General features: G+C 70.6%; 52 protein-coding genes and 1 pseudogene (1 of these 53 cut by a window edge). 34 read left to right on the top strand and 19 right to left on the bottom strand.

Annotated features, from left to right (window positions below; translation table 11 throughout):
• A pseudogene (locus JHY01_RS27705) lies at positions 1–149 on the bottom strand (GyrI-like domain-containing protein); its annotated part reaches 382 nt to the left of the window's first position; the annotation flags it as partial.
• Between the two features lie 292 nt (positions 150–441).
• Between JHY01_RS27705 and JHY01_RS10160 the strand changes: the two are divergent.
• From JHY01_RS10160 to JHY01_RS10100, 13 genes are all read left to right on the top strand, one after another.
• The gene (locus JHY01_RS10160; protein ID WP_205325520.1) at positions 442–2,274 is read left to right on the top strand and encodes an ABC transporter substrate-binding protein; all 1,833 of its coding nucleotides are present in this window, start codon (positions 442–444) and stop codon (positions 2,272–2,274) included.
• On the top strand, positions 2,271–3,314 hold the full coding sequence (locus JHY01_RS10155; RefSeq protein ID WP_205325519.1) for an ABC transporter permease: 1,044 nt from the start codon (positions 2,271–2,273) through the stop codon (positions 3,312–3,314). Before JHY01_RS10160 ends, JHY01_RS10155 begins: the two co-directional genes overlap by 4 nt.
• Complete coding sequence (locus JHY01_RS10150) at positions 3,311–4,216, top strand: ABC transporter permease (protein WP_205325518.1); 906 nt, start codon at positions 3,311–3,313, stop codon at positions 4,214–4,216. The genes JHY01_RS10155 and JHY01_RS10150 overlap by 4 nt, the downstream gene beginning before the upstream one ends.
• Positions 4,213–5,223 carry an ABC transporter ATP-binding protein gene (locus tag JHY01_RS10145; RefSeq protein ID WP_205325517.1) on the top strand — a complete coding sequence of 337 codons (1,011 nt, stop codon included), beginning with the start codon at positions 4,213–4,215 and terminating at the stop codon, positions 5,221–5,223. The genes JHY01_RS10150 and JHY01_RS10145 overlap by 4 nt, the downstream gene beginning before the upstream one ends.
• Positions 5,213–6,214 (top strand): ABC transporter ATP-binding protein, encoded by a 1,002-nt coding sequence (locus JHY01_RS10140; protein ID WP_205325516.1) that lies wholly within the window; start codon positions 5,213–5,215, stop codon positions 6,212–6,214. Before JHY01_RS10145 ends, JHY01_RS10140 begins: the two co-directional genes overlap by 11 nt.
• Entirely contained in the window at positions 6,211–7,035 is an 825-nt protein-coding gene (locus JHY01_RS10135) for a M55 family metallopeptidase (protein WP_205325515.1), read from the top strand. Before JHY01_RS10140 ends, JHY01_RS10135 begins: the two co-directional genes overlap by 4 nt.
• Entirely contained in the window at positions 7,028–8,332 is a 1,305-nt protein-coding gene (locus tag JHY01_RS10130; RefSeq protein ID WP_205325514.1) for a M20/M25/M40 family metallo-hydrolase, read from the top strand. Before JHY01_RS10135 ends, JHY01_RS10130 begins: the two co-directional genes overlap by 8 nt.
• Positions 8,333–8,341: 9 nt before the next feature.
• Entirely contained in the window at positions 8,342–10,348 is a 2,007-nt protein-coding gene (locus JHY01_RS27700; protein WP_205325513.1) for a prolyl oligopeptidase family serine peptidase, read from the top strand.
• Positions 10,345–11,268 carry an LD-carboxypeptidase gene (locus tag JHY01_RS10120; RefSeq protein WP_205325512.1) on the top strand — a complete coding sequence of 308 codons (924 nt, stop codon included), beginning with the start codon at positions 10,345–10,347 and terminating at the stop codon, positions 11,266–11,268. The genes JHY01_RS27700 and JHY01_RS10120 overlap by 4 nt, the downstream gene beginning before the upstream one ends.
• A gap of 413 nt (positions 11,269–11,681) precedes the next feature.
• Complete coding sequence (locus JHY01_RS10115) at positions 11,682–13,655, top strand: HNH endonuclease signature motif containing protein (RefSeq protein WP_205325511.1); 1,974 nt, start codon at positions 11,682–11,684, stop codon at positions 13,653–13,655.
• Between the two features lie 421 nt (positions 13,656–14,076).
• Entirely contained in the window at positions 14,077–15,852 is a 1,776-nt protein-coding gene (locus tag JHY01_RS10110) for a glycoside hydrolase family 3 protein (protein ID WP_205325510.1), read from the top strand.
• 11 nt (positions 15,853–15,863) lie between these two features.
• Positions 15,864–17,108 carry an exo-beta-N-acetylmuramidase NamZ domain-containing protein gene (locus JHY01_RS10105; protein WP_205325509.1) on the top strand — a complete coding sequence of 415 codons (1,245 nt, stop codon included), beginning with the start codon at positions 15,864–15,866 and terminating at the stop codon, positions 17,106–17,108.
• 27 nt (positions 17,109–17,135) lie between these two features.
• Entirely contained in the window at positions 17,136–18,875 is a 1,740-nt protein-coding gene (locus JHY01_RS10100; protein WP_205325508.1) for a serine hydrolase domain-containing protein, read from the top strand.
• A gap of 17 nt (positions 18,876–18,892) precedes the next feature.
• Here the strand turns inward: JHY01_RS10100 and JHY01_RS10095 are convergent, their stop codons facing one another.
• The 8 genes from JHY01_RS10095 to JHY01_RS10060 form a co-directional block, all read right to left on the bottom strand.
• Positions 18,893–19,891: an SDR family oxidoreductase gene (locus tag JHY01_RS10095; protein WP_205325507.1), complete on the bottom strand. Its 999-nt coding sequence runs from the start codon at positions 19,889–19,891 to the stop codon at positions 18,893–18,895.
• A gap of 43 nt (positions 19,892–19,934) precedes the next feature.
• Positions 19,935–20,111, bottom strand: a complete 177-nt coding sequence (locus JHY01_RS10090; protein WP_205325506.1) for a hypothetical protein — start codon at positions 20,109–20,111, stop codon at positions 19,935–19,937.
• An 88-nt stretch (positions 20,112–20,199) separates the two neighbouring features.
• Positions 20,200–20,763, bottom strand: a complete 564-nt coding sequence (locus JHY01_RS10085) for a hypothetical protein (protein WP_205325505.1) — start codon at positions 20,761–20,763, stop codon at positions 20,200–20,202.
• Entirely contained in the window at positions 20,760–21,281 is a 522-nt protein-coding gene (locus JHY01_RS27695) for a DUF6286 domain-containing protein (RefSeq protein WP_205325504.1), read from the bottom strand. The genes JHY01_RS10085 and JHY01_RS27695 overlap by 4 nt, the downstream gene beginning before the upstream one ends.
• The gene (locus JHY01_RS10075) at positions 21,278–21,646 is read right to left on the bottom strand and encodes a hypothetical protein (RefSeq protein WP_205325503.1); all 369 of its coding nucleotides are present in this window, start codon (positions 21,644–21,646) and stop codon (positions 21,278–21,280) included. Before JHY01_RS10075 ends, JHY01_RS27695 begins: the two co-directional genes overlap by 4 nt.
• A complete protein-coding gene (locus JHY01_RS10070; protein WP_205325502.1) occupies positions 21,639–21,815 on the bottom strand; it encodes a hypothetical protein in 177 nt (58 codons plus the stop codon). Before JHY01_RS10070 ends, JHY01_RS10075 begins: the two co-directional genes overlap by 8 nt.
• Positions 21,816–21,818: 3 nt before the next feature.
• On the bottom strand, positions 21,819–22,118 hold the full coding sequence (locus JHY01_RS10065; protein ID WP_205325501.1) for a hypothetical protein: 300 nt from the start codon (positions 22,116–22,118) through the stop codon (positions 21,819–21,821).
• A gap of 13 nt (positions 22,119–22,131) precedes the next feature.
• Entirely contained in the window at positions 22,132–22,572 is a 441-nt protein-coding gene (locus JHY01_RS10060) for an Asp23/Gls24 family envelope stress response protein (protein ID WP_205325500.1), read from the bottom strand.
• 172 nt (positions 22,573–22,744) lie between these two features.
• Here JHY01_RS10060 and JHY01_RS10055 point away from each other — a divergent pair, with 172 nt between their 5' ends.
• Together JHY01_RS10055 and JHY01_RS10050 are read left to right on the top strand one after the other, a co-directional pair.
• Positions 22,745–24,202, top strand: coding sequence for a glycoside hydrolase (locus JHY01_RS10055; protein WP_205325499.1), 1,458 nt, complete (start codon positions 22,745–22,747; stop codon positions 24,200–24,202).
• A gap of 316 nt (positions 24,203–24,518) precedes the next feature.
• The gene (locus JHY01_RS10050; protein ID WP_205325498.1) at positions 24,519–24,983 is read left to right on the top strand and encodes an excalibur calcium-binding domain-containing protein; all 465 of its coding nucleotides are present in this window, start codon (positions 24,519–24,521) and stop codon (positions 24,981–24,983) included.
• A 166-nt stretch (positions 24,984–25,149) separates the two neighbouring features.
• Here the strand turns inward: JHY01_RS10050 and JHY01_RS10045 are convergent, their stop codons facing one another.
• Positions 25,150–25,554 carry a hypothetical protein gene (locus JHY01_RS10045; protein WP_205325497.1) on the bottom strand — a complete coding sequence of 135 codons (405 nt, stop codon included), beginning with the start codon at positions 25,552–25,554 and terminating at the stop codon, positions 25,150–25,152.
• A gap of 124 nt (positions 25,555–25,678) precedes the next feature.
• Positions 25,679–26,776, bottom strand: a complete 1,098-nt coding sequence (locus JHY01_RS10040) for a cellulose binding domain-containing protein (RefSeq protein ID WP_205325496.1) — start codon at positions 26,774–26,776, stop codon at positions 25,679–25,681.
• Between the two features lie 352 nt (positions 26,777–27,128).
• Here JHY01_RS10040 and JHY01_RS10035 point away from each other — a divergent pair, with 352 nt between their 5' ends.
• The 9 genes from JHY01_RS10035 (at position 27,129) to JHY01_RS09995 (ending at position 40,715) form a co-directional block, all read left to right on the top strand.
• The gene (locus tag JHY01_RS10035; protein ID WP_374199517.1) at positions 27,129–29,267 is read left to right on the top strand and encodes an alpha-galactosidase; all 2,139 of its coding nucleotides are present in this window, start codon (positions 27,129–27,131) and stop codon (positions 29,265–29,267) included.
• Positions 29,268–29,402: 135 nt separating this feature from the next.
• Complete coding sequence (locus JHY01_RS10030) at positions 29,403–30,446, top strand: LacI family DNA-binding transcriptional regulator (protein WP_205325494.1); 1,044 nt, start codon at positions 29,403–29,405, stop codon at positions 30,444–30,446.
• A gap of 77 nt (positions 30,447–30,523) precedes the next feature.
• Positions 30,524–33,109 carry a family 78 glycoside hydrolase catalytic domain gene (locus JHY01_RS10025; RefSeq protein ID WP_240192592.1) on the top strand — a complete coding sequence of 862 codons (2,586 nt, stop codon included), beginning with the start codon at positions 30,524–30,526 and terminating at the stop codon, positions 33,107–33,109.
• Between the two features lie 106 nt (positions 33,110–33,215).
• Entirely contained in the window at positions 33,216–33,554 is a 339-nt protein-coding gene (locus tag JHY01_RS10020) for a glycosyltransferase (protein ID WP_205325493.1), read from the top strand.
• Entirely contained in the window at positions 33,473–34,213 is a 741-nt protein-coding gene (locus JHY01_RS10015) for a glycosyltransferase family 2 protein (protein WP_205325492.1), read from the top strand. Before JHY01_RS10020 ends, JHY01_RS10015 begins: the two co-directional genes overlap by 82 nt.
• Positions 34,214–34,326: 113 nt before the next feature.
• Positions 34,327–35,028 (top strand): ThuA domain-containing protein, encoded by a 702-nt coding sequence (locus JHY01_RS10010; RefSeq protein WP_205325491.1) that lies wholly within the window; start codon positions 34,327–34,329, stop codon positions 35,026–35,028.
• On the top strand, positions 35,007–36,104 hold the full coding sequence (locus JHY01_RS26570; protein WP_205325490.1) for a Gfo/Idh/MocA family protein: 1,098 nt from the start codon (positions 35,007–35,009) through the stop codon (positions 36,102–36,104). Before JHY01_RS10010 ends, JHY01_RS26570 begins: the two co-directional genes overlap by 22 nt.
• A gap of 105 nt (positions 36,105–36,209) precedes the next feature.
• The gene (locus tag JHY01_RS10000) at positions 36,210–37,781 is read left to right on the top strand and encodes a ricin-type beta-trefoil lectin domain protein (protein WP_205325489.1); all 1,572 of its coding nucleotides are present in this window, start codon (positions 36,210–36,212) and stop codon (positions 37,779–37,781) included.
• A 1,503-nt stretch (positions 37,782–39,284) separates the two neighbouring features.
• On the top strand, positions 39,285–40,715 hold the full coding sequence (locus JHY01_RS09995; protein WP_205325488.1) for an NAD(P)/FAD-dependent oxidoreductase: 1,431 nt from the start codon (positions 39,285–39,287) through the stop codon (positions 40,713–40,715).
• On the opposite strand, the gene JHY01_RS09990 is transcribed toward JHY01_RS09995, so the two are convergent.
• A complete protein-coding gene (locus JHY01_RS09990) occupies positions 40,660–41,628 on the bottom strand; it encodes a DMT family transporter (protein ID WP_205325487.1) in 969 nt (322 codons plus the stop codon). The two genes, JHY01_RS09995 and JHY01_RS09990, sit on opposite strands and share 56 nt — an antisense overlap.
• On the opposite strand from JHY01_RS09990, the gene JHY01_RS09985 reads away from it, so the two are divergent.
• The 5 genes from JHY01_RS09985 (at position 41,627) to JHY01_RS09965 (ending at position 45,716) form a co-directional block, all read left to right on the top strand.
• Positions 41,627–43,036 (top strand): PLP-dependent aminotransferase family protein, encoded by a 1,410-nt coding sequence (locus tag JHY01_RS09985; RefSeq protein WP_205325486.1) that lies wholly within the window; start codon positions 41,627–41,629, stop codon positions 43,034–43,036. The genes JHY01_RS09990 and JHY01_RS09985 overlap by 2 nt on opposite strands.
• Positions 43,037–43,100: 64 nt before the next feature.
• Positions 43,101–43,670 carry a TetR/AcrR family transcriptional regulator gene (locus tag JHY01_RS09980; RefSeq protein WP_205325485.1) on the top strand — a complete coding sequence of 190 codons (570 nt, stop codon included), beginning with the start codon at positions 43,101–43,103 and terminating at the stop codon, positions 43,668–43,670.
• A gap of 20 nt (positions 43,671–43,690) precedes the next feature.
• Complete coding sequence (locus JHY01_RS09975) at positions 43,691–44,584, top strand: alpha/beta fold hydrolase (protein ID WP_205325484.1); 894 nt, start codon at positions 43,691–43,693, stop codon at positions 44,582–44,584.
• Between the two features lie 4 nt (positions 44,585–44,588).
• Positions 44,589–45,134: a hypothetical protein gene (locus JHY01_RS09970; RefSeq protein ID WP_205325483.1), complete on the top strand. Its 546-nt coding sequence runs from the start codon at positions 44,589–44,591 to the stop codon at positions 45,132–45,134.
• A gap of 72 nt (positions 45,135–45,206) precedes the next feature.
• Positions 45,207–45,716 (top strand): DinB family protein, encoded by a 510-nt coding sequence (locus JHY01_RS09965; protein WP_205325482.1) that lies wholly within the window; start codon positions 45,207–45,209, stop codon positions 45,714–45,716.
• Between the two features lie 3 nt (positions 45,717–45,719).
• On the opposite strand, the gene JHY01_RS09960 is transcribed toward JHY01_RS09965, so the two are convergent.
• Positions 45,720–46,472, bottom strand: a complete 753-nt coding sequence (locus tag JHY01_RS09960) for an NAD-dependent deacylase (protein WP_205325481.1) — start codon at positions 46,470–46,472, stop codon at positions 45,720–45,722.
• A gap of 261 nt (positions 46,473–46,733) precedes the next feature.
• Between JHY01_RS09960 and JHY01_RS09955 the strand changes: the two genes are divergently transcribed.
• Positions 46,734–47,921: a sulfotransferase gene (locus JHY01_RS09955; RefSeq protein WP_205325480.1), complete on the top strand. Its 1,188-nt coding sequence runs from the start codon at positions 46,734–46,736 to the stop codon at positions 47,919–47,921.
• 289 nt (positions 47,922–48,210) lie between these two features.
• On the opposite strand, the gene JHY01_RS09950 is transcribed toward JHY01_RS09955, so the two are convergent.
• Entirely contained in the window at positions 48,211–48,891 is a 681-nt protein-coding gene (locus tag JHY01_RS09950; RefSeq protein ID WP_205325479.1) for an NUDIX domain-containing protein, read from the bottom strand.
• A 69-nt stretch (positions 48,892–48,960) separates the two neighbouring features.
• Here JHY01_RS09950 and JHY01_RS09945 point away from each other — a divergent pair, with 69 nt between their 5' ends.
• The 3 genes from JHY01_RS09945 (at position 48,961) to JHY01_RS09935 (ending at position 51,842) form a co-directional block, all read left to right on the top strand.
• Positions 48,961–49,962, top strand: a complete 1,002-nt coding sequence (locus tag JHY01_RS09945) for an SPFH domain-containing protein (RefSeq protein ID WP_205325478.1) — start codon at positions 48,961–48,963, stop codon at positions 49,960–49,962.
• Positions 49,959–50,864, top strand: coding sequence for a hypothetical protein (locus tag JHY01_RS09940; RefSeq protein ID WP_205325477.1), 906 nt, complete (start codon positions 49,959–49,961; stop codon positions 50,862–50,864). Before JHY01_RS09945 ends, JHY01_RS09940 begins: the two co-directional genes overlap by 4 nt.
• Positions 50,865–51,086: 222 nt before the next feature.
• Entirely contained in the window at positions 51,087–51,842 is a 756-nt protein-coding gene (locus JHY01_RS09935; RefSeq protein WP_205325476.1) for a GNAT family N-acetyltransferase, read from the top strand.
• 60 nt (positions 51,843–51,902) lie between these two features.
• Here the strand turns inward: JHY01_RS09935 and JHY01_RS09930 are convergent, their stop codons facing one another.
• Genes JHY01_RS09930 through JHY01_RS09920 form a run of 3 tightly spaced genes read right to left on the bottom strand, consistent with a single transcriptional unit; the run spans position 51,903 to position 54,375 of the window.
• Entirely contained in the window at positions 51,903–52,568 is a 666-nt protein-coding gene (locus tag JHY01_RS09930) for a response regulator transcription factor (RefSeq protein ID WP_205325475.1), read from the bottom strand.
• The gene (locus JHY01_RS09925; RefSeq protein ID WP_205325474.1) at positions 52,565–53,695 is read right to left on the bottom strand and encodes a histidine kinase; all 1,131 of its coding nucleotides are present in this window, start codon (positions 53,693–53,695) and stop codon (positions 52,565–52,567) included. The genes JHY01_RS09930 and JHY01_RS09925 overlap by 4 nt, the downstream gene beginning before the upstream one ends.
• Entirely contained in the window at positions 53,692–54,375 is a 684-nt protein-coding gene (locus JHY01_RS09920) for a DUF2306 domain-containing protein (RefSeq protein ID WP_205325473.1), read from the bottom strand. Before JHY01_RS09920 ends, JHY01_RS09925 begins: the two co-directional genes overlap by 4 nt.
• A 249-nt stretch (positions 54,376–54,624) precedes the next feature.
• Here JHY01_RS09920 and JHY01_RS26565 point away from each other — a divergent pair, with 249 nt between their 5' ends.
• Complete coding sequence (locus tag JHY01_RS26565) at positions 54,625–54,849, top strand: DUF1905 domain-containing protein (RefSeq protein ID WP_205325472.1); 225 nt, start codon at positions 54,625–54,627, stop codon at positions 54,847–54,849.
• Positions 54,850–54,867: 18 nt separating this feature from the next.
• Here the strand turns inward: JHY01_RS26565 and JHY01_RS09910 are convergent, their stop codons facing one another.
• Positions 54,868–55,560 (bottom strand): hypothetical protein, encoded by a 693-nt coding sequence (locus JHY01_RS09910; protein ID WP_205325471.1) that lies wholly within the window; start codon positions 55,558–55,560, stop codon positions 54,868–54,870.
• Between the two features lie 62 nt (positions 55,561–55,622).
• On the bottom strand, positions 55,623–56,612 hold the full coding sequence (locus JHY01_RS09905) for a LacI family DNA-binding transcriptional regulator (protein WP_205325470.1): 990 nt from the start codon (positions 56,610–56,612) through the stop codon (positions 55,623–55,625).
• Positions 56,613–56,787: the final 175 nt, after the last annotated feature.

Here is a 56,787-nt window from a genome sequence, read left to right as displayed (position 1 = left end):
TCGACGGCCTGCGCGAAGGCCCCGGAGTCGGGGTCGCCGCTCCCGTCGACGGAGAGGTACTGAAGCTCGGGAACCTCCACGACGGCGAAGTCCGCAGCCGACGCCGAGTACAGGTCCCGGTGCGCCTTCTTGACATCGTACTTGTCCATCACCGCAGCATAAGCCGCTCCCCGTCCACCAGAGTGGAACACCGACGAGGTCGGGGATGTCGATCCCGTCGAAGACGATGCCGACGCCCGCGAGGAGGGTGCCGGCCACGGGCCCGAGGGCGATGCCCCAGGCGCCGCCAGGAGGGCTTCGCCATGTTGCGGCAATGAAAACTTTCTTCACTTCATTGACAACTCAAGAAGTGTTCCGTCATTCTGGTCGGTACATCGAGGACCGGTGGCGTGCCCGCCGGGGCGCCCGGCTCTTGGAACGGAATGCGAGGACTTACACCCCATGAATCCCCATGCCCTGATGCGTCGGTGCTTCTCGGCCGTCGCCGCGCTGTCCCTCGCGGCCGGCGCGCTCGCGGTGGCCGCGCCCGGCGCCGCCGCCCAGGAGGACGACACCGACACCCTCCGGATCGCCACGAACCAGGAGGTCGACACCTTCAACCCGTTCAAGCGGCGGTTCGTGATCACCTACGAGACCAGCATGATGACGTACGAGACGCTGGTCCGGATGAGCGCCGAGAACTACGAGCCGGTGCCGGGCCTGGCGACCGAGTGGGAGGAGTCCGCGGACGGTCTGACGTGGACGTTCCGCATCCGTGAGGGCGCCACCTGGTCTGACGGCGAACCGCTCACCGCGGACGACGTGGCCTACACGTACGGGCTGCTCATCGAGAACCAGGCGATCCGCGACTGGAACATCGACTTCGCTCAGAACCTCGTGAGCGCCGAGGCGACCGACGAGTCGACGTTCGTGCTGACACTGGCCGCCCCCGCCCCCGCGGAGGTACTCAGCCGGGAGGTCTACATCGTCCCCGAGCACATCTGGTCCGAGTACCCCGACCCGGCGGCGGACGACGCGAACCAGCTGCCGCTGGTGGGCTCGGGCCCGTTCCAGGTCACCGAATACCAGACGGACGAGTTCATCCGCCTCGAAGCCAATGAGGACTACTGGGAGGGCGCGCCCGGCTTCGACGAGGTCGTCTACGACTACTACGTCGAGACCGACGCGGCCGTGGCCGCACTCGAAGCGGGCGAGGTCGACATCGTCGGCAACGGCATGCAGGGGGCGCTCAACCCGGCCCAGATCGACGCGCTCAAGTCCCAGGAGCACGTGACCACCAACGACGTGCAGGGCCGCCGGTACGTCTCTCTCACCATCAACCACGGCACGGTGACGAAGGACGGCACCGAGTTCGGCGACGGGCACCCGGCGCTGAAGGACCCGTCCGTGCGGCGGGCGCTGCACATGGCGATCGACAAGCAGGCCCTCGTGGACACCGTTCTCGACGGCAGCGGCACCCCGGCGACCTCGCTGATCCCCGCGATCTTCGAGCAGTGGCACTGGGACGGGGGCGACGCGCTCGTCCAGTTCGACCTCGCCGAGGCGAACCGGCTGCTCGACGAAGCCGGTTACGCGCGCGGCGACGACGGCATCCGCACGATGCCCGGCGGCGGCGAGCCGCTGAACTTCCGGTTCTACCACCACGCCGACAACACCGCGTACGCCACCATCGTGGAGTTCGCGACCGAGTGGTGGGCCGAGCTGGGCATCGCGGTCGAGGCGCAGGCGATCGAGCAGGGCACCCTGAACGACCTGGCCTACCTGGGCGAGTTCGACATCGCGTTCTCCGGCTGGGGTGTGGGACCGAACCCGACCGAGCAGCTGGGCATGCACACGTGCGCGGTGCTGCCGACCCTCACCGACGGCTCGGAGCGCTCGAGCGAGAACTCCTACTGCAACGCCGAGTTCGACGGGCTGCACGAGCAGCAGAAGGTCGAGTCCGACCCCGGAGCGCGGGCGGAGCTCGTGAAACTGCAGCAGGAGCTGCTGTACACGGAAACGCCGGTGATCTGGCTGTACTACCAGAACGTGATGGAGGCCTACAACCACGACCGGGTGACCGGCATGACCTCGCAGCCGACCGAGGGCGGCATGTACACCGGCCAGCAGGGCTTCACGTGGGCGTACTACACGGCGCAGCCCGCGGGCTCGACCGAGGACGGCGGCGCGCCGATGGGCGTGTGGATCGCCGTCGGGGCGGCGGCGGTCGCCGTCGCGGCGGCCGCGGTGGTCTTCGCGATGCGGCGCAAGAAGACGGCTGACGAGCGCGAATGACCGAGCGTTCCCTGCCCGTGGACGGCGCCTCGGTCGAGGCGCCGTCCACGGGGCGCGGCCGGGCCTCGAGCGGCTTCGGGCGCTACCTGTTCAAGCACGTGAGCGGCGCGGCCGTTTCGCTCCTGCTGGTCCTGTTCTCCTCGTTCTTCATCTTCCGGCTCATCGCCGGGGACCCGATCGACCAGCTCACCAAGGAACGGCCGGTCTCGGCCGAGCAGCGCGCGGCGATGCGCGCCGAGATGGGCCTCGACCGGCCGCTGTGGCAGCAGTTCTGGGACTACATCACCGGCACGCTCACCATGGACCTCGGCGAGTCGTTCCAGTACCGCCGGCCGATCTTCGACCTCATCGTCGAACGGCTCCCGGCCACGCTCCTGCTCTCGGGCACCGGGATGGTCCTCGCAGTGCTGCTCGGATTCTGGATCGGCACCCGCTCGGGTTGGAAGCAGGGCAGCAGGTTCGACAAGGGGCACGTGGCGACCGGGCTCGTCCTCTACTCGGCGCCCACGTTCTGGCTCGGCATGATCGTGATCCTCGTCTTCGCCCGGTACCTGGGACTGTTCCCCGTCAACGGGATGCGCTCGCCGAGCACCCCGCCCGACTTCTGGTCGCAGGCCGTCGACATCGGCCACCACCTCGTGCTGCCGGTGCTCACCTACACGGCCGTGGTCTACGCCGGGTACCTGATGATCATGCGTTCCTCCATTCTGGACGAACTCGGCAGCGACTACCTGACCACCGCCCGCGCCAAAGGGCTGCGCGACGACGAGGTGCGCCAGCGGCACGCCGTGCCGAACGCGCTGCTGCCCACCGTGACGCTCGTGTTCCTCGCGCTCGGCTCGGTCGTGAACGGCTCCATCGTCACCGAGACCGTCTTCAGCTGGCCCGGCCTCGGCACGCTGTTCGTGAACTCGATCTTCTACCCGGACCGGCCCGTGCTGCAGGCGCTGTTCGTGCTGTTCTCCAGCTCCACCATCCTCGCCGTGCTGTGCGCCGAGATCCTCTACTGGTTCATCGATCCCAGGATTCGCAGGTCATGACGACGACAACAGTCTCACCGCGCGCGCTCAGACGGGCGCGGCGGCGGCAGTCCTTCGCCCGCTCCTGGGCCGCCTACCGCAGTCAGCGGACCGGCATGATCGGCCTGGTCCTGCTGGGAGCCATCGTGGTCCTCGCGCTCGCCGCCCCGATCCTCATCGACGAGTCCGCCCTCAGCGTCACCCGCGCCACGGGCGAGCGGATGGCTCCGCCGAGCGCCGCCTACCCGCTCGGCACCGACGAGACCGGCAGATCGATTCTCGCGCTGACCCTCTGGGGCTCGCGCCTCTCGCTCGTGATCGGACTGACCGCCACCGTGGTCGCCATCGTCATCGGCACCACCGTGGGCGTCACGAGCGGCCACATCGGCGGCTGGTACGGCTGGATCGCGCTGCGCCTCTCCGACTGGTTCATGGTGCTGCCCAGCCTCGTCGTGGCCATCGCGCTGCTCGCCGTCCTCGGCCGCAGCATGGCCACCACCATCACCGTGATCGCCCTCGTCTCCTGGCCCGGCACGACCAGGCTCGTGCGCGCCCAGACCCTCACCGTGCAGTCGCGCCCGTACCTGGAGCGCGCCAAAGCCCTCGGCGCGGGGCACTGGCACCAGATGACCAAGCACCTCCTCCCCAATGTGCTGCCGCTGGTGCTCGCCAGCGCCACGCTGCTCGTGCCCTCGGCGATCCTCATGGAGTCCTCGCTGGCGTGGCTGGGCCTGGGCGACCCGAGCGTGGTGTCGTGGGGCTCGATCCTCAACCGCGCCTCGGAGAACGGGGCGGTCTCGGCGCACGCGTGGTGGTACCTGCTGCCGCCGGGTCTGGCGATCCTGGTGGTGGTGCTGGCGTTCATGATGTGCGGCCGGGCGTTGGAGGCCGTGTTCAATCCGAGGCTGCGGGGTGGGTCGTGACGCTGCTGGAGTTCAGGGACCTGCGGGTGACGTACCGGGGTTCGCGCGGGCGGCTGCCGGCCGTGCGGGGTGTGGATCTGCGCGTGGACGCCGGGGAGACGCTGGGGATCGCCGGGGAGTCGGGGTGCGGGAAGTCGACGCTGGCGATGGCGGTGCTGCGGCTGCTGCCGAAGAGCGCCGAGGTGAGCGGGGAGATCCTGCTCGACGGCGAGGACCTGCTGCAGATGGGATGGGGGCGGCTGCGGGCGGTGCGGTGGACGGGCGCGTCGATCGTGTTCCAGGGGGCGATGCATTCGCTGAACGCGGTGCAGCGCATCGGGAGGCAGATCGCGGAACCGATCCTGGTGCACGAGGCGAAGACGACGCCGGGGGCGGCGGCGCGGCGGGCCGAGGCGCTGCTGGAGCGGGTCGGGCTGCCGCCGTCGCGGGCGCGGAGTTTCCCGCATGAGCTGTCGGGCGGGCAGCGGCAGCGCGTGATGATCGCGATGGCGCTGGCGTGCGATCCGGATCTGATCATCGCCGATGAGGCGACGACGGCGCTGGACGTGATGGTGCAGGCGCAGGTGCTGCGGTTGATCTCGGACCTGGTGACCGAGCGCGGGGTGGGGCTGGTGATGATCAGCCACGACCTGTCGGTGCTGTCGGCGGTGTGCGACCGGGCGGCGGTGATGTACGCGGGTCGGATCGTCGAGGAGGGTCCGGCGCGTGCGGTGTTCGCGCAGGCGCGGCATCCGTATTCGGCGGCGTTGGGGGCGGCGTTCCCGGTGATCGGGGATCCGGCGGCGCGGATGCATCCGGGTGGCCTGGCGGGCGATCCGCCGGATCCGGCGCGGTTGCCGGAGGGGTGTTCGTTCCGGCCGCGGTGCGCGGTGGCGGTGGAGCGGTGCGGCGGGGAGTCGCCGGAGCTGCTGGCGCTGCCCGTGCGCGGCTCCGCGAGCGTCGCCGGCGGTTCGTCGTGGTCGAGTGCTTGTTTCGTTGCGCAGGAAGGGATGCCCGTTGTCCTCTGAGGAGAAGACGCTCACGGCCCGGGGCCTGCGGGTCGAGTTCGGGTTGCCGGGCGGGCGGGTCGCGCGGGCGGTGGACGGGGTGGACCTGGACGTGGCGCCCGGTGAGATCGTGGCGCTGGCGGGCGAGTCCGGCTGCGGCAAGACGACGCTGGCGCGGACGCTGCTCGGTCTGGAACGGGCGACGGGCGGCACGGTGGCGTTCGACGGGGTGCCGCTGCGGTATTCGACGCGGGCGTTGAAGGCCTACCGGCGGCAGGTGCAGTTGGTGCTGCAGGACCCGACGGGCGCGTTGAATCCGCGGCACACGGTCTACGACGCGGTGGCCGAGGGGCTGCGGATCCACGGGATCGCCGATGACGAGCCGGGCCGGGTGGCCGAGGCGCTGTCGCGGGCGGGCCTGCGGCCGCCGGAGCAGTTCTTCCTGGCGTACCCGCATGAGCTTTCGGGCGGGCAGCGGCAGCGGGTGGTGATCGCGGGGGCGCTGGTGCTGCGGCCGAGCCTGCTCGTGGCGGATGAGCCGGTGGCGTCGCTGGACGCTTCGGTGCGCGGGGAGATCTTGTCGCTGCTGTTGCGGCTCAAGGAGGAGCAGGGCCTGGGGGCGCTGGTGATCACGCACGATCTGGGTCTGGCGTGGAGCATCGCGGACCGGATCGCGATCATGTACCTGGGTCGGATCGTCGAGCAGGGCCCGGTGGAGCAGGTGCTCACGGCGCCGAGGCATCCGTATACGCGGGCGCTGGTGTCGGTGCTCCCGGACTCCCCTGTGGCGGAGCCGATCGTGCTGGCCGGGGAGCTGCCGGACGCGTCGCGGATCCCGGGCGGGTGCCGGTTCCGGCCGCGATGCCAGGAGGCGGCCTCGGGGAATGCCGCTCCGGTGCTGCACCAGTGCTCGGGTGAGGACTTGCAGATCCTTGGGCCCGAGTCGAAGCCGCATCTCGTCGCGTGCCATCTGGATCGCACGTTGCACGGGGATGCGAGGATGGCGGGGTGAAGATACTCGTGAGTGCCGATATGGAGGGCGCCACGGGCGTCACCTGCCCCGACGACGTGCTGCCGGGAGGCCCTGGCTGGGAGCGGATGCGGCCGCTGTTCACCGACGAGGTGAACGCCGCTGTGGAGGGCCTGCACCGGGGCGGGGCCCGCGAGATCGTCGTGAACGACGCGCACTGGTCGATGCGGAACCTCATGGCCGAGCGGTTCGAATGGCCGGTCACGCTGATCGCCGGGCGCCACAAGGATCTCTCCATGATGGAAGGCGTGCAGGGCGCTGACGCAGTGGTGTTCCTGGGGTATCACGCCGGGGCGGGCTTGGAGGGCGTGCTCGCGCACACCTACCTGGCGAACACCATCACGGGCGTGTGGCTCGACGGGGTGCGTGCGAGCGAGGGCCGGTTGAACGCCGCCGTGGCCGCCGAGTTCGGGGTGCCGGTGATCATGGTGACCGGCGACGACAAGACGATCGAGGACGCGCGGGGCTATGCGCCCGGGGCGGTCGGTATCGCGGTCAAGGACTACGTCTCGCGGTACGCGGCCGCGTGCCGCACGCCGAAGTGGGCAGTCCGCGCGATCCGCAAGGGCGCGGCCGAGGCGGTATCGCTGGCCGGGCGGCGTGAGCCGGTGCTGGAGGCGCACCGGATCGAGGTCGAGTTCGACGCGGAGCATCTGGCCGGGGCGGTCACCGTCATCCCGGGCGTGGAGCGTGATGGCGAGCGGCGGGTCGCGTTCGAGCTGCCCACTATGTATGCGGCCATCCGGTGCTTCAAGGCCGTCACGACGATCGCTTCGGCGTCCATGGAGGAGCATTATGGTTGACGCGCGGGCGCTCGACGAGGTCGTGCGCTTCACGTCCGAGCTGATCCGGATCGACACCACGAATCACGGCGGCGGGGACGGGAACGAGCGTGAGGCCGCCGAGTACGCGGCCGGGAAGCTCGCGGAGGTCGGCGTCGAGGCGCGGATCCTCGAGAAGGCCCCGAATCGCTCCAATGTGGTCGCTCGCATCGAGGGCGAGGACCCGGAGGCCGATGCGCTGCTGGTGCACGGTCACCTCGACGTGGTTCCGGCCGAAGCTGCGGACTGGAGCGTGCACCCGTTCTCCGGGGAGATCCGCGACGGGATGCTCTGGGGGCGCGGCGCGATCGACATGAAGAGTATGAACGCCATGGTCCTCGCCACCGTGCGCGCCTGGGCGAGGGCCGGGGTCCGGCCGCGGCGGCCGATCGTCGTGGCGTTCACGGCCGACGAGGAGGCCAGTGCCGAGTACGGCGCTGGGTACCTCGCGGAGGCGCACGCGGAACTGTTCGCGGGGTGCACCGAGGGCGTCTCGGAGTCGGGCGGGTTCACCTTCCACGGCGGGAACGGACTGCGGCTCTATCCGATCGCGGCCGGTGAGCGCGGTACGGCGTGGCTGCGGCTCTCGGCTTCGGGGACGGCCGGGCACGGCTCGAAGGCCAACCCGGACAACGCGGTCGGGAAGCTGGCGGCCGCCGTCGCGCGGATCGGCGCGCACGAGTGGCCGCTGCGGTTGACGCCCACGGTGCGGGCGGCGTTGACGGAGCTCGCCGAGGTCTACGGCGTGGAGCCGGATCTGGACGACGTCGACGGGCTGCTGGCGAAGCTGGGACCCGCGGCGCAGTTGGTCGAGTCGACGCTGCGCAACAGCGCGAACCCGACGGTGTTGCGGGCCGGGTACAAGGTGAACGTGATCCCCGAGCACGCTTACGCCGAAGTGGACGGCCGGGTGCTGCCCGGCGGTGAGGCCGAGTTCGAGGCCACGATGGAGGCACTGTGCGGGCCTGACGTGCAATGGGAGTACCAGCACCGCACGCAGCCGCTCGCCGCTCCGGTCGACTCCCCCGCGTTCGCGGCGATGCGCGCGGCGGTCCGGAAGTTCGACCCCGAGGGGCATCCGGTGCCGTTCTGCATGTCCGGCGGCACGGACGCGAAGCAGTTCGCGCAGCTGGGCATCACCGGTTACGGCTTCTCACCGCTCGGGCAGACGGCCGAGCTCGGATACGGGCGGCTCGCGCACGGCGTCGACGAGCGGGTCCCGGTGGAGGGGCTGCATTTCGGGGTGCGGGTCCTGGACGATTTCCTGCGGAACGCATAGAGGAGCACAGTGGTGCAGCAGTCCCCTTACGGTGCTTGGGCATCGCCGATCACGGTCGAGATGGTCGCGGAGGCCGACGGCTGGCCCGGTGCGCTGGGGGCGGTCGGCGGGGAGCTGTGGTGGACCGAGCCGCGCCCGGCCGAGGGCGGGCGGCGGGCGCTGATCCGGCGGCGCGAGGACGGCACCACCGAGTCGGTGCTGCCGCCGCCGTGGAACCCGCGCAACCGGGTCCACGAGTACGGCGGCCGCCCGTGGGCGGGCGTCATGCGCGAGGACGGGCCGGTCGTGGTGTTCACGAACTTCGCCGACCAGCGGCTCCACCGGTTCGAGCCGGACGACGGCGGCGAGCCGGTGCCGCTGACGCCGGAACCGGCCGTCCCAGGCGGGCTGCGGTTCTGCGAGCCGGTGATCGTGGAGCGCTTCGGTGAGGCCTGGGCGGTCATGGAAGAGTTCACCGGGGAGCGCCCGACCGACGTGCGGCGGGTGCTGGCGGCGGTCCCGCTCGACGGATCGGCCGCCGCCGACCGGTCGAAGATCAGGGAGCTCACCGACGGCTCATACCGGTTCCTGACCGGACCGAAGGTCGGCCCCGGTGAGGAGACGGTCGGGTACATCGCGTGGAACCATCCGCAGATGCCCTGGGACGGCACGGATCTGCGGATCGCCGAGATCGATCCGGCGGGCGAGCTGCGGATGGACCGCCGCGTCGCGGGCGGAGCCGGCACCTCGATCGCGCAGGTCGAGATCGGCGGGAACGAAGCAGCCGCCGAGGTCTACTACGCCTCGGATGCGACCGGCTGGTGGAACCTGCACTGGCGGGACTGGTTCGACGAGTCCACAGGAATGCTGATCCGAGCCGAGGAGGAGTTCGCCGGCCCCTTGTGGACCCTGGGGTCGCGGTGGTTCCTGCCGATACCCAGGCCGGGCGCTCAGTGTGCGTTCGCCATGATTCACGGCAAGGGCGAGAACCGCCTCAGCCTGTACGGCGACGGGACTCAGGAGCTGCGGCCGGTCGCGGGCCCGTGGACCGACTGGCTCGGCGGGCTCTGCGTGATCGGCGACAAGGTGTACGGCCTGGCGGCGAGCCCAGTGTCCGGGTACGAGCTGGTCGAAGTGGACTCGTACACGGGCGCGGCCCGGGTGATCGCGAACGCGCACACCGACAAGGTCGATCCGGCCTACTACCCCGTCCCCGAGCATCGGACCTTCCGTGGTCCGGACGGGCGTGAGATCTATGCCCACGTCTACCCGCCGCGCAATCCCGAGTTCACAGGACCCGAGGGGGAACGGCCGCCGTATGTGGTGTGGGTGCACGGCGGGCCCACGAGCGGTGTGCGCGCAGTGCTCGACATGGAGCTGGCGTACTTCACCTCGCGCGGGATCGGCGTGGTCGAGGTGAACTACGGCGGGTCCACGGGCTACGGGCGCGAATACCGGGAGCGGCTGCGTGAGCGGTGGGGCGAGGTGGACGTGGAGGACTGCGCGGCCGTGGCCCGGGCGCTCGCCGCCGAAGGCACGGCCGACCCGGCGCGGCTCGCGATCCGCGGCGGCAGCGCCGGGGGCTGGACGGCCGCCGCGTCGCTCACTTCGGAAGCGGCCCAGGGCCTCTATGCGTGCGCGGTGGTGAAGTACCCGATCCTCGACCTCTCGGGCTGGACCGGGAACGACACGCACGACTTCGAATCGCAGTACGTGTACTCGCTCGTGGGCCCGCCCGAGGTGCTGGAGGAACGCTCCATCGAGCGTTCGCCGGTGCACCACGCCGACCGCATCGAGGTGCCATTCCTTCTCTTGCAGGGCCTGGAGGACGCGATATGCCCGCCGGCGCAGGCCGAGCAGCTGCTGCGGGCCGTGGCGGGCCGGGGCGTGCCGCACGCCTACCGCACGTATGAGGGCGAGCAGCACGGCTTCCGGCAGGCGTCGACCATTGTGGATGCCGTGCTCGCCGAGCACGCGCTCTACGCGCAGGTCCTCGCGTTCCCCGTTCCCGACTTCGAACTGGAGCTGGAGCCGTGAGCCTCGAACCGCTGCGCCGCCCGAGGCGGCTCGTCCCGGGCGACCGGGTCGCGATCGTCTCCCCAGCGAGCCCGTTCCCTCCAGGGGGCCTGGACGCCGGTCTCGAGGTGCTGCGCGGCTGGGGGCTCGAGCCGGTCGTGATGCCCGGTGCGGCTGCGACCACGGGGTACCTGGCCGGGGCGGACGGCGACCGGGCCGTCGGCTTCGCGAAGGCCTGGCTCGACCCGTCGTTCGCGGCCGTGATCGCCTCGCGGGGCGGCTACGGCTCGCAGCGGATGATCGAGCACGTCGACTGGGAGGCCCTGGCCTCGGTCGAACCGAAGGCGTTCGTCGGCTTCAGCGACATGACCGCGGTGCACGAGGCGGTCGCGCTGGAACTGGGTACGGCCTCGATCCACGGTCCCATGCCGAGCTGGACGCAGTTCGCCGAGAATCCCGTGGTGCAGGAGCACCTGCGGCTGGCCCTGTTCGAACCTGAACGGGCCCAATGGATCGCGTCGGCCACCGCCACGACGATGCGGGGCGGCACGGCCACCGGCGTGACCTTCGGCGGGACGCTGACGCTCCTGGCAGCCGAGGCGGGCACGCTCCACCATCGGCGGGACGTGGCGGGCGGACTGCTGCTCCTGGAGGACATCGGCGAAGCGCCGTACCGGATCGACCGGGCGCTGACGCAGCTGCGGCGGGCCGGATACTTCGACGGGATCGCCGGGGTCGTGCTCGGCTCGTGGGTCGACTGCGGGCCGTATGAGGAGGTCCGCGAGGTGCTGTACGACCAGTTCTTCGGGAGGGCCATCCCGGTGGTGGAGGAGTTCGGATTCGGGCACTGCGCCGGTGCGCTCACGATTCCCTTGGGGCTCAAGGCGACCTTGGACGCCGATGCGGGGACTCTCGAATTCGCGGAGCCGGCACTGCGCTAGCACTACCGTCAGAGAATCGAGATGCGCTGAACGGTTCCGGCTCGATTCATTCGGGATCGCCCGTGAGGTCTGCCTGCGCTTTCATAGCATCACTTGGCTGAAGTGCGGGGTCACAGTGCGGCCGCCAGAGCGCACTAACCCGAGGTTCAAGCGGGCGGCGACAAAAGGGTCGCATGGTGGTGAGGTGTGCGGTGCGGCTGCCCGGTAGCGATCCACCCGGGGCGGAGCCTGGCACCGATGATCTGCCGGTTTCCCTGCGTCCCAGGCGAAGTGGGGGCGGGGCGTGAGTGTCCCTCATGGAATGTTCACCCGGTTGGGTGATGACACCGCTACAACATTCTGTCATCATTGAAGCACGAACAAGGAACCGAAAACAGGCAGGACATTCGAGAATCGGTGAGGAGGCGAGACCCATGGCCGCATGCAACACCCACACCAGCCCGGTCGCTCCGGTCCTCCCCGCCGCCTCGCTCCTCTCCGCTTCCCCTGACCGCCGCTCCCAGGCTGCGGCGATCCGCTCGACCCTCGATGAGGCCGCCGCGGGGATCAACGCCTTTCACGCCCAGGTCCTGTCTGCGGTGATCGCGATGAAGGAGGCGAACCTGCACCGCTCCGAGTTCGGGTTCTCCGCCCTCCGCGACCTCCTCCTGTCCCAGTTCGACTTCACCTTCAACACCGCCAGCGCCATCGCCGCCATCGCGCGGCTGTCGGGGAAGTTCCGTCTTCTTGCTTCGGCGGCGGTGTCGGGGCAGGCCCGGATTGACCAGGTCGCCTACGCCGTCCGCCAGCTCGACCAGACCCCGGCCATGCGCCTGTTCGCCCGCACTCCTTTCACCGCCCCGGTCGTCTCCCCCTTCGACCCCGAGACCCTCTGCGCGACGCCGGAGGCGATGGTGGTCGAGTACTGCGCTCATGCTTCCTTCAAGGACCTGCAACGTCACCTCGAGGGGCTGTGGGCCGCGATCGCCGGAGAGACTGAGCTCCTTGATGGGCTCGGCGAGCAGTCGATGCAGCGCCTGGAGTTGATCGAGTGCGGCAATGGCATGTGGGCGCTGGAAGGGCACCTCTCGAATGCGACCGGACGGATGCTCGACAAGTACCTGCAGACCGCCTGCCCACCACCCCGCCAGGACGAGACCGACGCTGAAGGTCTGCTGCCCCCGCAGGCCAACCGCCACGCCGAGGCCCTCCACCAGCTCCTGGCCGGGTACGGGTCCTCCCCGCAGGCCGCGACCCGCCACGGGCACACCGCCACCCTCGACCTGACCGTCGACATCGAGACGTTGCAGGGCAAGGACACCGGGCGCCTCCCCCTCCTGGAAGGCCAACCGATCTCCCTCGCCCGGGCCCGGCTGCTGGCCTGCGAAGGCCTCGTCATCCCCTCGGTGTTCAACTACGCCAAGGGGGAAGCGGTCGAGCTGGGCCGGGCGCTGCGCCTGCCGAACGCGGCCCTGCGACGCAAGCTCGAGCTTGAGCAGCCAGGCGGGTGCGCTTGGCACGGTTGTGACCGGCCCATCGCCTGGACCGAGGCGCACCACATCACCCACTGGGCCGACGGCGGCCCCACGGTCGCGGAGAATCTGATCCTGCTGTGCCGGTTCCATCACGGACGCATCCACACCCCGGGCTGGTCGGTGGAGAAGACCGGCCCCGGTCAGGCGATCATCACCCACCACGACGGCCACGAAGGGCACGAAGGCCTCCACGGCCTCCGAGGCGGCCAAGGCCAGGGCGGCACCGCCGGTGCCTCGGCCGGTGGCTCGGCCGGGTGCGGGTGCGCCGACTGGCGCACCGATGCCGACATGGACGCCGAGCATGCAGGCTCGGACTGGGACGTGTTCCCCACCGGGCTCTACCGCACCGAATGGTCCGAGACCTTGAAGCCCGACCTCGACGGCATCGCTGAGGCCATCGACCGCGACCGGGCCATCAAAGCCATGCGAGCGGCGAAAGCGAAATGCCGAGCGACGTTCGGCATACGCGACGCCTCAAGCGCCGAAGTAGCAGTCGCGGCGCCCGCACCACCGGCATCGACAGCGACAGCTGCAAGGTCAGCGACAGCCGACTACGGCGACCCGCCGTTCTTAGGCTGCCCCAGCAGGCGACTGCTGGGGGAAGCGCCGCACACACCACGCAGCGCAGCCCGAACCCCAACAGGGGCCGGGCCCCTCAGCATGCCCACACCAGGAAACCCACCCCACCCCAGCCACACACCCCACCATCGCAGCCGGACTGAACCCCGACCCGACCAGGCCGAGAGGCCGGAGACGAACCCAAGCCCCCATACACCCCATCGTCGCCGCCAGCCTGGACCCCGAGCCCGATCAGGCAGGGAAGCCGGAGGCAGACCCGACCCCTCCCTCACCTCTTCATCGCCGCCGGCCTGAACCCCGGCCCAATCCGGCCGGGGGCCGGAACAGGACCCGGTCCCACCCTCACCTCTTCATCGCTGCCCGCTTGAACCGCATCGGTATCGAACCTCGGGACCGCAGCGCTGCCCGCGCCACTCCACGCCCGGAGAGGTGCGACAGGTCTGATCGCTGCCAAGGATCTGCGAAGCCGACCTTACGCTGATGTCGCACCGTGCCGTTGCATTCTCGACCTGGACAACTCGACTTGGAAGGCCCTCTCGGACATGCCCTGCCGACGCCGGGACCTTCCGATTGGACGAAGCGGACCTCGCCTGAACATCATCTGAAAATATTCTCCGTAGTCTTGCCTTCACTTGAAGTTTTCTGCCAGTATGAGCCGATCGGGCCAGTAGGTCAAAACCGCCACCCGATCCCCCGCGCCTTACTGGAGGAGCCCATGACGCATCCCCGCCGGACCGTGCTCGCAGCCGCCCTCGGCGCCGCCGCGGCCGCCGCCACCGCGATCCCCGCGCAAGCCGGTGGCGCCTCGAGCGAGAAGCGGTTCGTCAAGCGCCGTTTGAAGGCCATGACCCTCGAGGAGAAGGTCGGCCAGCTCTTCACCGTCTACGCCTACGGGCGCACGGCCGACACGAGCGACCCCGCCGACGTCGCCAAGAACCAGGAGACGCACGGCGTGAACAACGCCGCGGAGCTCATCGCCGCCTACAAGGTGGGCGGCATCATCTACTTCGCCTGGTCGAACAATGTGGCCGACCCGGACCAGATCACGGGCCTCTCCAACGGGCTCCAGGCCGCGTCCACAGCGGACGGCGAGCCGCTGCTGATCGCCACCGACCAGGAGCACGGCCTCGTCGTGCGCATCACCGCGCCCGCGACGCAGCTGCCCGGCGCGATGGCGCTCGGCGCGACCCACGACACGACCACCGCCTACGAAGCGGCCGTCATCAGCGGCACCGAGCTGCGCGCGATGGGCCTCAACGTGAACTTCGCGCCGGACGCGGACGTCAACGTGAACCCGGCCAACCCGGTGATCGGCGTGCGCTCCTTCGGCTCCGACGCCGCGCATGTCGCCGGGTTCGCCGCCGCCCAGGTCGAGGGCTACCAGGCCCGGGGCGACCTCGCGGCCACCGTGAAGCACTTCCCCGGGCACGGTGACACCGAGGACGACAGCCACACCGACCTGCCGCAGATCGACCACACCTACGAGGAGTGGCAGGAGGTCGACGCACCGCCGTTCCGAGCCGCGATCGACGCGGGGGTCGGAGCGATCATGAGCGCCCACATTCAGTTCCCCGCCCTCGACCCGACCCTGACGCCCGCCACCCTCTCGAAGCCGATCCTCACCGGGCTGCTGCGCGAAGAACTGGGCTACGACGGCGTCATCGTCACCGACTCGCTCGCCATGGAAGGCGTGCGTGAAGGCTACGGCGACGACCGGATCCCGGTGCTGGCGCTGCAGGCCGGGATCGACATGCTGCTCATGCCCGTGGACCTGGACCTGGCGTACAACGCGGTGCTCGCCGCCGTCGCGGCGGGCGAGCTCACCGAGCAGCGCATCGACCAGTCCGTGACGCGCATCCTCGGACTCAAGTACCGGCTCGGACTGTACGACGACCCGTACGCCGACCCTGACGAGATCCCCGCGATCGTCGGCACCGCCGCGCATCTCGAAGCGGCCCAGTCCCTCTCGGACCGGACCACGACACTCGTCCAGAACGACGGCACCCTCCCGATCCCCACCGACGGCGGACCGCTGCTCGTGACCGGCTGGGGCGAGACCACCACGAACCTGCTCACCGCCGAGTTCACCAAGCGCGGCTTCACCCCCACCCGCGTCGTCACCGGGATCGCCCCGACCCCGGCGCAGATCGACGCCGCCGTCGCCGCCGCGGACGGCAAGGGCTTCATCGTGGTGAGCACCAACGGGGTCGGCGCCAACCCCGCCCAAGTGGACCTCGTCGATGCGCTCGCGGCGACGGGCGTGCCCGTAGTGGCCCTCGGTGTCCGGAACCCGTACGACATCGCGCACCTCACCGAAGCCGTGAACGCCTACCTCGCGACCTACTCGTACTCGGCGGACGGGCTCGAATCGGCCGTCGCGGTCGTGCTCGGCCATCTTGCCCCGCAGGGGAAGCTGCCCGTCGACATCCCCCGCGCCGACGACCCCGAATCGGTCCTGTTCGGCTTCGGCCACGGTCTCTCGTACGAGTGAAGGGACACCCCATGCAGCGCAGAAAGCTCCTCGGGAGCGCACTGGCCGGGGCCGCACTCGCGACCACCGTCGCCGTCCCCGCCCAGGCCGGAGGCCGGCGGGTCCGCACCGGCATCGAAGTCCTCGCCGAGGACGGCTTCGCCGCGCTCGCGGGCCAGCGCGTCGGGATCATCTCGAACCCGACGGGCGTGCTCCCCGATCTGAGCCACGAAGTGGACCTCATGCACGCGAGCGGCAAGGTCGACCTCGTGGCCGTGTTCGGCCCCGAGCACGGCTTCCGCGGGGTCTCGCAGGCCGGGGAGGGCGAGGACTTCTTCCTCGACCCGAAGACCGGGATCCCGGTGTACAACGCGTACAACAACAAGGACCGGATGGCCGAGCTCCTCGCCGACACCGGGGTCGAGACGCTGGTCTTCGACATCCAGGATGTCGGCTCGCGGTTCTACACCTACATCTGGACCATGTACCTCGCACTGGAGGCGGCGGGTCAGCTCGGGCTGCGGTTCGTCGTGCTCGACCGCCCGAACCCGGTCACGGGCCGGGAGGCGAGCGGGCCGGTGCTGCACCCCGAGCACGCCACCTTCGTGGGCCTCAAACCGATCGCGCAGCGGCACGGCATGACCGTTGGCGAGCTGGCGTCGCTGTTCAACGGCGAGTTCCTGCCGGCCCCGGCGGACCTCACCGTGGTGAAGATGCGCGGCTGGACACGGGACATGCACTTCGAGGAGACGGGCCTGCCGTGGGTGGCGCCCTCGCCGAACATGCCCACGGTGGACACCGCCGTCGCGTACCCCGGGACCTGCCTGTTCGAGGCCACGGCACTGTCCGAGGGGCGCGGGACGACGAAGCCGTTCGAGCTGCTGGGCGCGCCGGGGATCGATCACACGTGGGCCGAGGCGGTCCAGGGGCTCGCGGGGGCGCGGTTCCGCGAGGCGTACTTCACGCCGACGTTCTCGAAGTGGGCCGCCAAGGTCTGCGGCGGCGTGGAGCTGCAGGTGACCTCGCGGCGCGAGTTCGATCCGATCCGGACGGCGCTGGCGATGATCATCGAGCAGCGCAGGGCCTTCCCTCAGTACGGGTGGCGTTCGCAGGACACGACCTCGTTCTGGCTGGACAAGCTGACGGGGAATCAGGCGGTCCGCCTGGCGATCGAGGCGGGCGCGGACGTCGACGAGGTGACGACGCTGTGGGCCGCCGATTTGGATGCGTTTTCCGAGCAAAGAGAGTCGTATTTGCTCTATCGCCGCACCGCTTAGTGATGGCACGATAACCAGGAGACACGAATGCAGCGTCGAACCATGCTCGGGGGCGCGGCGGGGGCGGCGCTGGCGCTCGCGTTCGCCTCCCGTGCCAACGCCGAGGAGATCCCCTCAATGCCCGAACTCACCGGCCCGCCAGCGGCCGGCCCCTACGACGTGACCTTCCCTGAAAGCCCTGTCCGACTGCGGTACGGCACCTGCCGGGAGGCCCGGCTCACCGCCGCCCACATCGCCCGCATCGCTCCCGGCCTCGAGGCCTTCACGGAGGGAGCGGCGCCGGCGTTCCCCGGCTACACCGTCCTCGCGGCGCGTGACGGGGTCGTGGTCGAGCACTCGGCGGGCGGCCACCGGCTGCGCTACTCCGGTTGGGACGAGGCGACGAAGAGCGCGATCGAGCTGCCGAAGGACGAATGGCTGCCCGCCGAGGCGGACACGGTCTACGACCTGGCCTCGATCTCGAAGCTGTTCACCGCCACCGTGACCGGCGCGCTCATGGACGAGGGGCTCATCGACCTGAAGCTGCCGGTCGTCGAGTACCTGCCCGACTTCGACGCGTTCGACCCGCAGAAGACCCCGATCACCTTGGGGCATCTGCTGTCCCATACCTCCGGGATGATCGCGTTCATCAACTTGTACGGCCTGCCCGACGAGCAGGCCCGCATGGAGGCGATCTACGCCCGGCCGCTGCGGCGCCCGCCCGGGAGCGGCTACGAGTACTCCGACCTCAACCTGATCGTGCTCGGCAAGATCCTCGAGCTCGTGGCCGAGAAGCCCCTGGACGCCCTCGTCGACGAGCTCATCTGCGGGCCTCTGGGGCTCGAGGACACCGGCTACAACCCGGTCGACCGGGCGCGGACCGCTGCCACCGAGTACCAGCCGTGGACGGGCCGCGGGATGGTGCACGGCGAGGTGCACGATGAGAACGCGTGGGCCTTCGGCGGCGTCGCCGGGCACGCGGGCGTGTTCGCCACCGCGTGGGACCTCGCGGTGTTCGGGCAGATGATCCTGGGCGGCGGCCGCTACGGCGGCGCCGAGATCCTCACCGAGAACACCGCCCGGTTGGTCTTCACCGACATGAACGCCGGCATGGGCGAGGGCGCCGCGCGCGGTCTGGGCTGGCAGCTCGGCCAGCGCTGGTACATGGACGCGATGAGTTCGCCGGTCACGGTGGGCCACACCGGGTACACCGGGACGTCCATCGTGCTCGACCCGCTCGCCGGGACCCTGCTCGTGCTGCTCACGAATCGCGTGCATCCGACTCGCAACTGGGGCACGGCCTCCGCGTACCGGCGGGCGGCGAGCCGTCCGATGGGACGCGCGGTGCCGGTGCGGATCAAGGACCGGGCCTGGTACGCGGGCCAGGCGGACGCCGCGACTGCGACGCTGACGGGGGTGCTGCCGCGCGCGGTCTCGGGGGCGAGGGTCTCGTTCAAGCTCTGGTACGACACGGAGTCGACCGATGTGGCCGTGCTGGAGTCGAGTCCGGACGGCGCGGCGTGGGCGCCGGTGCCGTTGGATCTGCGCACTGAGGACCACTGCTGGCGGACCGAGGGCGGGTTCTCGGGGTTCGCGGGTCGGCAGTGGATCGACGCGGAGGCGGCGCTGCCGGAGGGGACGACGCGGGTGCGCTGGCGGTACACGAGCGACCCGGCGTATCAGGGTCGCGGCGTGTACGTCGACAAGGTGCGGGTGCGTGAGGGCCGCGCCCTCGTGTGCGAGGACGCGGACCTGGTGCCGGACGGCTGGGAGCTCGTAGAGGACTGAGCGCCGCGCCTCGTCGACTACATGGCTCGGGGTGCGTAGCGTTCGGCGAGCCGGTCCATGGTCTTGTCGATGTCCGCGTCGATGTTCTGGTGGTCGGGGTGGGCGTCGTACCAGTCGACGACTTCGCGGGCGCCGAGCCGGTACGGGGTGGCGCCGAGGCCGAATTCGGGGACGAGGCGTTTGACCTTGGCGTTGTCGAAGACCATGGAGTGGGCTTTGTCGCCGAGGAGGCCGGCGCCCCAGCGGGGGTCGGCGGCGGCGATGGCGTCGCTGGGGACGTGGACGAGGTTCGCTTCGGCGCCCGCGGCTTCGGCGACCCAGGAGAAGATCTGGTTCCAGGTGGGGGCTTCGTCGCCGGTGATGTGGAAGGCCTCGCCGATGGCTTCGGCCCTGCCGAGGAGGCCGGTGAAGCCGACGGCGAAGTCGCGGGCGTGGGTGATGGTCCACAGTGAGGTGCCGTCGCCGTGCACGATCACGGGCTTGCCGGAGCGCATGCGGTCGACCACGGTCCAGCCGCCGTCGAAGGGGAGCATGGTCTCGTCGTAGGTGTGCGAGGGCCGGATGATGGTGGCCGGGAAGTCGCGGTCGCGGTGGGCCCGGACGAGGAGGTCCTCGCAGGCGATCTTGTCGCGGGAGTACTGCCAGTAGGGGTTCTTGAGCGGGGTGGACTCGGTGACGGGCAGGTAGGCGGGCGGGGTCTGGTAGGCGCTTGCGGAGCTGATGAACAGGTACTGGCCGGTGCGGTCGGCGTACAGGTCGATGTCGCGCTGGACCTGTTCGGGGGTGAAGTTGACCCAGTTGACGACGGCGTCGAAGGTGCGGTCGGCGAGCGCGTCCCGCACCGACTGCGGGTCGTTGGCGTCGCCGGTGAGGAGGGCGACCTCGGTCGGGAGGGTCCGCTCGGAGGTCCTGCCGCGGTTGAGGACGGTGACGTCCATGCCCTGGCGCACGGCCTCGCGCACGCAGGAGGTGGAGATGCGGCCGGTGCCGCCGATGAACAGCACGCTGACGGTCATATGGAGCCCCTTTCGTCGTTTCGACGGCCCCACCCTACCTGTGTCAACGGCGGCGGCGCTTGGTGCGACGGAATGATCGGTTCTCGCCGCTGAGCAGGGCCCCGGCGACGAAGCCGAGCCCGCCGAGCACGATCACCAGCAGCACGGCCATGCCCTGTCCGACGATGATGGCCAGGCCCAGGAGCATTCCGGCCAGCAGTCCAACGTACGACGCGCGCATCGCGCCTCCTCAGTGTCGGGGACCGCGAAGGGAGCGGTCTGATCCACTGTGGGTACCCGGGCGGGCGGCGGCGAACCTCGGACTGGCACTAGTGGACGCGGGGCGTGCGGCGGGCGCGTTCGCGGCGCGGTTCGTCGACGAGGACGCGGACGGTGATCTCGCCGTCGGGGAAGGCCGTCCTGACCGCTTCGGTGAGGCTCCCGGCGGCGTTGACGAGCGATGCCGCGTCGGCCCGTGGGTCCACATTGGCGCGCAGTTGCACGAGCTGGCCGCCTCTGAGCTCGGAGCGGCGGCTCGTGACGCGGTCGACCGGCGCGCTCCGTTCGAGGTCGTCGCGCAGCCGCGGCACGATCGAGCGCGCGTCGAGGTCGATCCGGTCGGACCCGCTGGAGGCCAAGGCGACTCTGCCGTCGGCGCGGCGCGGGAGCCGCGCGAGGAGCCACCACAGGGCGAAGGCGGAGAGCGCGACCGCGGCCGCGAGGGCGACCCACGGGAACCAGCCGGCGTCCACCGCGGCGTCCACCTCGCCGGTGTCGAGGCGGGTCCACATGCCCGCGAGGTCCCAGCGCCAGTCGACGACGGCGGCGCCCGCCGCCAGGAGCAGCAGGCCGATGACGGCGGTCGCGGGGCGGTCGGCTTTCGGCGTCGTCATCGGTTCGCCTCCTTGGCCTGCACCACGATCTCGACCTCGGCGATCCCGTGCAACCGCGCCCCGACCGCTTCGAGGATGTCGGCGACGGCCGCTTCGTGCTCGGGGGCGAGCAGGGCCTTCACTTTGAGGCGACGGCGGCGCATCTCGCTGGCGGCGTGGAGCACGCCGGGCGTGCGTTCGGCCGCGTCGGAGGCGAGCGCTTCGACGGCGCGGGGCGAGACCCAGAGGTCGCCGATGCCGTCGACGGGCAGGTGGCTGCGGCGGGCGGGGAGGAACGCGGCGACCAGGAACCACAGGCCGAGCAGGGCGGCCGCGATGCCGCCGGTCAGCACCCAGACCGAGGGCCGCGGGTCGTCAAGGACGGCAAGGGCGGCGCGCAGCCACGAGTCCGCGCCGGTCCAGCCGCGCTCCGAGGCCGCGTGCTGCGCGAGCACCGCGGCGAGGCCGATGAGCAGCAGCGCGGCGAGGACGGCGAGTGTGGAGACGACCGGCCGGCGGCGGGGATCGCGGAGCTTCACAGGACTCTCCGTTCGGCCCTCTCGGGGGTGTCGACGAGATGGACCACGACGTCGAGGGCGACCAAGTCGTAGCCGGTGATCCGGGCGGTCTCGGCGCGCACGCGCCGGGTGACTTCCCGCGAGACCGCTCCGACGGGGCCGGGCCAGGTGACGCCGACGTCCAGTCGCGCCCAGATCCTGCCGTGCCTGACGGTGGCGTGGGCGCGCGGGCGGCGCGAGGCGGCGGTGCCTCCGCAGGATCGCGCGGCGCCTTCTAGGACGTGGACCACCGCGGTGTCGGCCAGGCGCAGGGCCCCGCGCTCCTCAGCCGACCGATCGGAGCCGGAGCCGGGGAGGTCCGCGAGGGCGAAGGCGTCCTCAGTCACGGCGGCCTCGGAAGCGCTCGCGGAGGTCGATCTCGCCACTGAGACTGCCGGCGACCGCGAAGCCTATCGCGCCGAGGACGACGGCGAGCAGGAAGCCGGTGAAGCCGCCGCCGATGACGGCCAGCGCCAGCAGCAGTCCGGCCACCAGGCCGGCGAAGGAAGCCTTCATTGGTCAGTTCTCTTTCCTCGGTTCGTCCACGTCTTCGATGGTGACGGCGACGGTCCGCCCGCCGGCGAGCGGCGCGACCGCCGTCCGGACGGCGGCTGCGGTCCGCGGGATGTCGGCGTCCCAGCCGACGGCGATGTGGACCTCGCAGGTGGTGTCGCCGAGGCGCAGGCCCAGGACGCGGCGTCCGGGCAGCAGGACGGCGACCTCGCTCTGCACGCCGCCGTGCAGGTCGCTCACGCCGGGTACGGCGCGGACTGCGGCGGCGATGGCGTCGACGTCGGCGGCGAAGTCGTCGGTCGGCATCCGCCCGGCCCCGCTACTCAACCCTGGGTTCGCCCTCGGGCTCGGCGTCCGCTTCGTCTGGGAGGTGCACGTCGTGGACGACGAGGTTGACCTCGGTGACCTCGAGGCCGGTCATGCGCTCGACCGAGGCGATGACGTTGCGGCGCACGCCCGCGGCGAGATCGGCGATGGCGACGCCGTATTCGGCGACGACGTCCAGGTCGACGGCGGCCTGGCGTTCGCCGACCTCGACGGAGACGCCCTGGCCGTAGTTGGTGCGTGAGCCGGGGATGCGCTCGCGGAGGGCGCCTACGGCGCGGCTTCCGGCGCCGCCGAGCTGATGCACGCCTTCGACTTCGCGGGTGGCGATCCCGGCTATCTTGGCGACCACCTGGTCGGCGATCACGGTCTTCCCCTGGTCGCTGGCGAGCGGGCCGACATCCTCGGTGTCGGTCGCGGTGCGCTTCTCTGTCATCACTGACCTCCCCTGTCACGGTCCATCGGTCACTGTCGCACAACCCTCGGGGGACTGTCACGGGAAGTGATGAACTGGCCCGGGGGTCTTATTCTCATGCTTTATCGAAGGAGTTGACTTTATCGATTACCAGTGCCATCATCGGAGGCATCCCGACCTTCTGGAGGCCCCCATGCGTCGCCGTTCGCTCTTCACCGCCGCCGGCGTCGGCGCGCTCGGTTCGGGGGCCGTCGCCTCCGCCGCTCAGGCCGACTACTCGACCACGGTCGACCCCGGCACCGACTGGGGCGCCTGGGAGGGCTGGGGCACCTCGCTCGCCTGGTGGGGCAGGGCCTTCGGCGATCGGAACGACCTCGCCGACATCATGTTCACCAGGAACAACGTGTCCTTCGGCGGCGCGACCCTGCCGGGCCTGGGTTTGAACATCGTGCGCTACAACGCGGGCGCGTGCTCGTGGAACTCGATCAACGGCGAGTCCATGGTGGTCTCGCCGAACATGATGCGCTCGCGCCAGATCGACGGCTACTGGAAGGACTGGAACTCCAGCGACCCGGCCTCCTCCAGCTGGGACTGGTTCGTCGACAGCGCCCAGCGCAACCTCATGTGGAAGGCCCGCGACCGCGGCGCGAACCTCTTCGAGCTGTTCTCGAACTCGCCGATGTGGTGGATGTGCGTCAACCACAACCCCTCCGGCGGCTCGGACGGCAACGCCGACAACCTCCAGTCGTGGAACCGGCAGCAGCACGCCGTCTACATGGCCACCATCGCGAAGTACGCGCACGACAACTGGGGCGTCGACTTCGACTACGTCGACCCGTTCAACGAGCCGATCGCGACCTGGTGGACGGCCACCGGCACGCAGGAGGGCTGCCACTTCAACGTGGCCACCCAGTCGGTCGTCATCGATCACCTGCGCGCCGAGCTGAACGCGCGCGGGCTGTCGTGGATGGCGGTCACCGCTTCGGACGAGTCGCTGTACGACCAGGCCGTGAGCACCTGGAACGGGCTCACGAGCTCCGCCAGGGGCAAGATCGCGAAGGTCAACGTCCACGGCTACCAGTACGAGGGCGGCAGGCGCGACTCGGTCTACAGCGCCGTCAGCGCGGCCGGGAAGAAGCTCTGGAACTCCGAGTACGGCGAGAACGACGCCTCCGGGATGCGCCTGGCGCGCAACCTGAACCTCGACTTCCGCTGGCTGCACCCGACCGCGTGGTGCTACTGGCAGGTCCTCGACGGCGGCGGCTGGGGCATCATCGAGGCCAACAACGAGACCGGCTCGCTCGGCTCCGCGAACGCCAAGTACTTCGTGTTCGCCCAGTACGTCCGCCACATCAGGCCCGGCATGCGGATCATCGACGGAGGCGAGGCGAACACCGTCGCCGCCTACGACGCGAACGCGCGTCGGCTCGTGCTCGTCACCACGAACTACGGTAACGCCCAGACGATCACGTACGACCTCTCGCGCTTCGCCACGGTGCCGAACGGGACGGTCACGCGCTGGTCGACCCAGACCGGCGGTTCCGAGCGGTACGCGCGGTACACGGACACGCAGGTCGCGTCCAAGCGGTTCTCGCGGGCGTTCCCGGCGAACACCGTGCAGACCTTCGAGATCGAAGGCGTGGTGCTCTAGATTCGCCTTCCGACCGGCGCGTTCTCCGGCTGTTCTCGGTATGGTCGTCCCGTGCCGAATTCAGCCGGAACGCGCCCCGTCACCCTTCGCGACCAGGGGTCCCGCACCTTGATTCCGGATCTTGCGTGCTCGACCCCAGCCGCCGACCTATCCTGCGAGGGAGGCCCCGGAGGGGCCGTCGAATAGCACGAAAGCGATGCTATTGGAGGTAGTGATGCGATCACCGTCCTCGCCGTCAGTCCACAACGGACGGCACGAGAAGCAATCTCACCGCAAACGTCCAATGCCTCGGCTGCTGCTCGAAGCAGCAGGGGTCATGACGCTCGTCTTGGGCGTCATCGCGACTTCGCCCGCAGGCGGAGAACGAACGCAAGATCGGGAAGTCACCCACGACTTCGTCCTGGTCGACTTCCAGCCGCTCGACACGGGCGACGACGACGCCATGATGGAGGAGTCCGACGCCCCGGTCGACTCCGCTGTCGAACCGGAGGAGACCGACACCGAGGCATCGGAGGAGCCCTTCGAGAACTGCGACGAGGCCCGCGCCGAGGGCGAGGCGCCCGTCGACGAGAGCCACCCGAGGTTCGGCGAACACCTGGACGCCGACAGCGACGGCACGGGCTGCGAGAACTGGTCCGGGCCTGCGCAGGCTCCCGAGGGATCTCAGTACCAGAACTGCGCCGAGGCTCGCGCTGACGGGGCGACTGACATCAAGCCAGACGAACCTGGGTACGCCGAGCACCTGGACGGCGACAACGACGGTATCGCTTGCGAAAGCTAGTGCCGCTGTCGCGAAACACAGCAGCGCCGCTCGCCCGTTGGGTGAGCGGCGCTGCTGCTTGGGAACTGGCGACGGCGCCGCCCGGGAGCGGCACCCGCGCAACAGGGTCCCCGGACACGCCGAACGGGACGGCCGTTCGGCCGTCCCGTCGTGGTGATCCGTCGTCCTAGCGGTAGGCGGCCTCCGAAGGCTTCGGAGCCACCGCCATGGCCCAGATGCTGAAGACCGCGAGAGCGATGATCAGCAGCGACCAGAACGGATAGAACGGCAGGTACAGGAAGTTGTTGATCAGCACCAGGCACGCCAGCGTGATGCCGAGGACCCTCGCCCAAGTGGACCCGCTGAAGAGCGCGAAGCCCACGAGCGCCGTGATCACGCCGAGGATGAGGTGGACCCAGCCCCAGGCGGTGGTGTCGATGTTGACCACATAGTCCGCGACCTCGGTGTAGAACTCATCGGTGGCGATCCCGAAGATGCCCTCGATCGCCTGCCACACGCCGATCATGATCATGCTGACCGCGGCGAACATCATGCCTCCGGCGGCCCAGGCCGCCTTCGATTCCCCGTCCATCTCGACCTCCTCGTGAAGGACTCGCCCTCACCGTAAGCCCGATGCAGCCGTTGTCCAGGTGGAACGCAGAAGTTTCGGCGGAACCGGGCCGCCGGGCGCCGCGAGCGACGCCCGGCGGCCTCGATCACGAGAGGATCGGGTCGAGGGCCTCGAACCAGTTGGCGGCGAGCTTGACGTAGCCGTCCTCATCAGGGTGGACGCCGTCATAGGTGTCGACGGCGGGATCGAAACCGGTCCACTGGTCGACCACGACGATCGGGGACTCAGGCGTGGTCTGGCCGGCGGCCCAGGCCGGGATCTCGGCGTTGAAGTCGATCGCCCGCTGCGGGCAGTCCGTGCAGCCGAAGGACGCGTCCGGGTGCAATGGGATGATCTGGGCGACCAGGATGACGGCGTCCGGGTTGAGTTCGCGCAGGTCCGCGACGATCTGGGTGTAGGCCGCGAGGATCTGGGCGGGCGGGAGGTTCGACCAGACGTCGTTGGTGGCGAAGTGCATCATGAGCACGTCGGGGGTGTTCTGTTCGAGCCAGGCGCGGACGTCGCCGTTCGCGACCGACTGAGTGACCTGGTAGCCGCCGTGGCCTTCGTGGTCGGGGTCGGAGCCCGCGGGGTTGCAGGCCTGGGAGAGGGAGCCGACGAAGTCGATCTCGTGGCCGGCCTTGTCGAGGAGGTCCCAGAGGTTGCCGCGCCAGCAGCCGGGGCTGCCGGTGATGGAGTCGCCGAGGGGCATGATCCTCACGGCTTCGCCGGGCGGCTCCTCGGTCGGGGTCTCGGTCGGGTCGGTGGGGGTCTCGGTGGGGTCGACCTGGCCGTCGCAGAGGTCCCCGTTGACCGAGATGGCCTGCGGGGCGGCGGTGCTGCCGGAGCCGATGAAGCCGAAGACCTCGCGGGTCTGGCCGGAGCCGATGGCGGCGTTCCAGCCGACGTCGGCGCCGGTGAAGTCGGTGCCGGCCTGGTTCCAGTCGACGTTCCAGGCACTGGAGACCTGGGTTCCTGCCGGGAAGTCCCAGGTGATCTCCCAGCCGTCGATGGGTTCGGCGGCGGTGATCGAAACGTTCGCCTGGAACCCGCCGCCCCAGCTGCTGGCGATCGTGTACTCGACTTCGCAGCCGTCTTCGGCGTGGGCCTGGTTCGCGGTGGCGATCGTCAGCGCCCCCGCTCCGAGTGCCGCGACCGCGGCGGTGGTGGTGAGGGCCAGCCGCCTGCTTCGTTTGCTTCGCATATCGCTACGTCCTTTCGGGAGCGCTCCCGGAGATCGTAGCGAGGTTTAATTTACACAGTCAAGTATATGAATGTGCTGAAGAGCTTGCTTTGCTGATCATGGGGGCCTATCGCACGTTCGCGAGGGCGTGCGGGGCAAGGGTGCGCGTCATTGGAACCCGCCGGCCGCCGGCCTCACGCCGTTGGATTCGCAGTGGCATATCACCTATCACATACTTTGAGCAGCTGTGCATCCGATTTTGTTAACCCGGTTAAGTCATGTACCGTGCCCATCGACGTGCCGAAACGCGCGGCGGCGCTTTACGATCGACTTCCCAAGCGCCGCAAGCTTTGTCCGCATCCTTCGAAGGAGCATCGTGAACAACGGAACCTGGACACTCCTGCGCCGCGACGGCGTGGCCCTCGTCATCTCGGCACCGGAAACAGGCCTGCCGGCCGTGCTCCACTGGGGCGCCGACCTCGGGCCGCTGGAAGCCGGGGACCTCGACGGGCTCGACCGGCTGACAGGACGCCAGACCGCGCCCGGCACCCTCGACGCCGCATGGCGGCTCTCCTTGGCGCCGCAGGAATCCGAAGGCTGGTCGGGCCGGCCGGCGCTCCTCGCCACGAGGGACGGGCGGCCGCTCTTCCCGCGCTGGACGGCGACCCTGACGCAGAGGGACGACGCGGCCGTGGAAGTCGCGGCCGTCGACGCCGAAGCGGGCCTGACACTGTTGACCCGGCTCGCGATCGGCGCGGGCGGGCTCGTCCTCGTGGACCACGAACTGCGCAACGACGGCGGCGGGACCGTGGAGGTCGCCTGGCTGGAGGCGACACTGCCCGTGCCGAAGACAGCCGACCACCTCACCTCCTTCACCGGCCGCTGGGCCCGCGAGAAGGCGCCGGCGACGGCCGCGATCCCGCGCGGCACCACGGTGCGCGAATCGCGGCGCGGCCGCGGCGGCCACGACTCGCCATGGGTCACTCTGGCCTCCAACGGAACCCCGAAGAACCGCAGCGGCGACGTGTGGGCCGTGCACCTCGGCTGGAGCGCCGACGTACGCCACCGCACCGACCGCCCCACCGACCACGTGACGCTCATCGGCGCGGGCGAACTGCTGCGCCCGAGCGAGATCCGCCTCGATCACGGCGATTCCTACAGCGCGCCGACCGCGTACTTCTCCTGGTCCGACGCCGGGCTCGACGGCATCGCCGACCGCTTCCACACCTGGATGCGCGAACGCCCGCAGCACCCGAAGACCGCCCGCCCGCTCGTGCTCAACACCTGGGAGGCCGTGTACTTCGACCACGACCCGGCGCGACTGGAGGCCTTGGCGCGCAAGGCGGCCGACATCGGCGTCGAGCGGTTCGTGCTCGACGACGGCTGGTTCATGGCCCGCCGCCACGACCGGTCCGGTCTCGGCGACTGGGAGGTCGACCCGGCGGTCTGGCCCGACGGCCTCGAACCGCTCGCCGAACTCGTGCGATCGCTGGGCATGCAGTTCGGGCTCTGGTTCGAGCCCGAGATGGTCAACCTCGACTCCGACCTCGCCCGCGCGCACCCCGACTGGCTGCTCGCCAACCCGGCGTCCGTGCCCTCCCCCGAGGGCATCTCGTTCCGCGCGCAATACGTGCTCGACCTCGCGAATCCCGAAGCGTTCGAGCACGTCCGCTCCCAGATGTCGACACTGGTCGAGCGGCTCGGCATCGCGTTCATCAAGTGGGACCACAACCGCGACCTGGTCGAAGCGGTCCATGACGGGCGGCCCGGCACGCATCCGCAGACCCTCGCGACCTACCGGCTCATCGACCGGCTCAAAGCCGACCACCCGGGCCTGGAGATCGAGTCGTGCTCCTCCGGCGGCGCCCGCACCGATCTCGGCATCCTCGCCCGCACCGACCGGGTCTGGGCCTCCGACTCGAACGACCCCGTCGAGCGCCAGGAGATCCAGCGCTGGACCGAGCTCGTGCTGCCGCCCGAGATGATCGGCGCGCACGTGGGCCCCTCCCCCGCCCACTCGTCCGGGCGGGCCACGCCGCTGCCCTACCGGATCGCGACCTCGCTGCAGGGCTCGGCCGGGTTCGAATGGGACATCATGTCCTGCACCGAGGAAGAGACGGAACTCATCAAGGCGTTCGGCGCGCTCTACAAGGAGCTGCGCGGCCTCCTGCACACCGGCAGCGTCGTCCACCCGGACGTGGTGGACCCGGCGCTGCGCGTGCGCGGCGTCGTCGCGGCCGACCGCTCCGAAGCGGTGTTCACCGTCGCCACGGTCGCCTCGATCGAAGACGCGCTGCCCGAACGGCTCCGGCTCGACGGGCTCGACCCGCAGCGGCGCTACACGCTGCGGGTGCGGGAGGAGATCGGCGACCCGAAGCACGGCTGGACGACGCCGCCGTGGCTCGGCAAGGATCCCGTCTCGGTCCCGGGCCGCGTGCTGGCCGAGGTCGGGCTGCAGCTGCCGGGCCTGTGGCCGGTGCAGGCCGTCATGATCCATCTGACGGCCGAATGACATAGCGGCGCAAGCCGGGTCATGCGGGGTCGTCCGCTTCGGCGGTCGGCCCCGGTCTTCTGCCGAGGGCGCCTCTTGTAGATCGGTCTACATCATGTGTAGATTGATCTCCACTGCTTCACGGAGGAGGTTGCCATGGCGGCTCGCGGTCAGGCCGGTCCAGCCACCATCGAGGACGTCGCGCGCGCGGCGGGCGTCTCGCGGTCCGCGGTCTCCAAGGTCATCCGCGACGCCTACGGGGTCAGCCCGGCGATGCGCGAGCGCGTGACGGCCGCGATCGAGCGACTCGGCTACCGACCCCGCGTCTCGGCGAGGGGCATGCGCGGCAAGACCTTCACGCTCGGCATCGAGATCCCCGACCTGGCGAACCCGTTCTACCCGCTGCTGCTCGCCGGAGCGACCGCGGCGCTGTCCGGCACGCCCTACCAGCTCGTCATCGCCCCGGCCGATCCCGCGCACAGCGAGGGCTACCGGGCCCTCCAGGCCCTCGTCGACCGGCAGGTCGACGGAGTCATCGCGGTCTCGCCGCTGGTCGAACAGGCCTGGCTCAGCGAGGTCTCGGCCACCGTCCCGTTGGTGATGCTCGGACGCCACGACCGGGCCGAGGAGTACGACACGGTGGTGAGCGACGACGAGGCCGGGGCCCTCACGGTGATGCGGCACCTCTTCGACCTCGGGCACCGCGACATCGCCCACCTCACCGGAGAACCGGAGGATTCCGATCCCGGTTTCGGTGTGCCGCAGGCGATCCGCTTGCAGGCCTATCGGACGGCGATGCAGGAGGCCGGCCTCGGCGACCGCATCAACATCGCCCACGTTCCCGGCGTCACCGCAGGCGCCCATCGGGCCGCTCTGCGGCTGCTCGCCGAGACCGAACGGCCGACCGCGATCGTCGCCTGCCACGACGAACCGGCGCTCGAGGTCCTGCGCGCCGTCGCCGACGCGGGGCTCACCGCCGACGACGTCTCGGTGGCCGGATACGACGGCATCGCGATCGCCGGCCACCCCGGCATCTCGCTCACCACCATGCGCCAGGACGGCGAGCGGATGGGCCGCCGCTCCGTCGAACTGCTGCTCGAACGCCTCGCGGGGCGCACCGCACCGCGACACGAGGTGGTCGAACCCGACCTCGTCGTCCGCTCCAGCACCCGGCCGCCGCGGGCGCTCGGGGGCCGCTGAAGTCCAGCGCGGTCACCGCCGCACGAGTGAATCGTTCAATCGACCGGCACTACGAACGACCGAACAGGAAGCACCGCATGAACCCTCTGCACCCCTCAGTCCACTCCCTCCGCGCCGAATACCGCACCGACGCCCCGTTCGTCGGCACGAGCCGACCCCGGCTGTCGTGGAAGACCATGACCAGGACTCGGAACTGGACGCAGGTGAGCGCCGAAATCGAATGGCGGCGAGGCGAAGCGGCCGCGATCGCCCAGGTCGAGGGCGCCGAGTCGGTGTTCGTCGAGTGGCCGTTCGAATCCCTGCTCCCCCGGGAGCGCGGGGAGCTGCGGGTCCGCGTGCGCGGCTCCGACGGCGAAGCATCGGATTGGAGCGCGCCGCTGGAGATCCGCGCCGGATTCCTCGCCGAGGGCGAATGGCGGGCGGCGTTCCTCTCCGCGCCCGATCCCGCCGACATCGGGCAGCCGGTGCTGCTGCGCCACGAATTCCAAGTGCGCGAAGGGCTCCGGGCCGCAACGCTGTACAGCACCGCGCGCGGACTCTTCCAGGTCGAGCTCGGCGGCGTCGCGGTCGACGACGAGCGCTTCAAGCCCGGATGGACCGCGTACCAGAGCCGGATCGTGCACGAGACGAACGACGTGACCGCGCTGCTCACGACCGGCCCGAACGCACTCGGCGCCATGCTTGCGGGCGGCTGGTACACCGAGAGCTTCGGCTTCCACGGCGCGGCCGAGCCGTTCTACGGCGGACAGCCGAGTTTCGCCGCGCAGCTCGTCCTCGAATACGCCGATGGTCCGGCGGAAGTGATCGCCACCGGCGAGGGGACCTGGCGGACGACCGTCGACGGGCCGCTCACCGCGAGCGGGATCTACGCCGGCGAGGACTACGACGCACGGCGGGAGTCGCCAGGCTGGTCTTCACCGGGCTTCGACGACGCGTCCTGGCTCGACGCGCGCACGGACGCCGCCGAGGCGGTCACTCCCGTCCCGCGCACCGCCCCGCCGGTGCGCGCCACCGAGGAGCTGCCTGTCGCCGAGGTACTCACCTCACCCAGTGGACGGACGATCCTCGACTTCGGGCAGAACCTCGTCGGGCACCTGCGGATTCGCGTCTCCGGCCGGGAGGGCGACACCGTCGTGCTGCGCCACGCCGAAGTCCTCGAACACGGCGAGCTCGGCGTGCGGCCGCTCCGCCACGCCAAGGCCACCGACCGCTACACGTTGGCGGGCAACGGGGTCGAGACCTGGGAGCCCGCGTTCACCTTCCACGGGTTCCGGTACGCCGAGGTCGAGGGCTGGCCGGGCGAGTTCGACCCGGCCGACGTCACCGCCGTGGTCGTGCACTCCGACATGGACCGAACCGGCTGGTTCGACTCCTCGCACGCGCGGCTCAACCGCCTCCACGAGAACGTCGTGTGGGGCATGCGGGGCAACTTCCTGTCGATCCCCACCGACTGCCCGCAGCGCGACGAGCGCCTCGGCTGGACCGGCGACATCCAAGTCTTCTCCCCCACCGCGTCCTACCTGTTCGACGCGAACGGGTTCCTCTCGTCGTGGCTCGAGGACCTCGCGCTCGAACAGGAGGAGAACAACGGTGTCACGTTCATCGTGCCGAACGTGCTCGAATGGGCGAAGACCCCGGCGGCGGCCTGGGCGGACGCGGCCACCGTCGTGCCCTCCGTCCTCTTCGAACGGTACGTGGACAGGGCCGTGCTCGAACGGCAGTACCCGAGCATGAGGGCCTGGGTCGACCAGGTCGCCGCGCTCGCCGGCGAACGGCGGCTCTGGGAGGGCGACTTCCAGTTCGGCGACTGGCTCGACCCCAGCGCACCGCCGGACGACCCGTTCCGGGCCAAGACCGACCACGACATCGTCGCCAGCGCCTACTTGTTCCGGTCCTCCCGGCTCGTCGCGGACGCGGCGCGGTCGCTCGACCATGACGAGGACGCGAAGCGCTACGGCGAGTACGCGGAGGAGGTGCGTGCGGCGTGGTTGCGGGAGTATGTGACTCCTGCGGGCCGGATCATGTCGGACGCGCAGACGGCGTACGCGCTGGCGATCGTGTTCGAGCTGGCGACCGAGCCGGAACTGGTCGGTCGCCTCGGCGACCGGCTGGCCGAGCTGGTGGAGGGGGCGGACCACCGGATCGGGACCGGGTTCGTGGGGACCCCGCTGATCCAGGACGCCCTCGTGCGGACGGGGCACGCCGAGACGGCGCGGGCGCTGCTGCTGCAGACGGGCGCGCCGTCATGGCTGTACCCGGTGACGATGGGCGCCACGACGATCTGGGAGCGCTGGGACTCCATGTTGGAGGACGGCTCGATCAATCCCGGGGAGATGACCTCGTTCAACCACTATGCGTTCGGTGCCATCGCGGACTGGATGCACCGCGCGGCGGCGGGGCTGGCGCCGCTCGAGCCGGGGTACCGGCGGATGGCGATCGCTCCGGTGCCGCTGGCGGGGCTGGAATGGGCGGCGACGGAGCACGAGACGCCGTACGGCCGCGCGCGGGTGCGCTGGGAGGCGGGCGATGGCGGCGTGGTCGTGCGGGCCGCGGTGCCGCCCAACACGAGTGCGCTGGTGGCGTTGCCCGGGTGCGAGCCGTGCGAGGTAGGTTCCGGGGAGTACGAGTGGACGATCGCGGACCCGCGTCCGGCCACGGTTTAGGTTTCGGGGTCTCGGGCCGCGCACTCGGTTCGAGGCCCCGATCTTGGGGCGCTCCGGTGTTACGGTGGGCGCGCCGGGCGTCCCCTCACCGCCTCTGGAGACCTCGATGGCGAACCGGCCTTCGGTCAGCCTTGTCATGGCGACCTGCGACAAGCGCGAGTACCTCGCGTTCACGCTCGAGGCGCTGCTCGCGCAGACCGAGTCGCGGTTCGAGGTGGTGGTGTGCGACGACGGGACGCGGGGCGGGGTCGCTGATGTGGTGGCGCCGTTCGCGGATCGGCTCGATCTCCACCTCGTGGTGCAGGAGAACCGGGGCAGGGCTGCGGCTCGGAACGCGGCTCTCGAACGGGGCAAGGGGATCTGGTGGTCTTCATCGACGACGACCGGTTGGCCGCGCCCGGTTTCGTGGCCGCGCACGCGGACGCGGCGAACGGCGGCGGGGTGATCGGATGGAAGCGCCGGGCGCTCACCTGGTGGCGGCCGGGGATGCTGCCGATCGGCGAGGCCGACCTGATGCGATTGGCGTTCCGGGTGGGCGGGACCGCGCGGCTGCGCGAGCCGCTGCGGCTGCTGGGGGCGGGTGAGCTGGAGGCGGATGCGGAGGGTGCGCTCGCCCGCGTCGATCTGGGCGAGGAGCGCGACAACTACCGGCAGGTCGTCGAGGCGTTCGGGCCGGGCCTGGAGGATTTCCGGTTCGCCTGGGGCCTGGCCACGACCGCGAACCTGGCGGTGCCGCGCGAGGCCGTCGCGAAGGTCGGGGGTTTCGACGAGGCCTTCACCGGGTGGGGCATGGAGGACACGGATCTGAGCTACCGGCTGCACCGGGAGGGCCTGCGGTTCTCGGTGCACGCGGCGGCGGTGAACTACCACCAGGTGCATCCGCTCGCCGACCCCGATCCGGTCGCGGCCGGGCGGATCATGAAGGCGCAGTTGATGCGGAACCTCGAGCATTTCTGCGATCGGCACCGGTCGCTCGACGCGCACCTGTTCCGGGCGTGCTGGGAGACGGCGATGAGCCTGACGGAGGCGGACGGGCTGCTGAAGCGGGCCGAGACCGATCCGAAGCGGCGCCGAGAGTTGGAAACTTTTTATATGTCTCGGTAAATCAGCATGGGCCGAGAAGACCGTTGCGGTCGCTCCCGCCATCGGCTACGGTCGATCGGCGAGGCATGAAAACGATTCGACAAGCGGTGTCAGAGCACCGGCGAAGGAACCATATGAGCGAGCGAAAAGCCCTGGTCGTCCGAGGCGGATGGGAAGGGCACGCACCGGTCGAAGCGACTGAACTGTTTCTTCCCTTCCTGCGGGAGAACGGCTTCGAAGTGCGGGTCGAGGAGTCCCCCGAGGTGTACGCCGACACCGAGGTCCTCGCCGCGACCGACCTCATCGTCCAGAGCGTGACGATGTCCGAGATCAGCCACGACCAGCTGCAGGGCCTGCGCACCGCCGTCGCGGCGGGCACCGGCATGGCGGGCTGGCACGGCGGCATCGCCGACTCCTACCGGAACTCCTCGGACTACCTGCAGCTCATCGGCGGCCAGTTCGCGACCCACCCCTCGAAAGAGCCGGGGAGGTGCAAGGGCGGCCAGGAGGACAACTACCTGCCCTACACCGTCGAACTCACCGAGCTCGGCCGCAAGCACCCGATCATGGAGGGCCTCGAGGACTTCGAACTCGACACCGAGCAGTACTGGGTCCTGCACGACGACCTCATCGACGTCCTCGCCACGACCACGCACCCCGTGCGGCCGTGGCACCCGTGGCACCGGCCGATCACCTCCCCGGCCGTGTGGACGCGCCAGTGGGGCGAGGGCCGCATCGTCGTCGCCACCCCCGGCCACAGCGTCGACGTCCTCCAGGACGAGAACGTCCGCACCATCATCGAAAGGGGCATGCTGTGGGCGACCCGCACGGCGTAGGCATCGTCGGCCTCGGAGCCATTTCCGGCCAGTACCTCCAGACCTTCTCGGCCTGCCCGGGCATCCGGATCGCGGCGGTCGCGGACCTCAACGAGGCGCGCGCGGCCGAGGTCGCCGAGGCGACCGGGGCCGTGCCGCTCAGCGTGGACGAACTCGTGGCACACCCCGATGTGGACACCGTCCTCAACCTCACGATCCCCGCGGCCCACGCGGACATCGCGCTGCGCGCCATCGCCGCGGGCAAGCACGTGTACGGCGAGAAGCCGCTCGCGGCCGCCTTCGACGACGCCGTGCGCGTGGTCGAGGCCGGCGACGCCGCCGGCGTGCGGGTCGGGTGCGCCCCGGACACGGTGCTGGGCACCGGGACCCAGACCGCGCGGGCGGCGATCGACAAGGGCGACATCGGCATCCCGACGTTCGCCACCGCGACGATGATCGCCTCCGGTCACGAGCGCTGGCACCCGAACCCGGACTTCTACTACACCGAGGGCGGCGGGCCGCTGCTCGACATGGGGCCGTACTACGTGACCGCGCTCGTGCACCTGCTCGGCCCGGTCGTCTCGGTCACGGGCGCCTCCAGCCGCTCGCGCGACCAGCGCACCATCCACTCCGGTCCCCGTGCGGGCGAGCAGGTCCCGGTCTCGATCGACACGCACGTCACCGGGATCCTCGAACACGCGGGCGGGGCGCTGAGCACCCTCGTGATGAGCTTCGACGGGCACGCCACCCAGGCCCCGAACATCGAGGTCCACGGCACCGAGGGCACCATCGGCGTGCCCGACCCGAACCACTTCGACGGCGAGGTAAGCCTGCACCGGATCGGTGACGACCGGCTCGTGCTCCCGGCCAGCGCCGGGTACACGGCGTCGGGCCGGGGCGTCGGACTCATCGACATGGCTCGCGCGCAAGCGGATCGGGCCCCGCGGGCGAACGGCGCGCTGGCGCTCCACGTCCTCGAGGTGATGACCTCGCTGCTGCGGTCGGCCGAGACCGGCGGGCGGCTGGACATCCGGACCGCGGTGGAACGCCCCGATCTGGTGCCGCTCACCGCTCACGCGGACTGGACCGCGGCCTGAAGATATAGAAATTAATCAATCCGACAATCTTCACATTACCGCGGAGTAACGGTAGTCTCGCTCTTACGATCCGTCGACAGCGATGTTTCCGAACAGGAGACTGCCATGTCCACTCCCCGGAACAGGATCACCGCTGCGCTGGCAGCAGCGGTGTTCTCCACCCTCACTCTGTCCACAATGGCCTCATCGGCCCAGGCGGCGGAACGGCCCGACCCCGTTCCGCTGCCCGACCACCTCGAAACCGTTCGCGCCGCCGAAGCGACCGAGCTGTACGGCGACCCCGGCATCCTCCCGCTCGAGCAGCGCAAGACCTCGCTGGTCTCCTTGGGCGACAGCGAGATCTCCGGCGAAGGCGTCGGCAACTACGAGCCCGGCACGCACACGGACGGCAACTGGTGCGACCGCTCGCTCGACCAGGCGCTGTTCCGCACCGGCATCGAGAGCGACGAACGGTACAACGTCGCGTGCTCCGGCGCCGCCTCCCCGCACCTCCTCGAGGGGAGCGGCGAGCAGCAGTGGAACGAGCTCAACCAGGGCGACCAGCTCGCGATCAAGGCCCGCAACACCCACGTGAAGCTCGTGTGGATCGTTGTGGGCGCCAACGATGAAGGCGGCATCGAGTTCGGGCCCGTCGCCACCGAGTGCGCCACCAACCGCATCCTGTTCCTCGGCCCGTGCTGGGACGGCCATACCGACGACTGGGCGGCCCGCGTCGAGGTGAGCCAGGACGGCGTCGAGAACGCCATCGACGGCGTCCGGCAGACCCTCCAGGACGCCGGGTACCTCGCCACCGACTACGACCTCGTCGTCATGTCCTACCCCAGCCCCGGCGGGCCCGACGTGGAGGACAACCCGAACTTCCCCGGCTGGTACGCCGGGGGCTGCCTGCTCTACCTCGCGGACGCGGCCTTCGCGCGCAACAAGGCCGTGCCCCTGTTCGAGCGGGGCATCCGCGAGGCCGCATTGGGCAAGGGCGCGCGCTACCTCGACGCCCAGCGCCTCTTCGACGGCCACGGCGTGTGCGAGGCGCAGCCGTGGGCGCGCGGCGTCTTCGTCGAAGTGGGCGAACTGCCTTCGGAGCACGCGTTCCGGCAGTCCTTGCACCCCAACTACCTCGGTCACGGCGCATTCGCGCAGTGCATCACCGAGTTCTACGAGCATCCGGAGTGGCAGACCTCGACCTGCGTCGATCCGGCGAGCACCGGCAGCGCCGTGCTCTACGAAGGACTGCTCGAGTTCCAGGACCTCAAGGGCTCGACGGGCGGCCTGTGCGCCGACGCGGAAGGCTACGACTCCCGCAACGGCACCGACCTGATCGCCTGGAACTGCAACGGCGCCCGCAACCAGGGCTTCTGGTTCGACGAGGAGCGCGGCTCGCTGCACGTGGAACTGAGCCACGACCGCTGCGTCGACGTGGAGAGCGGCAAGATGCAGGCCGGGACCCCGTTGGTCCTGTGGGACTGCCACGGCGGCCTCAACCAGGAGTTCACCGTGACCGGCACCGGCATCCACCCCGTCGGCCACTCCAATCTGTGCCTCGGGTTCGACGGCACCGGCACAGGAGCACCGCTGGTCCTGGCGCCGTGCGGGTCAAGCAGCCTCAGCCTCGCCGACCGCGACTACGCCGACCCCGCCGGGTACGGATACGACGACTGGATCGGAGCGAGCGTCTACTAGGGAACGATGAAGCTCGCCTGGAGGCGCGCGGCCGAGATCGGCCGACGTCTCGGGCGAGCTTCAATCTTGCGGCGACGGGTGCGGCCGGAAGGAACCGGAGGCCCGGTGCCCGGGGCCTGGCGGAGATTCGGCCCGGGTTCAATCCAGCGACAAAAGGAACGCGGGGTATCACTTGAGGGCCCGTGTTCGGGGTCGGCGGGCGGAGGTTCGGTCGGGGTTCGAACTGGCAGCGACGGAAACGCGGGGTAGCGCCTAAGGCTCCGTCTCCGGGGCCGGGGTCGTCTTTGGAGCGAGGTGCAAACCGGCAGCGAGGGAAGGGTAGGCGGTGGTCCGGGGGTGTGTCGCCGAAGCGGGGGCCGGTGGTCGCCTCCGGTCGGGGGCTGGGTGGGTCCGGCCTGATGCCGCAGCGGCGGGGCGGTCGGCGGCACGGGAGCCGTCAGCCGCCGAGTTCGGCTCGGTTGCGCTCTTGTCCATGTCCATGTCCATGTCCATGTCCATGTCCATGTGCATGGTCGTGGTCCTCATGCGCCTGTGTCGCCTCCTTCCCGCTGCTCTACTTGCTTCCCTCGCTGGCCCTGCTGGCCCTGCTGGCCCTGCTGGTCTTGCTTCGGCTTCCGGTTCCGGCCCTTCGGCTTTCGCCTGGCCGCGCGCCGTCCCTGCCGGGGACGCGTGCTGGTGCCTACCGTCCCTGAGGGAGCGGTGCGGCCTCCCGGCGGATTCCGGTGGCTTGCCCGGGTGGATGCCGGGTGGATGCCGGTGGCGGTTTCGCCTCCCGAGGATCGCTTGCCGTTCCTGGGATCCGTCCTGCAGTCGCGCGGGCTTGCGGGCGCGGCGCTGCCGGGACGGGGTGGTGCTCGCCATGGACGTGCTTGCGGTGTCGCCGTACCGAGTCCTCTATTCGCTCGGTGTGGCCTCACCGCTGACGCTGGCGGGTCGTGCTCGGATCGCGTATGCCGTCGGTACGGCATCGCCTTCTGGTTGGGGTGATCCCAACTAGGATCGTCCACCCAGTCACGGCCCATCGGGGGCGCGGACAGCTGCGGGCGATGGCACGGGGGTGAGATCGGACGCCTCCAGCGGAGGACCACCCTGGCTTACCGGGTCGTCGCCTCGAAACAAGTCGGTTTGTCGGATCGGCCAGAGGCTTGTCGTAGTCTGCTTACACCTACCCCGACACCTGTACCAGTTTCCTGTCCCTGTACGTACCTCAATTGTCCCCCATACAGCCCCCGACTGTCATCACCCACAGGTGGAGAACCTCCTCATATTCCGCACCCTGAATCCGACCAGTCTCGCTGCGCCCCAACCCAAACCACACCCGCCACCCGACCAACCCACCCCACCCATCCACCTCCCCATCGCTGCCAGGTTTGACCTCGGCCATTCAGGACCGCAATGCCGCCGCACAACCACGGCACGGCCGCCCCCAGGCCCGAACCGCCTCGCAGGATCGCGCAGACGCGTAGGCTTCGCCCTTGGGACGCATCGTGAAGGGACGTGGAGATGGCATCCGAGGAACGCGAAGTCGACCTGGTCGTGATCGGCGCCGGGGCGGTCGGCGAGAACGTCGCCGACCGCGCCGTCAAAGGCGGCCTGGAGACGGTGATCGTCGAACGCGAACTCGTGGGCGGCGAATGCTCCTACTGGGCATGCATGCCCTCGAAAGCGCTCCTGCGCCCGGTGCAGCTGCTCGGCGCGGCCCGGGCGCTCCCGGGCGTGGCCGAAGCCGTCGACGGCGGCCTCGATGTGCCTGCGGTGCTTCGCAGGCGGGACGAGTTCACGAGTGCATGGTCCGACGACGGCCAGGTGAGCTGGCTCGAGAGCGCGAACATCGACCTGGTGCGCGGCACCGCCGAGTTCAGCGGCGAACGCGAGGTCACCGTAACGGCGAAGGACGGGGGCACCACGGTACTGCGGGCCCGGCACGCCGTCGCGCTCGCGACCGGGTCGACCCCGAATCTGCCGGACATTCCCGGTCTGCGCGAAGCGAAGCCGTGGACGAGCCGCGACGCGACGAGCGCCAAGTCGATCCCGAAGAGCCTCGCGATCATCGGCGGCGGCGTGGTCGCCGTCGAGATGGCGACAGTGTTCAAGGCGCTCGGCGCGGCGGTCACGATGATCGCCAAGCACGGCGTCCTCGACAGCGTCGAGCCGTTCGCGGCTGAGCGCGTCGCTGAGTCTCTGCGGGAGCATGGCGTCAAGATCCTCACGGAGACAACGACACTGAGAGTCGAACGCACCGAAGGGGACGTCCTGGTCGAGACCGACAAGGGCATGGTCGCCGCCACCGAACTGCTGGTCGCGGCCGGGCGGTCCCCCGCCCTCGCCGGTCTCGGCCTGGAGCGGATCGGACTCGACTCCGCCAAGCGGCTTGAAGTCGACGACACGTTGCGCGTCAACGGCTTCGACTGGCTGTATGCGGTGGGCGACGTCAACGGCAGGGTCCTGCTGACCCACCAGGGCAAGTATCAGGCGCGCGCGGCGGGCGACGTGATCGCCGCCCGCGCGGCGGGCCGACCGGTCGACGACGCGCCCTGGGGAGCGCATGTCGCGACCGCCGACCACGATGCGGTTCCGGTCGTCATCTTCACCGACCCTGAGATCGCGGCCGTCGGGCCCACGGCCGAACAGGCTCGCGCGCAAGGCAAGTCGATCCGGGTCGTGGACTACGACCTCGGCTGGGTCGCCGGGGCGAGCCTCTCCAGGGACGACTACAGGGGCGCAGCGCGGATGATCGTCGACGAGGACCGCGGCGTCATGATCGGGGCGACGTTCGTCGGCCCGGACGTGGCCGAGCTCGTGCATGCGGCGACCACTGCGATCGTCGGTGAGGTCCCCATCGACCGGCTCTGGCACGCCGTGCCGTCCTACCCCACCGTCAGTGAGATCTGGCTGCGGCTGCTCGAGGAGTACGGGCGGCCGTCCTCGGCGTGACCTTCGCTAGGCGGGCGCGCACGGCGAGGGCCGCGCAGGCGATCACGGCGAGCCCACCCGCCACTGTGGTCCAGGTCAGGGGCTCGCCGAGCAGCAGCGCGGCCCAGGCGATCGTCATCACCGGCTGCGTGAGCTGCACCTGGCTGACCTGCGCCATCGGGCCGATCGCGAGACCCCGGTACCAGGCGAAGAAGCCCAGGTACATGCTCACGGCCGCAAGGTAGGCGAACGCGAGCCACTGCACCGGCGTCGCCGACGGCGGCTCCTGCGCGATCGCGATGCCGCCCAGAGCGATCATGACCGGCGCGGACAGGATCAGCGCCCACGAGACCGTCTGCCAGGAACCGAGTTCACGAGCGAGCAGGCCGCCCTCGGCATAGCCGATCGCGGCGGCCGCCACCGCCCCGAACAGGAGCAGGTCGCTGTCGCCCAGCGACCCGAACCCGCCGCCCTGCAACGCCGCGAAGCACACCGCGGCGGCGGCGCCGAGGCCGGCGAACGTCCAGAACGATCCCGCCGGGCGCTCCCTCGCCCGCAGCACCGCCGTGATCGCCGTCGCCGCCGGGAGCAGTGCGATCACCACCGCGCCGTGCCCGGCAGAAGCGGTGGTGAGCGCGTACGAGGTGAGCATCGGGAAGCCGATCACGACGCCGCCCGCGACGATCGTGAGCCGACCCCACTGGGCCGCAGAGGGAAGGCGCTGACGCGTCGCGGCCAGCGCGACGGCCGCGAGCGCCGCGGCGATGACGGCGCGCCCCGAGCCGATGAACAGGGGCGAGAGGCCTTCGACCGCGATGCGGGTGAACGGGAGGGTGAAGGAGAACGCCAGGACCCCGAGGAAGCCCCACCACAGTCCTGCGCGCTGCGATAGCGCGGGCCGTGAGATGACGATAGTGCTACTCTCTGTATTCATGTCGAATGGTAGCACTCAGCGGATCGTGGACGGTCTGCGCGCGTGGATCGCGACCGCGCCGCCGGGCGCGAAGGTCCCGACGAACCGGGAGCTCATGCGGGAGTATGGCGCCGGGCCGGTCACCGTGCAGAAGGCGATGCACGCGCTCAATGCGCTCGGGCTGGTGGAGAGCCGGCTCGGGGTGGGCACGTTCGTGCGGGCGGTGCGCGCGCCGCGGGCGGCGGACTTCGGTTGGCAGACCGCCGCTTTGGGCTCGCCGCATGCACGGTTGCCGGTCGTGTCGTCGACGCAGCGTTCGGCGGCGCCGGATGCGATCAGCCTGCATTCGGGCTACCCGGATCGGGAGCTGCTGCCGGAGCGGATGGTGCGGGCCGCGCTCGCTCGGGCGGCACGATCGGAGGCGGCGCTGACGCGCTCGCCGATGCGCGGGCTGCCGGAATTGCAGGCGTGGTTCGCGGCGGAGCTGGGTGCTACCGCCCCGGCCGGGGTCGCCGCGCCGACGGCCCGTGACGTGATGATCGTGTCGGGCAGCCAGAGCGGTCTCAGTTCGGTGTTCCGCTCGGTGGTGGGGCCGGGCCGTCCGCTGCTCATCGAGTCGCCGACGTACTGGGGCGCGATCCTCGGGGCCGAGCAGGCCGGGTTGACGCTCGTGCCGGTTCCCAGCGGCGCCGAGGGCCCGGAGCCGGAGGAATTGGACCGGGCGTTCCGGCAGACGGGGGCGCGGGCGTTCTACGCGCAGCCGACGTTCGCGAATCCGACCGGGGTGCAGTGGTCGGCCCGGCGCGGGCGCGCGGTGCTGGAGGTCGTGCGGGGGCACGGGGCGTTCCTCATCGAGGACGACTGGGCGCATGACCTGGCGATCGATGCGGAACCGGCTCCGCTTGCGGCCCTTGACGACGGCGGGCACGTGATCTATGTGCGGTCGCTGACGAAGAGCGTGTCCCCCGCGCTGCGGGTGGCGGCCGTGGTCGCGCGCGGGCCGGTGCGCGACCGGATCGTGGCCGACCAGGGGTCCGAGGCGATGTACGTCAGCGGCGTCCTGCAGGCGGCCGCGCTCGACGCGGTCACGCAGCCGGGTTGGCGGAACCATCTGCGCGGCTTCAGGAATCAGGTGCGGCTGCGCCGGGACCTTCTCGTCGACGCGCTCCGGGAGCACGCCCCGGGAGCGACGCTCGAGCGCGTCCCGGCCGGTGGTCTCAACCTGTGGCTGCGCATGCCCGAGGGCACCGATGTGGAACGGCTGGTGCGGGAGTGCGAGTCCCGCGGGCTCCTCATCGCGCCCGGCACGGAATGGTTCCCGGCCGAGGCCGCCGGGCCTTACGTCAGGGTCAACTTCGCGGGCCCGGCCCCCGACCGGTTCCCCGAGGCGGCGCGGATCCTGCAGACCGCTCTTGAGGAGCAGGCCTGATGTCGGCTTGGCATCGTTCCGAATCCTAGGTATCTTAGGTTAAAACCTAGGAAGGTTAGGAATCATGCCGCGAGTCGGGCTCACCCGGGACGCATTGATCGGCGCCGCAGCGGACGTCGCCGACGAGATCGGATTCGAACATCTGACACTCGCGGTGCTGGCCAAGCGGTTCGGCGTGCGGGACGCGAGCCTCTACACGCATGTGCGCGGTCTCGCCGACCTCATGGAGGGCGTGGCGCTGCTCGCCCACGACGAATGGGCGGAGGTCCTGGGGCAGGCCGTGGCCGGGCGCTCCGGCCACGAGGCCCTGACCGCCTTCGCCGACGCGTACCGGACGTTCGCGACCGGTCATCCGGGCCGGTACGCCGCCACCCGGCACCCGATCGCGCCGGAGCGGCTCGCGGCCTCCCAGGGCGTCGCCCGCATCATCGAGGCCTGCTACGCGCTGCTGCGCGGCTACGACCTGCCCGAACCGGACGCCACCGACGCGGTTCGGTTGCTGCGCAGCACCTTCCACGGTTTCAGCGACCTGGAGGCAACGGGCGGCTTCACCGCCGACCGCTCCCTGGACGCCTCGTGGCGGCGCGCGGTCGACGCGCTCCACCACACCCTGACCGAATGGTCACGGATATGAACCCGGACAGGAGCAACCCCATGCGGCAAGGCACCATCACCCGCGAAGACGCCACTGTGGACTATATGCGACGCGGCGGAGGACCGCCGCTGCTGTTCATCCCCGGCGGCTCAGGCCACGGCGGCGTCCTCGAACGACTCGCCGCCCAGCTCGCGGACGCCTACGACGTCGTCACCATGAGCAGTCGCGTCGCCTCGCCGCAGCAGCCCGGCACCGTGCTCGGCGACCAGCACCCGAAGGTCCACGCCGAGGACGCCGCCGGCCTGATCGAGTCGCTGTTCGACGAGGCGCCGATCGTGGTCGGCTTCAGCTCCGGGGCGGTCACGACACTCGAACTGCTCGCCCGCCATCCCGAACACGCGCGCTTCGCGGTGGTCCACGAACCGCCGCTCGTGCACCTGCTGCCCGAAGCCGCGCGACTGCGGGCCGAGCTGGGATCCGTGCGCGACCGGGCGCGCGCCGAGGACTTCGCCGGGGCAGGGGCGGCCCTGGCCGCCTTGATGATCGACACCAACATCAGGTTCGAGGCCCCGGCGGTGCGCCGCTTCGGCACTTGGGCCGACGACTACGCGGGCACCGCGCCCGAAGCGCCGACCCCGGAGCTGCTCGAGCTCATGGGCCGCCTGAGCGAACTGCAGCCGCTGTTCCTGGAGCACATGCTGGTCCAGTTCACCGGCTGCGAACCGGATCTGGCCGCGCTCGAAGCGCAGGCCGACCGGTTGATACCGGCCGTAGGCGTCGATTCCCGCAAGGATCTGCCGTTCCAGACGACGGCGGCCCTGGCGTCCCGGCTCGGCCTGCCGCTCACCGAACTGCCCGGCGGGCACCTCGGTTCGGTCGATCGCCCGACGCAGTTCGGTAGCGCACTCGGCTCCCTCCTTAACGAGAGCATCGGTCTCGTTCCGCCACAATAGGCTGATGGAAACCTTGACCGCCCCAGCGAAGATGAGCCGCGACATGCGCCGCAACGGGGTCACCATCTGCGCGTTCTTCGGATTCGGCTGGTTCGTCGGCGGCGCAGGAGTACTCGGCGACGGCGCCGCCTACTGGATCGGGCTCGCGCTGGCCGCGGCCCTCAGCATCGGCCTCGTCTTCGCGGTCCCCCGCGTCGCCTCGACCCGCGAGCGGCCGCGCGAGCTGCCGGTGAACTGGCAGCGGAGCTACCTCTTCTGGATCCTCTTCGAGGTCGTCCTCATCGTGGCCGCGATCCTCGTCCTCCGCGGCCTCGACTTCATCGGGTTCCTGCCGGGCACGATCGCGGCCATCGTGGGCGCGCACTTCATTCCGCTCGCCCGCGCGTTCGACGAGCCGAAGTACCGCTGGACCGGGTACGCGATGATCGTCGCCGGGATCGCGGGCATCGCGGCGGGCACCGGCGGGGTCGGACTCGCGGGCGCGGTGGCCGGTTTCGGTTCGGCCGCAGCGCTCTGGGCCACCGGCGCGGCGGTCGTCAAGCGCGGCTGAGCCCACCGCGGCGGCGGGCCGGTGCGAGGATGGACCGGAGACCAACGGCGGCTATGGAAGTCAGGAGCGGACATGGAGGTCAGCGGCGTCTTCGCGGACGCGTTCTCGCGAGTACGGGAAGACGTGCACGCGGTGCTGGACGGGCTCTCCCAGGAGAATCTGGACACTCGGCCGGGGCCGGAGGCGAATTCGATCGGGTGGCTGGTGTGGCATATCGCGCGGGTTCAGGACGACCACGTCTCGGAAGCGGCCGGGCGGGAGCAGACCTGGACCGCGGACGGCTGGCACGATCGGTTCGCGCTGCGGCTCGAACCCCGCGACATCGGATACGGGCACACCAGCGAGCAGGTGGAGCAGGTCAGCGGCGTCAAGGCGGCTGAGCTCCAGGCGTATTACGACGCGGTGCACGCGTCGACGCTCGAGTACGTCCACACCCTCACGGCCGCCGATCTCGACCGGATCGTGGACACGCGGTGGGACCCGGCGGTGACCCTCGGCGTCCGGCTGGTGAGCGTGGTCAACGACAACCAGCAGCACGCGGGACAGGCGGCGTACGTGCGCGGCCTGCTCGAATCGCGTTGAGCGTCAGACTCCGCTGAGGAGACCGGGCAGCACTCCGCCGATCGGTTCGCGGAGTACCGCGTCGGCGACCTCGTCGTAGGGGGTCGGTTCGCCGTTGAGGATCACGAGGCGGGCGCCGTGGGCCAGCGCGTAGTCGCAGAGCCCGGCGGCGGGGTAGACGCCGAGTGAGGTGCCGATCGCGATGAAGAGGTCGGCCTGGCGCGTTGCCTCCACGGCGGCGTCGAGGACGTCGCCGTCGAGCTGCTGGCCGAATGAGATGGTCGCGGACTTGAGGATGCCGCCGCAGACGAGGCAGGGCGGATCGGTCTCGCCCGCTTCGAGCCGGGGCAGGACCTCGGTCATGGGCATCCTTGCGCCGCAGTCGAGGCAGGCGGCGTCGCGGGCGGTGCCGTGGATCTCGATGACGCGGTCGGAGCCCGCGGCCTGGTGGAGGCCGTCGGTGTTCTGGGTGATGACGGCGCGCAGCCGTCCGGTGCGTTCGAACTCGGCGAGGGCCCGGTGGGCGGCGTTCGGCGTCGCGGTCCACAGGGGGCTTCGGCGCCGGGCGGCCCAGGCCTGGCGGCGCACGTCGGGGTCGGCGAGGTAGGCGTCGATCGTGAAGAGCTTCTCGGCGGCGGGGTTCTTGGTCCAGACCCCTTGGGGGCCGCGGAAGTCGGGGATGCCGGAGTCGGTGGAGACGCCGGCGCCGGTGAGGACCGTGATCGAGGAGGCCTCGCGGATTCGGCGGGCCACCTCGGCGGTGGGAGTCGTGCTCATCTCACGGAACGTACCGCAGACCGGGCGGCGCGGGCGCCCGCGGGCATGGTCTCGGGGGCGAATGCGCACGAGCGCCGTTCCATGAGCGCTTTGCGCTTGGTGTCGGGGAAGAGCGCGATCCTCCGAGACCGGGCGCAAGCCGATGCGGGAAGCGGACTGAACGACACGATTCGACACTGGACAGGGCACTCCCGACCCTGCGAGAATGGCGCGCATTCACACCCTCACGGATGGGAAGCAACCCCTATGCGCCGCAAGTCCATGACCACAAGCGTGCTCAACGTGCTGCTGCAGCCGACGATGTCGACCCGGCGCGATCCCGACAGGATATTCGACGGGATCGTCGCGAAGGGCGAGCGGTCCACGAAGGGCGACCGTGCCGCGATCGGCGAGTTCCTGGAGGGGATGCGGTACCTGACGCGCTGCTTCGCCGAGAGCCCGAAGTTGAGCCCGATGGGCTGGCAGAGCGTGCAGGGCGACCTGCGTCTGCGGATCGAGAACCGCCTGCGCGTGCAGCGTCTGGTCACCGAGCATCCCGAGATCGCCGCCGAGCCGATCGAGAGGCCGGTCTTCATCGTCGGGCTCCCCCGTACCGCGACCACCTTGGCCCACAACATCATCGCCAAGTCCGCCGACCACCGCGGCCCGGCGCTGTGGGAGTGGATGTTCACCGACATCGACCGCGGCGAGGAGGCGCGGCGCCGCCGCATCCGGCAGACCGAGCGCCTGGTCGGCACCTTCATGCGCCTCGCCCCGGCGTTCAAGGTCATCCACCCGCTGAACGCCCAGAAGCCCGACGAGTGCAACTACCTGCTGCCGCACGGCCACCAGCACCTCGCTCGGGTGCACATGCCGAAGTACTACAAGTGGATCGAGCAGCACGACGTGCTGCCCGACTACGAGTATTTGAAGCTCGCGCTGCAGGTGCTGCAGTACGGGCGGGAGCGCAAGCGGTGGATCCTCAAGTCCCCCATGCACCTCGACCACTTGTCGGAGATCCAGAAGGTCTTCCCGGACGCGACCATCGTGTGGACGCATCGGGATCCGATCACGGTGCTGGGGTCCCTGTGCTCGCTGGTGGAGTCCTCGCAGGTCATGCACGAGCGCAACCCGGACCTGCACGCCATCGGCGAGACCTGGCTCCGGCTCCAGTCGACCGCGATCGAACGCGCCCGGAAGGCGCGGGTCGACTGGCCGCGGGCCTCGTTCATCGACGTCCCGTATCCGTGGCTGGCCGCCGAACCGCACGACAAGGTGCCGCTGCTGTACGAACGCCTGGGCGCCGAGTGGACCGAAGCGGACGCCCGCACCCTCGACTCCGTCCTCGCCCGCCCCGGCATCGGCCGCCAGCACGAATACGAACTCACCCGCTACGGCCTCGACCCCCAACAGGTCGAAGAGGCCTTCGGCGACTACACGAGAATGATCGAAAAGCTCCGCCTCGACTAAGCGCCGCCTGAGTCGGCGTCCACTGGACTCCTCGCCCTCTCGACTGGGGCGGCGTACGCCTCGCCGGAGACGTGGTCCAGTTCGACGCCGCTGAGGTAGCCGTCGCAGTGAAGGGGGCGACTTCACGGATCATGTCGTCGTACGCTCCGAGGACCGTCCGCGCGGCGAGGGCGCGACGACTCGGTCCGGCAGCGGATCGCCCGCGGCGGAAGCGGTTCGGTCCCACACCATCACATCGTTCCAGGGTTCGGCATGGTCACTCGTGGACTGTAGCCGCGGCGTGGTCTTCTCAGCCATCGTGATTCCTGCGGAGGATCGGGGGGTTGAGGAGGGCGGCGTCGCCTCGCCGGTAGAGGCGGGCCGGGCGGCCCGGTTCGCCTTCGGTTGAGCGGCCGGTGGGTTCGATGAAGCCCGGGGTGGTCGTGGCCTTGCGGTGGAAGTTGCGCGGGTCGATCTTCTCGCCCCAGACCGCTTCGTAGACCTGCCGGAGCGCGGCGATGGTGAACTCGGGCGGGCAGAACGCCGTGGCCAGCGGGGTGTACTCCAGTTTGGATCGTGCGCGTTCGATGCCGTCGGCCAAGATGCGGTCGTGGTCGAAGGCGAGGCCGTGCGCTCCGATCGGCTTCCAGGCGGCCTCCGCCGCGTCCGTTCCTGCTATCGGTGTGGGCAGGTCGGGCAGGAGCGCCAAGTAGGCGACCGTGACGACGCGGCCGCGCGGGTCGCGGCCGGGGTCGCCGTAGCTGCCGAGCTGCTCCAGATGGCCGCCAGGACCCTCAAGGCCCGTCTCCTCTCCCAGCTCGCGCCGCGCCGCCGAGGTCAGGTCCTCGTCGGCGTGGACGAAGCCGCCGGGCAGCGCCCAACGGCCGAGGTGGGGTTTCAGACCCCGTTGCACGAGCAGCACGTTCAACTCGCCGTCGCGGACGGTCAGGACCACGAGGTCGACAGTGACGGCGAACACCGGATAACTCATTATCACCACCTTGACGATAACCTAGCACATGGATTATCGTCAGTGTGACGAGAAAAGGAGGCCTTCCCCATGGCCGATGTCACCAAGCTCCTCCACATGCGACACCTGCGCGGCACTCCAACGGTGTGGGTCCGGTACCAGAAGCGCGGCCGTTCCTTCCGCGAAGGCACCAGTCAGTCGTTCTGGTACCGCCCGCTGGTCGCCGTGCTCTCGGAAGTGCCCGTCGACGACCGCGAACTGCCGCTCATGTTCCACGCCCGCACCGCCGACTTCGCCGACGTCACCGTCCAGGCCACCGTCACCTATCGGATCGACGACCCGGCCCTCGCCGCCACCCGCCTCGACTTCTCCGTCGACCCGTACCGCGGCCAGGCCCGCGCCCGGCCGCTCGACCAGGTCGCGACCCTGCTCACCGAGCTCGCCCAGCAGCCCGCTATCGACCTGCTCGCCCGCCTGCCCCTCGCCGAGGCGCTCACCAGCGCCGTTCCGCAGCTTCGCGAGGACGTCGCCGCGGCGCTCGCCGCGGACACCCGGCTCGCCGACATCGGCGTCGCCGTCGTCAGCGCCCGCGTCGTCGCGGTGCGCCCCGAGCCGGAACTGGAGCGTTCACTGCAGACCCCGACTCGCGAAGCGGTGCAACGGGACGCGGACAAGGCCACCTACTCGCGGCGGGCTCAGGCCGTCGAGCAGGAGCGGGCCATCGCCGAGAACGAGCTGCAGAACAAGATCGAGCTGGCCCGGCGCGAGCAGCAGCTCGTCGAGCAGAAGGGCGCCAACGCCCAACGGCAGGCCGAACTGACGGCTTCCGCCGGACTCGCTGCGGCCCAAGGTGAAGCCGAACGGGAGCGCACGCTGGCGAGCGCCCACGCCGACAAGATCCGGGCGGTGGGCGCGGCCGAGGCCGAAGCGGAGGCCGCACGCCTCGCCGCCTACCGCGACCTGCCGCCGTCGGTGCTGCAGGGGCTGGCGCTGCGTGAACTCGCCGGCCGGCTGCCGGAAATCGGTCAGCTCACGATCACGCCGGATCTGCTGACCGGGACGCTCGCACGCCTCGCCGACGGTCAGCGATGAGCGCGACCCTCGCGCCGCGGGTGGTGGTCGTCAGCCGCCGCAGTGAGCTGGACGAGCTGCTGGTCCGGCACGGCACCCGCGCGGCGGCCGAGCACTTTCTGCGCCAGCGCGGGCGGGACTTGGACGAGGTCGCGGCCCGCCACGAGGCGCTGCAGGCAGCGCTCACCACAGTGGACGCGGCGGTCCCGGCCGATTGGCGCCGGGGCCGGGTGGACCGGGAGGACCTGCCCAGGTTCCTGTTCGGACCCGAGGACATCGTCGTCGCTGTCGGCCAGGACGGGCTCGTGGCGAACCTCGCGAAGTACCTTGCGGGGCAACCGGTGCTGGGCGTGGATCCGGAACCGGGGCGCAATCCGGGCGTGCTGATCCGGTTCCACGCCGGCGTGGTCGGTGCCGCGCTGCGGGCGGTGGCCGCGGAGACGGCCGTGATCAGTCGGCTCACCATGGTCGCGGCGCGACTCGACGACGGCCAGGTCCTGGCCGGGCTCAATGAGGTGTACGCGGGCCACGCCGCCCACCAGTCCGCGCGCTACCGGCTGGTCGGGGCTGACGGTCGGGCCGAGCGCCAGTCCTCCTCCGGGGTACTGATCGGCACTGGCACCGGGGCGACCGGCTGGACCGCCTCGATCGCGGCCGACCGGGGCTGGGGCGGGAGGCTGCCGGGACCGGAGGAGCCGTCCTTGTCCTGGTTCGTCAGGGAGGCATGGCCGTCGCCCGCGACCGGCGCGACCCTGACTGCGGGCGTGCTCAACCGGGGCGAGGCGTTGCGGCTGGTCTGCGAGAGCGAGCGGCTGGTGGTCTTCGCCGACGGCGTGGAGTCCGACCATCTCACCGTCACGTGGGGGCAGCAGCTCACGATCGGCCTGGCGGACCACCATCTGCATCTGGTCGTCCCGGCATAGCGAGGCCGCAGTGCCGCCGAGCTCTTCGGCGGCTTCGGCGGCGACGCTGACCGTGGGGCGGAAGTGCTCGGCCTCCGACTGGTCCTGCGCCTGCGGCACGTGGATGGCCCGGGAGCGCCGCTTCGGATTTGCGCGTCTGCCGGCCCGGGTCGGCGCCGAGCGGGGTCGGCGCGATCACCGGCCGGGTGGCGGACGGGCGGCGAATGCGGAATCGTTGCGGGCATGACGAACCCGATCCTTGCCGCGACGCTCGCCGACGCGCCCCGGCTCCAGGCCCGCAATTCCGCCGCGTTCTGGGCGGCGACCGGACGTTCCCGGAAGCACGAGGTGATCCGCCGCCGCGGTTTCCTCGCCGTCGTCGGCGATGAGCGCGCGGGCCTGCGCGTGCTGCTCCAGGAACCGGACCTCACCGGGGAGGAGCTGGCCGAGATCGCCGAACTGGCGCGGCGCGCTTCCGGCCCGGTCGACATGGAGGACCCGTTCAGCGTGACCGAGCTCGGACACTTGGGCATGGGTTCTTGGCAGATGCCGATCATGCTGCGCCGGCCGGGCGCGGTTGATGCTCCTTCCGTCGCGGTGCAACGGGTGCATGACGATGCGGACCTGCACGGTGCGGAGCGGGCCGTGATCGAGAGCTTCGGCCTGGGCCGCTTCGAGCCGCACCGGCCCGGCGAACTGTTCCCGGCGGCGCTCCTCGATGAGCCCGGGGTCGCGATCTTCGTCGCGCGCGTCGACGGCACGGTCGCCGGGGCGTGCGTCACGGTGGCCGCTGACGGGTTCGCGAGCCACTACTGGGTCGGCACCACCGAGGCCGCGCGCTCGCGGGGCATCGGCCGCGCCGTCATGCTCGGCTCGCTCGCCCCCCTCGCGCAGGTCCCGGTCACGCTCACAGCCTCGAAACTCGGTGTGCCCCTGTACGAGAAGCTGGGGTTCGTCGCCGCGACGCCGGCGACCTGGTGGTCATCGAGCCGGGCCTGAGCCGGCTCAGCGCGAACGGCGTGCTGGTCGGCCTTTTCCGGCCCCGCAAGGGCGGTCTTGTCAGCTGATCTCGTCCTGATCGCCTCGCACGCGGCCGGACTCGTACGCCCACATCGCGGCCTCGACCCGGTTGCGGACGCCGAGCTTGGCGAGGACGCCCGCGATGTGGGTCTTGACCGTGCCGAGGGAGAGGAAGAGCCGCTCGCCGATCTCGGTGTTCGTCAATCCCGAGGCCAGGAGCGCGAGTACGTCCTCCTCGCGGGCGGTGAGCGGCGACGACGGCTGCCGGACCCGCCTGGTCGGGCGCGAGAACTCGCCGATGAGCCGCAGCGTCACCTGCGGCGCGATGAGCGCATCGCCGTTCGCGGCCGCGCGCACCGCCTCGCCGATGAGGTGCGGACCGGCTTCCTTCAGCAGGAAGCCCTTGGCGCCGGCGCGGAGTGCGCCGTGCACGTACTCGTCGAGGTCGAACGTCGTGATGACCACGACCGCGATCGGGTCGGCGATCCGGTCGCCCGCGAGCAGCGCGGTCACCTCGATGCCGTTGAGGCCCGGCATCCGGATGTCCACAAGGGCCACGTCGGGTCGGACGCGCTGCGCCAGGCGGACCGCCGCTACGCCGTCGGCCGCCTCGCCGACGACTTCGATGTCAGGTTGCGAGTCGAGCAGCAAGCGCAGCCCAGTGCGCACCGGCTCCTGGTCGTCGGCCACGATGACGCGGATCATCGGCCGTCTCCCAACGGCAGTGCGGCGCGCAGGGTCCAGCCGCCGCAGGGATCGGGCCCGGCGCTCACGTCGCCGCCGAGCAGCGCCGCACGTTCCGCCATGCCCTGCAGTCCGTGGCCGCCGTTCGCGGCCGGGCGCACGGGCGCGCCGTCGTCGCTGACGACGATGCGCGCGGCGTCCTTCGCCACGGTTACCGCGACGTCGATGCGGGAGGCGTCGCGGGCGTGGCGGCGCGCGTTGGTGACGCCTTCCTGGGCGATCCGGAACAGCGTCGAGGCGAGGACGACCGGGAGCTCCTCGGGCACCGCGATCTGCACGGTCACCGCGGGAGGACCCGGATCGGCGAGGCGCGCGAGTTCGGGCAGACCCGCGGTCGGGGCGTAGTCGGCGGGCGCGCGGAGCGTCCGCACCAGCGAGCGCATCTCCCCCAGCACCGCCTGCGCCTCGCGTTCGATCACGTCGAGCGACTCGGCCACCCGCTCCACGTCCGCGCTCGCCACTTGCGCGCGGATCACGATCGCCGAGACATGATGCGCCACAGTGTCATGGAGGTCGCGGGCCAGGGCCTCCCGCTCACGCGCCCGCACCGAGTCGAGCAGCCGCGCCCGCGCCTCCAGGCGCTCGCGCCGCAGCGCCCCGATCAGGCAGGCCCCGCCCATGAACGCGACCCCGGCCGCGATGTCCGCGACCGGATCCGAGCCGAGCGAACTCGAGCACACCAGGCCGACCGCGATGACGGCCCCGCCGATGAGACGGTCCCGGCCTGAGCCCCAACGGAACAGGGCATACGGCACCGTGAGGAACACGAAGGTGGCGATCAGCGCGTTCGGCTCGATCCCCGCGAGGGCGTGCGCCGACGCGAACGCCGTGGTCGTGCCCGTCAAGACCACCGCGCTCATCAGCGGCCGCGTCCGACGCCACAGCAGCACCGGCAGGATCGCGATCGTCACGACCACCGTCACGGCACGCCATTCGAGGTCGGGCCGCAGCGCGCCTTCCAAGACGCACATCGCGGCGATCGCGGTGGCGAGCAACGCGTCCCGCGTCCGCGGCCCGTCGCCGCCCGCGGCGCGGGGCCTCGACCACGCGCCGCCCATCGTCCGCCGCAAGGCGCTCAGGTCGATCACGCGGCCATCGTCGCAGGCCGACGCGAGGCCGCGCGTCTGCGGGCGATGATCAACTCGGCGACCAGGGCGTTGATGATCCAGCCGGCGTCCATCTGGAGCAGCCGCGCGAGCTCGCTCGGCTCGCCGAAGAGGAGCAGCGGCGGACCCGAGGTGAGGACCTGCGTTCCCGCGCCCATCGCCAGCGCGTAGGCGCGCATCATCCACGACCCGTGGGCGAAGTGGTCGCGCCTGCGGACGGCGGCCACGCCGAGGAGGATGCAGGCGAGCATGGCCGCGCCGATGACGTAGCGGGAGAAGGCGACGGCGCGGTCGTCGATGGCGGGCGTGTCGTAGAACGCGGTCATCCAGAGTCCGGTCCCGGCGACGACGAGCCCGGCGGGGACCAGGAGGTAGCGGCCGGCGGAGCGGTGCCAGCCGTTGCGGCGGCGCCGCAGGCGCGGCAGGAACTGGAACGCGCCCACCGTCGAGTAGACGAGCGCGCCGGTGATGTGCAGCAGCACCGGCAGCGGCATCTGCATGAAGCGGGCATTGGCTGCGGTTTCGGTTGCGCCTGAGGCGATCTCGCCGATCCGGAAGGCTCCGGCGATGGAGGGCACGAGGGCGAGCAGCAGGAGTCCGGCGGCGATCGGCCATTCGCGGCGAGGGCGGTCCGGTCGGAGGAGGTCGTGAGGAGTGTCCATGCCTCAATCGTGTGCGCGGCGGCGCCCGCTCCGCTTCAGCCATGTGGCCGAATGCGATCGGGAGCGTGTCGGCATTGATGCTTTTGGACCTGGTTCTTCCCTTGCGGCCGGTCAGCGGCCCCTGGTCCCGTATCCCGCGAGGAAGAGGTCCACGGCGTCCTCGACCGGGGCGGCGTTGTCGTGAAACTGGCCGTGATCGGTGCGCTCGTGGGCCTGCTCGCCTGAACTGCGCCGGTCGAAGGAGGAACCGTGTTTGCAGGACCGCTCGACATCCGGTTCAACGCCACTCTCGGCCAGGTCCGGCCCGGAGACGCCTGGACCTGCGTCCAGCTGCCCGATTCGGCCGCGGTGTTCGGCACCCGCGGCCTGGTGAAGGCGGAGGGCACCGTCGACGGCGTCCCGTTCCGGGGCGCGTTCATGGCGCTGGGCGACGGCGACACGGTCGACGTGCACCTCACGCAGCGCCGCGACTGACCGGGCGTCCGATGCGGGTCATCCGCCGGGGACGAGGTTCGTTCTCCCCTGCCACGAACCGTGTTCGGACAGCGGCCGGAAGCGCAGGGTGGTGAACTCGCGGTGGAAGTCCCGCCGGTCGCGTTCCGCCATCGCGGCGCTGTGGCGCTGCGCCGCATCGCCTTCGCCGCGGCCGAAGACCATGCCCGTCATCGCGCGGGAGCTCGTCCAGACCGAGAACGTCGAGACCGTGCGGACCGGCCGCATCGCCGCGAGCGCCAGCGTCGTCTCGGGGTGGTCCCGGACCTGGCGTTCGACCGGCCTGCCCCAGCGGATGAATCGCGGCAGTTCCGGCAGCCGCACCCGGGCGAGCGTCACCGCGACCACGGGCTCGGTGGGATCCGTACGTCCGGTTTCGGTGGGGAGGTGCTCGAGTTCCCGGACCGTGCCCCATCGGCGCAGGAATTCCAGTCGCACATGCCATCCGGCCCCGAGCGAGCGACCGAACCGGTGCTGGGTGAGGAACGCGTCGAGTGCCGCCTCGTCGTCCCACTCGGCGAACACCGCGAGCCGCCGCAGCTGCATCCGGCGCGGGGACAGCACCGGTGCGCCCAGTTCCATCCCGGCGAGGACCTCGATGTGCCGCAGCCCCGGTGCCGATGGCGGACGCAGCAGTGCGCCGACGGCTCGGTGCACCGGCACCGCTGCGAGGTGGAAGGAGTGAACACTCATATTGCGATGCAACCCTATCGGTGTGAACGGGGCGAGCGGCCCGGCCATGCGGACCCGCGGCCTCAGGCCGATGCGCGCCAGAGCATTTTGGATCGGACGGTGCGGTGGATCGGGTCGATGCGGGCGAAATCGGCCTGCTCGATGCGCTCCACGATGTCGAGCGTGTTCGATGCGAGCCCGTGCCTGTCGAGGGAGATCGTGGTGAGCGGCGGGTCGACCGCTTCGCCGAGCGCCAGGCCGTCGATGCCGACGATGCGGACCCGCCCGGGAACGTCGACGCCGACCGCGTGCGCGCTCTGGACCGCGCCGAGGGCCATCAGGTCGTTGAACATGAGCACCGCGTCGGTCTCGGGGTGCATCCGCAGCAGTTCGGCGAAGGCCCTGCCGCCGCCCGAGATGGTCTCCTCGCCGACGACGACACCCGTCAACTGATCCCCGACGGCGCGCTCGAACCACTGGCGCTTGGACGAAGGCTCGTACGCGCCGCGGGTCCGCACCGAGTATCCCGAGTCGACCATGCCGAAACGGCGCGCCCCGCGCAGGCGCAGCGCTTCGACCGCCTCGATGATCCCGGACTCGATGTCGACCTCGACGGTGTGCACCCCCGGCAGGTCGCTCGACCATTCGAGGCAGACGACCGGCAGTCCTCGCGTCGCTTCGAGGAGATCGGCATGGGAGAGGCTGAAGTGGCCCGCCACGACATCGACCTGAGTCGACAAGAGCGCCAAGGCCTCGCGTTCTCCGCCTTCGGAAGCGGCCACCATCAGCTGCCAGCCGCGCGCCGACGCCTCCGAGAGCATGTCGGCGGCGATGTCGGTGAAGTACGGGTTGCGGAACGAGGCCACCAGGAGGCCCATCGCGTGGGTCTTCTGCCGGGTCACCAGGTTGCGCGCGAAACGGCTCGGGCGGTACCCGAGCCTGTCGGCGGCGTCGAGGACCTTGCGGCGCGTCCCCTCGCTGATCTCCGCCATGTCGTTCATCGCCCGTGTCACCGTCTGCCGGGAGACCCCGGCCTCGGCCGCGACATCGAGGATCGTCACCCGTTTGGCCACGTCGCCGTCCTTCCATCGTCCTCGCCCATGCTATTGGCCTCGTCGCGCGGTCCTCCGGCCGTATCGCATGAGCGCGCGGGCGAGGGCCGCGATCGCCCGGCGATCGCGGCCCCCCCCCCCCCCCCCCCGCAGTGTGCCCCCCGGGGGGCGCCCCCCCCGCCCGGGGGGCCCCCAT

Source organism: Glycomyces sp. YM15, assembly GCF_016918015.1.
Lineage (GTDB): Bacteria > Actinomycetota > Actinomycetes > Mycobacteriales > Micromonosporaceae > Glycomyces.
This window is presented reverse-complemented; position numbering and strand designations above follow the sequence as displayed.

Coding starts and splice junctions, on each gene's coding strand:
- JHY01_RS10010 (WP_205325491.1), top strand. CDS start 34,327: ATGAGCGAGCGAAAAGCCCTGGTCGTCCGAGGCGGATGGGAAGGGCAC.
- JHY01_RS09945 (WP_205325478.1), top strand. CDS start 48,961: ATGGCCGATGTCACCAAGCTCCTCCACATGCGACACCTGCGCGGCACT.
- JHY01_RS10030 (WP_205325494.1), top strand. CDS start 29,403: ATGGCGGCTCGCGGTCAGGCCGGTCCAGCCACCATCGAGGACGTCGCG.
- JHY01_RS10110 (WP_205325510.1), top strand. CDS start 14,077: ATGACGCATCCCCGCCGGACCGTGCTCGCAGCCGCCCTCGGCGCCGCC.
- JHY01_RS10095 (WP_205325507.1), bottom strand. CDS start 19,891: ATGACCGTCAGCGTGCTGTTCATCGGCGGCACCGGCCGCATCTCCACC.
- JHY01_RS10160 (WP_205325520.1), top strand. CDS start 442: ATGAATCCCCATGCCCTGATGCGTCGGTGCTTCTCGGCCGTCGCCGCG.
- JHY01_RS10065 (WP_205325501.1), bottom strand. CDS start 22,118: ATGCCGACCGACGACTTCGCCGCCGACGTCGACGCCATCGCCGCCGCA.
- JHY01_RS09975 (WP_205325484.1), top strand. CDS start 43,691: ATGCGGCAAGGCACCATCACCCGCGAAGACGCCACTGTGGACTATATG.
- JHY01_RS09920 (WP_205325473.1), bottom strand. CDS start 54,375: ATGGACACTCCTCACGACCTCCTCCGACCGGACCGCCCTCGCCGCGAA.
- JHY01_RS10060 (WP_205325500.1), bottom strand. CDS start 22,572: ATGACAGAGAAGCGCACCGCGACCGACACCGAGGATGTCGGCCCGCTC.
- JHY01_RS09940 (WP_205325477.1), top strand. CDS start 49,959: ATGAGCGCGACCCTCGCGCCGCGGGTGGTGGTCGTCAGCCGCCGCAGT.
- JHY01_RS10100 (WP_205325508.1), top strand. CDS start 17,136: ATGCAGCGTCGAACCATGCTCGGGGGCGCGGCGGGGGCGGCGCTGGCG.
- JHY01_RS09960 (WP_205325481.1), bottom strand. CDS start 46,472: ATGAGCACGACTCCCACCGCCGAGGTGGCCCGCCGAATCCGCGAGGCC.
- JHY01_RS09980 (WP_205325485.1), top strand. CDS start 43,101: ATGCCGCGAGTCGGGCTCACCCGGGACGCATTGATCGGCGCCGCAGCG.
- JHY01_RS10070 (WP_205325502.1), bottom strand. CDS start 21,815: ATGAAGGCTTCCTTCGCCGGCCTGGTGGCCGGACTGCTGCTGGCGCTG.
- JHY01_RS10090 (WP_205325506.1), bottom strand. CDS start 20,111: ATGCGCGCGTCGTACGTTGGACTGCTGGCCGGAATGCTCCTGGGCCTG.
- JHY01_RS10105 (WP_205325509.1), top strand. CDS start 15,864: ATGCAGCGCAGAAAGCTCCTCGGGAGCGCACTGGCCGGGGCCGCACTC.
- JHY01_RS10150 (WP_205325518.1), top strand. CDS start 3,311: ATGACGACGACAACAGTCTCACCGCGCGCGCTCAGACGGGCGCGGCGG.
- JHY01_RS10085 (WP_205325505.1), bottom strand. CDS start 20,763: ATGACGACGCCGAAAGCCGACCGCCCCGCGACCGCCGTCATCGGCCTG.
- JHY01_RS09955 (WP_205325480.1), top strand. CDS start 46,734: ATGACCACAAGCGTGCTCAACGTGCTGCTGCAGCCGACGATGTCGACC.
- JHY01_RS10020 (WP_205325493.1), top strand. CDS start 33,216: ATGGCGAACCGGCCTTCGGTCAGCCTTGTCATGGCGACCTGCGACAAG.
- JHY01_RS09950 (WP_205325479.1), bottom strand. CDS start 48,891: ATGAGTTATCCGGTGTTCGCCGTCACTGTCGACCTCGTGGTCCTGACC.
- JHY01_RS09930 (WP_205325475.1), bottom strand. CDS start 52,568: ATGATCCGCGTCATCGTGGCCGACGACCAGGAGCCGGTGCGCACTGGG.
- JHY01_RS10040 (WP_205325496.1), bottom strand. CDS start 26,776: ATGCGAAGCAAACGAAGCAGGCGGCTGGCCCTCACCACCACCGCCGCG.
- JHY01_RS10155 (WP_205325519.1), top strand. CDS start 2,271: ATGACCGAGCGTTCCCTGCCCGTGGACGGCGCCTCGGTCGAGGCGCCG.
- JHY01_RS09935 (WP_205325476.1), top strand. CDS start 51,087: ATGACGAACCCGATCCTTGCCGCGACGCTCGCCGACGCGCCCCGGCTC.
- JHY01_RS10115 (WP_205325511.1), top strand. CDS start 11,682: ATGGCCGCATGCAACACCCACACCAGCCCGGTCGCTCCGGTCCTCCCC.
- JHY01_RS10055 (WP_205325499.1), top strand. CDS start 22,745: ATGCGTCGCCGTTCGCTCTTCACCGCCGCCGGCGTCGGCGCGCTCGGT.
- JHY01_RS10130 (WP_205325514.1), top strand. CDS start 7,028: ATGGTTGACGCGCGGGCGCTCGACGAGGTCGTGCGCTTCACGTCCGAG.
- JHY01_RS09990 (WP_205325487.1), bottom strand. CDS start 41,628: ATGAATACAGAGAGTAGCACTATCGTCATCTCACGGCCCGCGCTATCG.
- JHY01_RS10050 (WP_205325498.1), top strand. CDS start 24,519: ATGACGCTCGTCTTGGGCGTCATCGCGACTTCGCCCGCAGGCGGAGAA.
- JHY01_RS09985 (WP_205325486.1), top strand. CDS start 41,627: ATGTCGAATGGTAGCACTCAGCGGATCGTGGACGGTCTGCGCGCGTGG.
- JHY01_RS09910 (WP_205325471.1), bottom strand. CDS start 55,560: ATGAGTGTTCACTCCTTCCACCTCGCAGCGGTGCCGGTGCACCGAGCC.
- JHY01_RS09970 (WP_205325483.1), top strand. CDS start 44,589: ATGGAAACCTTGACCGCCCCAGCGAAGATGAGCCGCGACATGCGCCGC.
- JHY01_RS10045 (WP_205325497.1), bottom strand. CDS start 25,554: ATGGACGGGGAATCGAAGGCGGCCTGGGCCGCCGGAGGCATGATGTTC.
- JHY01_RS10000 (WP_205325489.1), top strand. CDS start 36,210: ATGTCCACTCCCCGGAACAGGATCACCGCTGCGCTGGCAGCAGCGGTG.
- JHY01_RS10025 (WP_240192592.1), top strand. CDS start 30,524: ATGAACCCTCTGCACCCCTCAGTCCACTCCCTCCGCGCCGAATACCGC.
- JHY01_RS09965 (WP_205325482.1), top strand. CDS start 45,207: ATGGAGGTCAGCGGCGTCTTCGCGGACGCGTTCTCGCGAGTACGGGAA.
- JHY01_RS09995 (WP_205325488.1), top strand. CDS start 39,285: ATGGCATCCGAGGAACGCGAAGTCGACCTGGTCGTGATCGGCGCCGGG.